The 45982-nt window shown below is 44.2% G+C and carries 41 protein-coding genes and 1 pseudogene; 27 read left to right on the top strand and 15 right to left on the bottom strand.

Annotated features, from left to right (window positions below; translation table 11 throughout):
- Positions 1 to 154 precede the first annotated feature (154 nt).
- Both JGK07_RS21465 and JGK07_RS21460 read right to left on the bottom strand, forming a co-directional pair.
- Positions 155 to 745 (bottom strand): annotated as a pseudogene (locus tag JGK07_RS21465) (transposase); the annotation flags it as partial.
- 524 nt (positions 746 to 1269) lie between these two features.
- Positions 1270 to 2037, bottom strand: a complete 768-nt coding sequence (locus tag JGK07_RS21460) for a class II glutamine amidotransferase (RefSeq protein ID WP_293183975.1) — start codon at positions 2035 to 2037, stop codon at positions 1270 to 1272.
- 707 nt (positions 2038 to 2744) lie between these two features.
- Here JGK07_RS21460 and JGK07_RS21455 point away from each other — a divergent pair.
- The gene (locus tag JGK07_RS21455; protein WP_293183978.1) at positions 2745 to 4694 is read left to right on the top strand and encodes an iron uptake porin; all 1950 of its coding nucleotides are present in this window, start codon (positions 2745 to 2747) and stop codon (positions 4692 to 4694) included.
- Positions 4695 to 5129: 435 nt separating this feature from the next.
- Entirely contained in the window at positions 5130 to 5459 is a 330-nt protein-coding gene (locus tag JGK07_RS21450) for a hypothetical protein (protein ID WP_293183980.1), read from the top strand.
- A gap of 98 nt (positions 5460 to 5557) precedes the next feature.
- Here JGK07_RS21450 and JGK07_RS21445 read toward each other — a convergent pair whose 3' ends face one another.
- The 3 genes from JGK07_RS21445 to JGK07_RS21435 all read right to left on the bottom strand — a co-directional run bounded on the left by JGK07_RS21445 (position 5558) and on the right by JGK07_RS21435 (position 7080).
- Positions 5558 to 6454, bottom strand: a complete 897-nt coding sequence (locus JGK07_RS21445; protein WP_293183982.1) for a thermonuclease family protein — start codon at positions 6452 to 6454, stop codon at positions 5558 to 5560.
- Between the two features lie 276 nt (positions 6455 to 6730).
- Entirely contained in the window at positions 6731 to 6916 is a 186-nt protein-coding gene (locus tag JGK07_RS21440) for a hypothetical protein (RefSeq protein ID WP_293183985.1), read from the bottom strand.
- A gap of 5 nt (positions 6917 to 6921) precedes the next feature.
- Positions 6922 to 7080: a hypothetical protein gene (locus JGK07_RS21435; protein ID WP_293183987.1), complete on the bottom strand. Its 159-nt coding sequence runs from the start codon at positions 7078 to 7080 to the stop codon at positions 6922 to 6924.
- A gap of 19 nt (positions 7081 to 7099) precedes the next feature.
- On the opposite strand from JGK07_RS21435, the gene JGK07_RS21430 reads away from it, so the two are divergent.
- Entirely contained in the window at positions 7100 to 7396 is a 297-nt protein-coding gene (locus tag JGK07_RS21430) for a hypothetical protein (protein WP_293183989.1), read from the top strand.
- Positions 7396 to 7683, top strand: coding sequence for a hypothetical protein (locus JGK07_RS21425; protein WP_293183990.1), 288 nt, complete (start codon positions 7396 to 7398; stop codon positions 7681 to 7683). Before JGK07_RS21430 ends, JGK07_RS21425 begins: the two co-directional genes overlap by 1 nt.
- Positions 7684 to 7757: 74 nt before the next feature.
- Here JGK07_RS21425 and acs read toward each other — a convergent pair whose 3' ends face one another.
- Both acs and JGK07_RS21415 read right to left on the bottom strand, forming a co-directional pair.
- Positions 7758 to 9728 carry an acetate--CoA ligase gene (gene acs, locus JGK07_RS21420; protein WP_293212576.1) on the bottom strand — a complete coding sequence of 657 codons (1971 nt, stop codon included), beginning with the start codon at positions 9726 to 9728 and terminating at the stop codon, positions 7758 to 7760.
- Positions 9729 to 9883: 155 nt separating this feature from the next.
- Positions 9884 to 10234: a DUF433 domain-containing protein gene (locus JGK07_RS21415; protein WP_293183995.1), complete on the bottom strand. Its 351-nt coding sequence runs from the start codon at positions 10232 to 10234 to the stop codon at positions 9884 to 9886.
- Positions 10235 to 10393: 159 nt separating this feature from the next.
- Between JGK07_RS21415 and JGK07_RS21410 the strand changes: the two genes are divergently transcribed.
- The 3 genes from JGK07_RS21410 to JGK07_RS21400 are packed head-to-tail and all read left to right on the top strand — an operon-like array spanning position 10394 to position 11576.
- Complete coding sequence (locus JGK07_RS21410; RefSeq protein WP_293225479.1) at positions 10394 to 11053, top strand: restriction endonuclease subunit R; 660 nt, start codon at positions 10394 to 10396, stop codon at positions 11051 to 11053.
- 51 nt (positions 11054 to 11104) lie between these two features.
- Positions 11105 to 11353, top strand: coding sequence for a type II toxin-antitoxin system RelE/ParE family toxin (locus JGK07_RS21405; RefSeq protein ID WP_293225477.1), 249 nt, complete (start codon positions 11105 to 11107; stop codon positions 11351 to 11353).
- Positions 11340 to 11576: a type II toxin-antitoxin system prevent-host-death family antitoxin gene (locus tag JGK07_RS21400; protein ID WP_293291033.1), complete on the top strand. Its 237-nt coding sequence runs from the start codon at positions 11340 to 11342 to the stop codon at positions 11574 to 11576. The genes JGK07_RS21405 and JGK07_RS21400 overlap by 14 nt, the downstream gene beginning before the upstream one ends.
- 69 nt (positions 11577 to 11645) lie before the next feature.
- Here the strand turns inward: JGK07_RS21400 and JGK07_RS21395 are convergent, their stop codons facing one another.
- Positions 11646 to 11867 (bottom strand): hypothetical protein, encoded by a 222-nt coding sequence (locus tag JGK07_RS21395; RefSeq protein WP_293225473.1) that lies wholly within the window; start codon positions 11865 to 11867, stop codon positions 11646 to 11648.
- A 261-nt stretch (positions 11868 to 12128) separates the two neighbouring features.
- On the opposite strand from JGK07_RS21395, the gene JGK07_RS21390 reads away from it, so the two are divergent.
- The 3 genes from JGK07_RS21390 to galT all read left to right on the top strand — a co-directional run bounded on the left by JGK07_RS21390 (position 12129) and on the right by galT (position 18282).
- Positions 12129 to 13427 carry an AAA-like domain-containing protein gene (locus JGK07_RS21390; protein WP_293225471.1) on the top strand — a complete coding sequence of 433 codons (1299 nt, stop codon included), beginning with the start codon at positions 12129 to 12131 and terminating at the stop codon, positions 13425 to 13427.
- Positions 13424 to 16933, top strand: coding sequence for an AAA-like domain-containing protein (locus JGK07_RS21385; protein ID WP_293225469.1), 3510 nt, complete (start codon positions 13424 to 13426; stop codon positions 16931 to 16933). Before JGK07_RS21390 ends, JGK07_RS21385 begins: the two co-directional genes overlap by 4 nt.
- A 326-nt stretch (positions 16934 to 17259) precedes the next feature.
- Positions 17260 to 18282 (top strand): galactose-1-phosphate uridylyltransferase, encoded by a 1023-nt coding sequence (galT, locus tag JGK07_RS21380; protein WP_293225467.1) that lies wholly within the window; start codon positions 17260 to 17262, stop codon positions 18280 to 18282.
- Between the two features lie 160 nt (positions 18283 to 18442).
- Here galT and JGK07_RS21375 read toward each other — a convergent pair whose 3' ends face one another.
- Positions 18443 to 18727: a hypothetical protein gene (locus JGK07_RS21375; protein WP_293184022.1), complete on the bottom strand. Its 285-nt coding sequence runs from the start codon at positions 18725 to 18727 to the stop codon at positions 18443 to 18445.
- Between the two features lie 161 nt (positions 18728 to 18888).
- Positions 18889 to 19860, bottom strand: coding sequence for an acetamidase/formamidase family protein (locus JGK07_RS21370; protein ID WP_293225465.1), 972 nt, complete (start codon positions 19858 to 19860; stop codon positions 18889 to 18891).
- A gap of 598 nt (positions 19861 to 20458) precedes the next feature.
- Here JGK07_RS21370 and JGK07_RS21365 point away from each other — a divergent pair.
- The 3 genes from JGK07_RS21365 to JGK07_RS21355 all read left to right on the top strand — a co-directional run bounded on the left by JGK07_RS21365 (position 20459) and on the right by JGK07_RS21355 (position 24413).
- Positions 20459 to 22243, top strand: a complete 1785-nt coding sequence (locus JGK07_RS21365) for a metallophosphoesterase family protein (RefSeq protein WP_293225463.1) — start codon at positions 20459 to 20461, stop codon at positions 22241 to 22243.
- Positions 22244 to 22510: 267 nt separating this feature from the next.
- Positions 22511 to 23758, top strand: a complete 1248-nt coding sequence (locus JGK07_RS21360) for a DUF262 domain-containing protein (RefSeq protein ID WP_293184029.1) — start codon at positions 22511 to 22513, stop codon at positions 23756 to 23758.
- A 13-nt stretch (positions 23759 to 23771) separates the two neighbouring features.
- Complete coding sequence (locus JGK07_RS21355; RefSeq protein WP_293192516.1) at positions 23772 to 24413, top strand: HEPN domain-containing protein; 642 nt, start codon at positions 23772 to 23774, stop codon at positions 24411 to 24413.
- A 158-nt stretch (positions 24414 to 24571) separates the two neighbouring features.
- On the opposite strand, the gene JGK07_RS21350 is transcribed toward JGK07_RS21355, so the two are convergent.
- A complete protein-coding gene (locus JGK07_RS21350) occupies positions 24572 to 25696 on the bottom strand; it encodes a DUF4336 domain-containing protein (protein ID WP_325315522.1) in 1125 nt (374 codons plus the stop codon).
- A gap of 23 nt (positions 25697 to 25719) precedes the next feature.
- Between JGK07_RS21350 and JGK07_RS21345 the strand changes: the two genes are divergently transcribed.
- Positions 25720 to 25947: a hypothetical protein gene (locus JGK07_RS21345; protein WP_293184072.1), complete on the top strand. Its 228-nt coding sequence runs from the start codon at positions 25720 to 25722 to the stop codon at positions 25945 to 25947.
- 185 nt (positions 25948 to 26132) lie between these two features.
- Here the strand turns inward: JGK07_RS21345 and JGK07_RS21340 are convergent, their stop codons facing one another.
- Complete coding sequence (locus tag JGK07_RS21340) at positions 26133 to 26933, bottom strand: Uma2 family endonuclease (RefSeq protein WP_293184036.1); 801 nt, start codon at positions 26931 to 26933, stop codon at positions 26133 to 26135.
- Between the two features lie 119 nt (positions 26934 to 27052).
- Here JGK07_RS21340 and leuB point away from each other — a divergent pair, with 119 nt between their 5' ends.
- The gene (gene leuB / locus JGK07_RS21335) at positions 27053 to 28138 is read left to right on the top strand and encodes a 3-isopropylmalate dehydrogenase (protein WP_293184039.1); all 1086 of its coding nucleotides are present in this window, start codon (positions 27053 to 27055) and stop codon (positions 28136 to 28138) included.
- Between the two features lie 426 nt (positions 28139 to 28564).
- On the opposite strand, the gene JGK07_RS21330 is transcribed toward leuB, so the two are convergent.
- Positions 28565 to 30043: a bifunctional orotidine-5'-phosphate decarboxylase/orotate phosphoribosyltransferase gene (locus JGK07_RS21330; RefSeq protein WP_293219474.1), complete on the bottom strand. Its 1479-nt coding sequence runs from the start codon at positions 30041 to 30043 to the stop codon at positions 28565 to 28567.
- Between the two features lie 129 nt (positions 30044 to 30172).
- Between JGK07_RS21330 and JGK07_RS21325 the strand changes: the two genes are divergently transcribed.
- From JGK07_RS21325 to JGK07_RS21305, 5 genes are all read left to right on the top strand, one after another.
- The gene (locus tag JGK07_RS21325; RefSeq protein WP_293219476.1) at positions 30173 to 30562 is read left to right on the top strand and encodes a pentapeptide repeat-containing protein; all 390 of its coding nucleotides are present in this window, start codon (positions 30173 to 30175) and stop codon (positions 30560 to 30562) included.
- A 506-nt stretch (positions 30563 to 31068) separates the two neighbouring features.
- Entirely contained in the window at positions 31069 to 31773 is a 705-nt protein-coding gene (locus JGK07_RS21320) for a DUF547 domain-containing protein (protein WP_293242852.1), read from the top strand.
- A gap of 341 nt (positions 31774 to 32114) precedes the next feature.
- Positions 32115 to 33515, top strand: a complete 1401-nt coding sequence (locus JGK07_RS21315) for a DUF2157 domain-containing protein (RefSeq protein ID WP_293242849.1) — start codon at positions 32115 to 32117, stop codon at positions 33513 to 33515.
- 180 nt (positions 33516 to 33695) lie between these two features.
- Positions 33696 to 34397, top strand: coding sequence for a GDYXXLXY domain-containing protein (locus JGK07_RS21310; protein WP_293242846.1), 702 nt, complete (start codon positions 33696 to 33698; stop codon positions 34395 to 34397).
- A gap of 280 nt (positions 34398 to 34677) precedes the next feature.
- The gene (locus JGK07_RS21305; RefSeq protein WP_293184051.1) at positions 34678 to 35808 is read left to right on the top strand and encodes a hypothetical protein; all 1131 of its coding nucleotides are present in this window, start codon (positions 34678 to 34680) and stop codon (positions 35806 to 35808) included.
- Positions 35809 to 36035: 227 nt separating this feature from the next.
- Here JGK07_RS21305 and JGK07_RS21300 read toward each other — a convergent pair whose 3' ends face one another.
- Positions 36036 to 36677 carry a class I SAM-dependent methyltransferase gene (locus tag JGK07_RS21300; protein WP_293184054.1) on the bottom strand — a complete coding sequence of 214 codons (642 nt, stop codon included), beginning with the start codon at positions 36675 to 36677 and terminating at the stop codon, positions 36036 to 36038.
- A gap of 100 nt (positions 36678 to 36777) precedes the next feature.
- Between JGK07_RS21300 and hemH the strand changes: the two genes are divergently transcribed.
- Positions 36778 to 37941, top strand: coding sequence for a ferrochelatase (gene hemH, locus JGK07_RS21295; protein ID WP_293184056.1), 1164 nt, complete (start codon positions 36778 to 36780; stop codon positions 37939 to 37941).
- A gap of 425 nt (positions 37942 to 38366) precedes the next feature.
- Here the strand turns inward: hemH and JGK07_RS21290 are convergent, their stop codons facing one another.
- Positions 38367 to 38978 carry a DUF4126 domain-containing protein gene (locus JGK07_RS21290; protein ID WP_293184070.1) on the bottom strand — a complete coding sequence of 204 codons (612 nt, stop codon included), beginning with the start codon at positions 38976 to 38978 and terminating at the stop codon, positions 38367 to 38369.
- Positions 38979 to 39457: 479 nt separating this feature from the next.
- On the opposite strand from JGK07_RS21290, the gene JGK07_RS21285 reads away from it, so the two are divergent.
- The 6 genes from JGK07_RS21285 to JGK07_RS21260 form a co-directional block, all read left to right on the top strand.
- Positions 39458 to 40744 carry a Glu/Leu/Phe/Val dehydrogenase gene (locus tag JGK07_RS21285; RefSeq protein WP_293184058.1) on the top strand — a complete coding sequence of 429 codons (1287 nt, stop codon included), beginning with the start codon at positions 39458 to 39460 and terminating at the stop codon, positions 40742 to 40744.
- 397 nt (positions 40745 to 41141) lie between these two features.
- Entirely contained in the window at positions 41142 to 41705 is a 564-nt protein-coding gene (locus JGK07_RS21280) for a COP23 domain-containing protein (RefSeq protein WP_293184061.1), read from the top strand.
- A gap of 31 nt (positions 41706 to 41736) precedes the next feature.
- A complete protein-coding gene (locus tag JGK07_RS21275) occupies positions 41737 to 42522 on the top strand; it encodes a serine protease (RefSeq protein WP_293184063.1) in 786 nt (261 codons plus the stop codon).
- Positions 42523 to 42854: 332 nt separating this feature from the next.
- Positions 42855 to 43910: an RRXRR domain-containing protein gene (locus JGK07_RS21270; RefSeq protein WP_293184066.1), complete on the top strand. Its 1056-nt coding sequence runs from the start codon at positions 42855 to 42857 to the stop codon at positions 43908 to 43910.
- Positions 43911 to 43936: 26 nt separating this feature from the next.
- Positions 43937 to 45598, top strand: coding sequence for a trypsin-like peptidase domain-containing protein (locus tag JGK07_RS21265; RefSeq protein WP_293184068.1), 1662 nt, complete (start codon positions 43937 to 43939; stop codon positions 45596 to 45598).
- A 92-nt stretch (positions 45599 to 45690) separates the two neighbouring features.
- A partial coding sequence (locus JGK07_RS21260) for a MerR family DNA-binding transcriptional regulator (protein WP_293197949.1) occupies positions 45691 to 45982 on the top strand: 292 nt, incomplete at its 3' end.

Raw genomic sequence — 45982 nt, 5'->3', positions numbered from 1 at the left:
CCCAAGAGTTGTCAAAAAACCTGTTTCAAAGTTTAAATCCAAAAAAGTCAAGCACAGAGGTACTGGAATAAAAACTAATCCTCCTATTTTTAATATTTTAAAGCCTCCCAACCCTTAAGTAAACCGTATTGGATTATCGTCGTGGTTTTCGTTATTTTGCTATGGCTAGGTATTCTTTCCTGGCTCTGTTTCGATATGTCCTCGGTTTTTTTACAGGTGACTTAATTTGATTGTGTAGAGCATCTATGATTTTTTCAGTATTCTCTCTTGCTTGATTTAATAGTCCTAAGTCGGTCGGATATTTAAGGTCGGCTGGCGCGCAGGTTGCATCTAATATTAATTTTCCTTGATTTTTGGATTCACTTATTTCTGATGACTTTTTTTCAACCAGCTCTCCTGGCACTTCGGTCTGCTCTTTGACCATTTTTTCGTTGATTTTATTGACTAGATTGACACCTATTCTTTGCCGAAAATAAACGAGCATGGATGAGTCAAATGGTGCTTCATTACTATAGCCACTCAGACCTAGGAAGTATTGTAGGTATGGGTTTTCTCTTATTTGTTCTACTGTTTCGGCATCGCTAGTTCCTAATCTTTCTTTGATTATTAATGCCCCTAAGGCGATACGAAACGATTTGGCAGGAGCTCCCGTTGAGCAGGTGAAATTTTTGGCATATTCTACTTCAAATTCTGACCACGGAATTATTTTTGCCATGATTACCCAACGATTATTCTCTGATAATTGTCACGCGATCGTTAAGGTCAAAGTTGGACGGTGCTTTTGGGGCCCTAGTCAAGTTTTCGGTACATGAACGAAAGTGATGCTGTGCATGGCTTTTGACTAATTTTAGCTCATAGTCTTACACTTTATCCGCGCCGATCGCGAGTCAAAGTCTTTTCAGGTAAGGCTTTTAGGCTTATTCAGCAAGCCCTACATAACCTTCCTCGTTACAGATGTTTAAGCTGTTAGTCATTTAAATTTATTGCTTGAACCTCTTACAGCATGGGGTCTGAGCTACAAATAGTGCAGTTTGAATGTCGAACAGCTTAATGTAACTTTGGTGCTGTGTGAGAATTCATATAAAAATCAACAGGCTATACTATCTCAGCGAATTGCTGTCTGAAATAAAATCGATTTTCCTAGAGTCCTCAAAGAGCATTAGTTGAATATGAATTAATAATTTTGGAACCATATAAAGTCAAAGTATACACTTGGAAAGCTAATATGCAACAAGGTTTAATTTCATTAATCTTTTTTTAATTCGGCTTTCAAATAACAGGCAAACCATCCTGAAATACCAGCAATTTTCCCGGTTCTATTTGCGTCCAGACTTCGTTATCAGTGAGCGGGAAAGTGGCAATCACCGCGACGCGATCGTCCTCTTTGGTCAATTCCCGGAAATCCACAGTTACATCTTCATCGATCGAGTGCGCGCTGGCAAAAGGTGCTTGTCGCACAATATAATGCAGATTAGTAGAACAGTGTGCAAACAAGTGTTCTCCATCAGAAAGTAAATAGTTGAAAATTCCTTGAACGGCAAGATTTTTAGTAATTTCGTTGAGAACCACGTAAATTTCCGTCACAGTAGGTTTATTGTGAGGAAAACTTTCTCGCAGCTTTTCTAATATTAAACAAAAAGCTTTTTCGCTATCAGTCTTGCCGACTGGTTTGTAAATCCCGGCACTTTCAGGATTAAAGTTTTCCAGATTTCCATTGTGGGCAAATACCCAATACCGCCCCCAAAGTTCCCGAATAAAAGGGTGACAGTTTTCTAGAGCAATTTCCCCTTGAGTAGCTTTACGAATATGAGCAATGACGTTAGTTGAGTGAATGGGATAGCGACGCACTACTTCAGCAAGCGGAGAAGCAACCGCAGGTTTTGAGTCTATAAACAGGCGACATCCCAAGCCTTCAAAAAAAGCAATTCCCCAACCGTCTTGATGAATGTCTGTTCGACCACCTCTTGCAGAAAAACCTTCAAAAGAGAAGCAAATATCTGTTGGAACATTGCAGTTCATTCCCAGTAATTGGCACATAGCTTTTAAATCTCTGGAGTTTGGATGGATGCCGCAGCTATGGGCAGCTACAGATTTTTGATAATACCATTATAGTATGAAGTGATTTAGCGTTATAAAAAAAACATAATTAATTTGCTTTGTCAACCGTAAGAATACTTAGTTAGAGAAAAATCCGAGGCGCTAAAATTCAGTACCCTATCCCCGAGAGCAGTCTTGATTGTTCCGTTTGTGTTGCAAATATTTGCTGATGTGGGCTGGCGGGGTATCTATCCCTGCGCAATAGTAAAACAACTATCAACACACTGGCGATTCAGTTGCCACAAAAAGTCAGGTGATTTTAGATGCAAAAGTTGGAAATAACTTATTTTATCTGGTTTGGAGCTTGACGACTGTTACATTATTTTTTAAACTGGTATCAGTTATCACATTAACAGCATATTGATGACTATATCGTAATTTTCCATCAAATCAATCAGATTAATGCCAATGTGATCGATCTAATTAGGAATGCTAAAACACCCAAATATGACGAGATTGTGAGTTATTTTTGGCGACAAGTAGCAGGTATTTAATGTTAGCTACATTAACTACACTTCGGCAGAAATTTTCAGGTTTCTCCGGCGCAGTTCACTACTAATATCTTTAATTTCATAGCGTCATTTTTGATCGGGTCGTCTCGTTTTCACATATCTTCAATCAACAAGCACCAAGTATAACAACTGAAAATGCAAAATCTCAATCAAAAAGACGATCGCCCAAACCGACAAATTCTCACAGGCTTAATCCTCGGATGGGGATTGCAAGGACTATTTAGCCTTCCAGCATTAGCACAACCAAGTTTACCCGAATCTCCCGCTGCGATTGAAAACCAGGCTCAACGCACCCCAACTGCAATTTCCGTAATTGCAGTTGAGGCACCGGAGACAATCTTACCGGAAAATCAGCAATTTGTCGATCGGTCTATCCCACCATCCACACCCAGCTTACCCCAGTCTTCCCCTACTCCTGCAACTCTTGCTGAACCAGCCCCTACCGAAATTGCAGTTGACTCACTCCAGAAAATATTAGTCGAAAATCCTCAATCAGCCAATCAAAATCTCCCAGCCGATGCCAGTTTACTTGAATCTCCAACAACTATTGAAAACCAGAGTGAACCAATCTCAGAGGAAAGCACAGAACAAGTTACATCTGTCTCTCAACTCAGCGATGTAAAACCCACTGATTGGGCATTTCAAGCACTGCAATCCTTAGTAGAGAGATACGGTTGTATAGCTGGATATCCCGACAGTACCTTTCGTGGCAACCGCGCTTTAACCCGCTATGAATTTGCAGCCGGAGTCAATGCTTGTTTAGATAAAATTAGAGAATTAATTGACACAGGCAATGAAAACAGAGTCAAGCAAGAAGACTTGGTAAAAATTCAAAAACTGCAAGAAGAATTTGCAGCCGATATCGCCGTACTGCGAGGGCGCACCGACTTATTAGAAGCGCGAATAACAGAAGTAGAAGCCAATCAATTTTCGCCGACAGTCAAGCTATCAGGATTGACAATTGTGGGAATACAAGGTCGCAGTCCCAACCGTGCCGATCGCGCTCCTAGAGATGGCAAAAGAGATACGAAAGACCCCGGCACAAATATCAACACTATCGCTTTAAGTCAGTTATATTTAACGGCTCAATTCACTCCCCGCAGTAACTTATTCATCGGTCTTTTAAATCAGAGAGGAAAGACATCACCGCAATTAACCGAAGACGTAAACCTTGCTTACGATTTTGGCGAAAATTCTGCCCTTACCCTCAGCGATCTTAACTATCGCTTTCTGGTAGGCGATAAATTAGCAGTAATTGGAGGGACAGCAGGAGTTAACATGATTAGCGGTTTCCGAGGACCGAATCGAGCTGAAAGCGCCGCTTCTGGCCCGATTTCAACCTTCGCTCAAAGAAACCCTATTTTGAACATCGGTCTCGGTCAAGGCGGCGCGGGAATTGACTGGCAATTTGCCAAAAGAGCGAGTTTGCAAGCTGTTTATTCTACTACGGTTCCCGGCTTTTTTGTCAGTTCTAACGGGCCTAGCGGACACAATGCACTGGGATTGCAATTAACTCTCACTCCCGCCGATCCACTAGATATTACTGTTTATTATGTCAACGACTATTCGCCTAACGGCAATTTGCTTGGTCTGGCGGGAGACAGTCAATTAACTGCTGTTAATCCCAGTACCAGCAAATCAGCATCCCTCCAAACGAATGCTGTGGGAGCAACTGTAAATTGGCGGGTTTCTTCGCGTATTTCCTTGGGAGGTTGGGCTGGTTATACTAATTCTCGGATTCCGGGTAAATCTGGGAGTGTGGCAACTACAAATTATATGGTGTTTGTGAATTTTCCAGATTTATTTGGCACTGGAAATTTGGGGGGGATTTATATCGGGCAACCTCCTAAAATTGTTAGCAGTAATTTACCGACAGGCAACAATATTCCCGATTTTTTAGATACGGGTTTAGGGCGCAAAGGCGGCCAACCGGGAACGACTACTCATGTAGAGATGTTCTACCGCTGGCAGGTGAGCGATAATATCAGCGTTACTCCAGGAGTAATGGTGATTTTTCGACCAGATCACACTCGCAATAGCGATCCGATTACGGTGGGTGTCTTGAGAACTTCGTTCTCTTTTTGATTTTGTTTGTAGTGGGGACTTCAGTCCTCATAAAAGTCAGACGACTAAAGTCCTCACTATAAACTTATAACGGTTATTTTAAAATAATTAATATTAGTTATCAGTCAGCTCGCGCCAGGACTTAAACTTTTTTGCGGGAATCCCGAATTATTGCAACAAATACAAGTTTTGAACCTCAATCAGTTTTCGCTTTCTGACGCGGATTAAAACGCCGAGGAAGATGTCTTAATCTTTTTTCTAAGTACAAACACATGAGCTTTACTAAAACTTCACATTTTTGGGACTAATATCGTCATTCAATCTTTATTTTGTAGATAAAAATACTGAATTACTTGTAAAAAAAAGATCCGCACAAACACTCTAGGAATTATTTTTAAATTCAATTAATATCTTAACATATCTTCGATAGTTCCTGAAGTTAGGATTTAGAAAAACATGATTAAATCAAATGGCTATTTTTTGGCTCTGGGCTTGGTAGCAATTTCGGCTCTGACAGCCTGTCCTTGTCAAGCACAAACGGCTGTTGAATCAAATATAAATTTAACGGGAGATAAGAATATAACAACCACTAACCAGCAGAATGGTGCTAACACTTCTACTGGCGATCGCTCAAAAACTATTAGCACTTCTAAATCTTTTGTGGTTTCAGAGACTAATACCGTAACCGTTCAACCTAGTGCGACGGCGGCGGCTCCGGAAAATCGAACTGTACGCAGCAATCCCTTGGGATGTCGATTTTTTAATACTCCTTCAATGCAGCAATAAATACCGCAGATATCGGAAAAAGAGAAGATCGTGGCCGAAGAGAGGGCGATGCTTTCTGAGGATTGCTCTCTATTTGCTTAATTAACTTCATTTTTAATTCAACTTTCTGGGGGAAAGTCAGAAAACTGTTTGATATTCTTCAAAATTATTTGAGGCTTGCTTTTGTACTGTTCAACCTTGCCGCTGATATACACGTAACCGCGTCCTTGACCTGCATAACGCTTTTCAATCAACCGCTTCAAAGGAGCCATTTCATAAGTTTCGGCATCGGGTATCCACAAATCTAATTTATGATAAACTGAACCTGCATAAATCAGGGCATTGCCGCCGATCCATTTATTAATTCCTGCCTGCAAGTCGCAGAAAATAGTAATAGATTTAGCTTTCTCGGAAGCTGCTAAAATTTTTGGGTAGTGCAATCTCACAGAAAGTGCTCCGTCCCTTGCTTCCGACAATCGAAACTCTTCAACAATCGAGCCTCGCATCGACCACCAAGGCAGCAAATTAGCATAGTTGCGAGAGGGAATCTTGGCATTGGTAATCGGATCCCAAATCATCAGATTGTAAGCTTTGGCTGCCGATTCTGCCTCGGTCATTTGTCGGTGATACAATCTCGATCGCCCGTATTTCATAAAGTAGGGACTCCAGCCTTCTTTAATCAGTTTTAGATTGTAATTTTCTCCATCTTTATGTACGTAACATAAGAGGCGCCCGTAGTTGTCACGGTGTTTTTCTAGAGCAATTTCAACCGGATCGTCTGTATCAAATTCAATGTCAATTTTAGCAAGCCCACCATTTGCTGTAGCGAAGTATTGTTTAGCCATTTCCGAAGCTGCTTTCCCTGCGGCAGTTACAGGCTTTGAAGTGTTAGAGTAACTTTCTTCTGTATCGACGCAAATCAGCCGCAGAGACTCGGTTTTGCCGTTGAGAGCAACTTTGACAGTATCGCCATCAACTACTTGAGTTATTTGCAGGTTCGGAATTCTAGTTGCCATATTTCGCACCCTGTTAAACTTGAGATTTGATTCACATATTGGGTTAATTGTACATGAGTTTGCTGCTGAATGCAATAAATGTACCGTTGCAACTACCAGGAGAAAGAGTAATGGCTGTTCTAGAGTATGTAAAACCCGGTGTAAAAACTGGTCAAATTATGCTGGCGGTCGATCTAAAATTATATACAACCGCAGATAAAGGCAGATGAACGCAGATCAAAACACATCTGCGTTCATTTGTGTTCATCTGCGTTCATCTGCGGTTACAAAATACCCCTAAGAATCAGCTCGCAACTTATCCAAAACTGTCCGATCTTCCAAGGTCGAAGTATCCCCAGAAACCTCTTCTCCAGCGGCCAAAGAACGCAACAAACGCCGCATAATCTTTCCGCTGCGAGTTTTCGGCAAAGCATCGGTAAATCGAATTTCGCCGGGACGGGCGATCGCGCGTAAATCAACCAAGGCGATCAATCGGGGTAAAGCGAGTTATCTTCAACTTTTAAATTCCTAATCTGTTCGCGAATCACATCGGTTTTTGTTCTACCGCTGTTCGCGCAATAAGCTTCTAGCCGAAGCATTTCTACTTCAGGGAGTCGGATGGTTAGAACTTTAACGTTTTTACTCATACTGCAATTATACTGAAAAATGCAGTACAATAATAGCAGAGAAATGCGCCTTGGCACAATGTTACCGCACCATGCCAAGACGACTTCCCCGAAGTTGAACGTCCAACAAAGGAGCAATTTAATTATGATTCAAGATCCAGAAAAAGAACCAGAACGTTGGGATGAGCCGATTTTAGCGGATAACCCCAACCAAGCGAAACAGGAGTGCCAAAAACGAGCCGATCGCTACCGGGTTGAATTAGAATCTGTAACTCAACCCCGAAAAGTCGAAAATCGCCCTCAAGTGTACCGTTGCAACTACAAGGAGAAAGAATAATGGCTGTTTTGGAGTGTGTAAAACCTGGTGCTAAACTCGGTCAAATTATTCTGGCCGTCGATTTAACTGTTGCTGGTGCAGTCGATCGCATTTTAGCAAAAATTCAAGACTTAGGATATGACCCAGAAATCCGTCATGTCAACTATCCGTCTGGAGTTCACGTCTTAGCAATTCTCAAAGACGAACAGCATTCAGAAGCAGTCGATGATGACTACTTGCTAGAAGATTGGCTGCAAGTAAGGTCGGAAATTAACAGCGATGCCGTTCATTTGTGGCGAGGTAAATAAGCGAATTAACAATTAAACCGCAGATGAACACAAATGTAATTATATCAGTCTTCATCTGCGGTTACAAAATACCCCTAGGAATCAGCCCGCAACTTATCCAACACCGTCCGATCTTCCAAAGTAGAAGTATCCCCTGTCACCTCCAAACCAGCAGCTAAAGAACGCAGCAAACGCCGCATAATCTTTCCGCTGCGAGTTTTCGGCAAAGCATCGGTAAATCGAATTTCGCCGGGACGGGCGATCGCCCCAATTTCCTTCACAACGTGCTGCTTCAATTCCTTAATCAATTCATCACTAGGCTGCTGAGTATTTTGCAACGTCACAAACGCCACAATTTCCTCACCCTTAATCTCATCCGGTTTCCCCACAACCGCAGCTTCCGCCACCGCTGGATGAGACACCAAAGCCGATTCAACTTCCATCGTACCGAGTCGGTGTCCGGCGACATTAATCACGTCGTCAACGCGGCCCATTACCCAGAAATAACCGTCTTTATCTTTGTGCGCGCCGTCCCCCGCAAAGTACACGAATTGGCCATCTTTTGGGTGCAAATATTCCCAATAAGTGCGGCGGAAGCGATCGGGATCGTTGTAAAGTGTACGCATCATTCCCGGCCAAGGATGTTTGACTACTAAATAACCGCCGCTTTGATTAGTTACTGGTTCGCCATCTTGGTCAACGATATCGGCAACAATTCCGGGGAACGGAAGGGTTGCAGAACCGGGTTTTGTGGGGATTGCACCGGGCAAAGCGGTAATCATAATTCCCCCGGTTTCTGTTTGCCACCAAGTATCGACTATCGGACAATTCGAGTTGCCAATTACGCGCTGATACCACATCCAAGCTTCAGGATTGATCGGTTCGCCGACGGTTCCTAACAATCGTAAAGATGATAAATCTCTGGCATTCGGCAACTCTTCGCCCATCTTCATAAAGGTGCGAATTGCTGTTGGTGCGGTGTAGAAAACAGTGACGCCGTATTTTTCGATTACATCCCAAAAACAACCGGGATTCGATGCGCGCGGAGCACCTTCGTACATGACAGTTGTTGCACCGTTGGAAAGGGGGCCGTAGACTATGTAACTGTGCCCTGTAATCCAACCTACGTCGGCGGTGCACCAGTAGATATCGGTGTCTTGGAGGTCGAATATCCACTTGGTTGTCATGTGGGTGTAAAGGTTGTAGCCGCCTGTGGTGTGGACGACTCCTTTCGGTTTGCCGGTACTTCCTGAAGTGTAGAGAATGAATAGCATATCTTCGCTATCCATCGGTTCGGCGGGACAATCTGCGGAGGCGTTTTTTTGCAATTCGTGCCACCAGCGATCGCGCCCTGGTTCCATTTGCACTTCTTGTTTGGTACGCTGGACGACGAGAACGTTGGTAACACTGGGTGCAGCGTTGTTGGCGAGGGCTTTGTCTACTTGTACTTTGAGGCCGACTGCTGCGTCTTTGCGGAAGCCTCCGTCTGCGGTGATGACGAGTTTTGCTTGGCCGTCGTTGAGGCGATCGCGCAAAGCTTCTGCACTAAATCCGCCAAAGACGACGCTGTGTACTGCACCGATTCTGGCACAGGCTAACATGGCGATCGCAGCTTCGGGAATCATGGGCATATAAATGCCGACGCGATCGCCCTTTTGGACACCCAATTCTTTGATGACGTTGGCCATTTGGCAGACTTCGCGGTGGAGTTGGGCGTAAGTCAGGGTGCGGGAGTCGCCCGGTTCGCCTTCCCAAATCAGGGCGGCTTTGTTTTTGCGCCAGGTAGTTAAATGGCGATCGAGACAATTGTAAGAAATGTTAATTTTGCCATTGACAAACCATTTAGCAAAGGGCGGCTGCCAGTCGAGCACGGTATCCCAGTTTTGAAACCAGTCTAATTCTTGGGTAGCGAGTTCGGCCCAGAATGCTTGGGGGTCGGCTTTGGCTTTTTCGTAGAGGGCGCGGTATTCTTCTAGGCTTTTGATGTGAGCTTTTTCGGAGAATTCAGCAGGCGGCTGAAATAGGCGTTTTTCTTGGAGTATTGATTCGATGGTATCTTGTGACATCGCTGTTAGTTTTAATTTCGGTTAGTCTTTGTAACTATTGTTTGCATAAGTTGGGGCAAAAGTATGTTTATTTTCCTTAAGACTTTGAATACTTGTGTAAATGTTGGCGCTTATTACCAATTACCAATTACCAATTACCAATCGCCAAATTTTCATCAAACAGATACTGAATTGGCATCAGCCTTTCTCCTTGCATCTCTTTCTGCTTTAAATTTGCGGAGTTTTTCTGTCACTGGAGAAGGGTTGCAACGTTGTTCTTCTTGCATTCTCTCGCCCCATTCCAACCATTCGGTTATGTACTTACCGACTGCTTCTTTGTTGTGCAGGTAGTACAAAATTGTCGCATAAACTTGTTCGAGGGTGAGGGATGTATAAATATTAGCAATTTCTTCGGGAGTTCGAGCGCGAAACAGGTATTCGTAAAGAATAGTTTCGATGCCGATTCGAGAACCTTTGAGCCGAATATCATCTGGTCTTAGGAAGTTGAAGTAGTCTTCTAGTTGCATAACTTGGTGGCTAGGATAACGGTTGATAATATTATATCAGTTGAACAGAAAATGTTTTAGTTGTTTTTTGACGTTAATAAAAATAAATAAAACAGGCTTCACTCCTCTGGGAATGCCCTTATAATATAGTTGAATGGAAGAGTCGATCGCACAAAAGCAATGACCCAAAATTTAGAAGCAAGCCAACTTTCGCTAAATGACGTTCGTCGCCTTCTCAAGCTGGAAAGACAAACAGAAGGCTCTTTTACTGATTTTTTCTCTCTGGAACCTCTGACAGATTTTGAACAGCAGGAATTATTGCAAATCAGCAATGACTTTTGGCGTTATCTAGAAGTGGGGAAGGTTTCCGAAGAATTGGTTAAGTTTTTATCACTTTCGCCGTTGATGAGATTGACGGGATTTTTTAAAGTTCCTGTTGTACTGACAATGGAGGATAGCATCCCCATTGAAGTTGAGGATGGGGATACTTTAATTAAAGGGCGGTTGGATATTTTAGCCGTAAATCAGCCGGATGCAGAGCTCGCGGCGACACAGTTTTGGATTTTAGTGGTGGAGGCGAAAAATAGTGCGATCGCGCCTTTGGCCGGTTTGCCACAATTGCTAACGTATACTTATAAAAGTTTGCAGCAGCAATCGTCAGTTTGGGGATTGACTACGAATGGGGAAAGTTATCGGTTTGTGCGGGTGACGCGGGGGAATCCTTGCACTTATCAGATTTTACCAGAATTGAATTTGATTGATAGGGAGCGATCGCTCTTGTTAGCGCAAGTGTTGAAAGCGATTTGCAAGTTGCAGAATGTGCAGTTGCAGTTGGCGTAAGATGATACAATTGGTTGCTTATCAGTTATCCTGTAGATAAGTGACAGTTTGATGAATTACCAAGTTGAGTTTAAGCCGAAAGCAGTCAAAGATTTAGCATCTTTGCCAGCAGAGGTACAACACCGAGTTTTGACCAAGATTGAGTTAATGCAAAATAACCTAGCAGGAGATGTGAAACGCTTAACTAATTATACGCCCGAATATCGGTTGCGGGTAGGAGATTACCGAGTTTTGTTTGAAATTGAGGGAGATGTTTTGGTAATCTACCGCGTCAAACACAGAAAAGATGCTTATTCTTAAACAATTAGAGGAAATACCCATGATTCAGTTACATCCTGAGTTTATTACTAGAAATGGCAAAAAGGAATTTGCGGTGATACCTTACGAAGAATTTGAAGCATTGCAAGAATTAATTGCTGATATAGAAGATTTGATGGATTTGAGGGCGGCGAAGGAAGAAGAGGCAAATCAGCCTTCTGTGCCGCTAGCAGAGGTGAAGAGACTGTTAGGATTAGAGACATAAATTTGCGATCGATATTGTTGTCTTATACGGTTGTACGATCGCCCTTTCTAAGAGCGATCGCACAAAACATCATTTTGACGGTGGAATTGTGCGATCGATCGCAGGAATTGGCGGTTGTTGGGGATTGGGAGTGGTGATGTAGGTTGTGGCTAAGGGAATTAGGGCGATCGCGATCGGTACTACAACTTCCTGGATCAACCACTTGATGTTTGAATTGTCAGATTTTTTCACTGGATTTACCTTTTTAGCTAATTTGGTCTGGTTTTGTGGAAGCCGTTTTAAAATCTTCATTTAATTCATTCCCTTCTCTACAATTTCAAATGTACGCTAACTTCCTGAGTATTATTTATTTGCAAAATAACTCCGACAAAATTATCACTTGCCTGGTAATTACCCAGTTTGTTCACAATTGAGGTGAAGGATTTGTGAAAAAACTTTCACAAATTAGCTGAGTTTGTCAATTTGTGAAATGAAACTGACTATCCGGGCTGAAGCTAAAAACTGTGGTAAATTAGTAAGACTGGTAGGTAAAGTGCTAAGGCAGGTATGCGGATGATGGAACAAAAAGACTTTGAGGAAAAGTACGAAAAGCTCAACTACAATCAGCGTCAGGTACTCAAGCTATTTTTGCAGGATAATTCAGATGAAGCGATCGCTGAATTGCTACACGTCACAGAATCAGATGTCAGACATCATATTTCAAAGATATGTCAGTTATTTAATTTTAAAAATAAACCGGGCGAACGTTTCCCACAGCGTCATAAATTAATTCCGCTATTTGCCAAGTATAAACCTGAATTAGTTAGCAATAAATTAAAAGAAACTTGTGGAATTTCCCCTGACAATTTAGAAGAAGTTAAATTTTACTATGTAGAACGCGATTGTGAGCGTAAATGTTATGATAAAATTTTAGAAGATGGAGCGCTGATTCGCATTAAAGCTCCTCAAAAAATGGGCAAGACTTTACTCGTGGATAGAATTCTCGATCGCGCATCGGAAGCAGGTTATAAAACTGCACTCCTCAGTTTTGAGGACTCTGATAGTGAGGTTTTGGGAGATTACCGGAAATTATTGCAGTGGTTATGTGTTACTCTGGCTGATTTACTGGATTTGGAGGATAAATTAGTCGAACATTGGAATGACACTTTAGGTGGCATTAATCCAAACGTGACTAAATATTTAGAACGGTATTTATTCAAAGATTTCGATCAACCTTTGGTACTGGTATTAGAGAAAGTAGACCTGGTTTTTGAGCAAGCTACTTTTAATGTTGATTTCTGTCGTTTACTGCGTGCGTGGCATGATACAGCTAAAAGAAACGATCGCCGTAGTGCAATTTGGAAAAAAATCCGATTAATTGTCGTTCATGCTACAGAAGTTTACAGTTCTCTGGATATCAACTCATCGCCTTTGGCGGGTGTTGGGTTTACACCACCTTTGCCAGATTTTACCGTGGACGAAGTGAAGCAGTTAGCACGGCAGTACCGACATAATTGGCTGAGTGAGGCCGATATTCAACAACTTATGGTAATGTTTGGCGGCTATCCTTATTTGGTGCAAACTGCTTTTGCTTACCTGCAAACATCTGAATCTTGTTTGACTAAGCTTTTGGAAATTTCACCTACTGCACAAAGTCCATTTATCAATCACTTACGAGAACTTTTGGGCAAGCTAGAAGAATGTCCAGAACTCATAGAAGTTTACCGAGAACTTGTAAAAAAAAATCAACCGATGATCCTGAAAACTCATCAAACATTTAAGTTAGAAAGTATGGGATTGCTGCGAGTCAAAAATAATGATTGTTTTCCCCGCTGCGATTTGTACCGTCAATATTTCTCCCAATGTCTATGACTTATCAATATATAGCTGAATCAACTCTCCCAGCAGATACCCCAACCTATGTCACCCGAGAAGCTGACAGTCAGCTTTATCAATCGTTGCTAGAAGGTAAACTTTGTTATGTTTTCAATTCTCGCAAAATCGGTAAGTCTAGCTTAGCTCTTCAAACGATCGAGCGACTGGGAAAAAAAGGCGTTCGATCGGTTTTTATTGACCTGTCTAGTGACGAGACGAAGTTAGAGCATCCCGAACAGTGGTATGCTAATATACTTGACACTTTGGCTTATGAATTAAAGCTTGAAGTTGATTTAAAAAGCTGGTTACAGGAACGAAATTGGCTGTCTCCCTTGCGACGGTTTCGGGAGTTTATTGAATTGGTGATGCTGTCGCAGGTTTCTGAAAAAATAGTCATTTTTTTTGATGAAATCGATAGCGTTCTCAGTTTAAATTTTTCGGCAGACGATCTATTTGCTTTTATCAGAAGCTGCTATAATCGTCGTACCCAAAATGCAGAATATAATCGCATTACCTTTTGTCTGTTGGGCGTGGCAACACCTTCAGATTTGATTCAAGATAAAAAACGCACGCCGTTTAATATCGGTCAAGCCATTGAATTAAAAGGTTTCACTAAGGAACAAGCTGCACCTTTGGCTAAAGGTTTAGAAGGAAAAGTAAATGACCCCATTCAGGTTTTAAATGAGATTTTAGACTGGACGGGCGGACAGCCTTTTTTGACTCAAAAACTCTGTAAAATTGTCCTAGAAAAAGCAGAAACTTGCAATCCTGACATTGCCGAACTGGTACAATCTTACATTATTAATAATTGGGAAGCGAACGACAATCCCGAACATATCGGCACAATTCGCGATCGCATTCTCAGCAATCAACAGCGTACCAGCCAACTCCTCGGCATCTACCAACAAATTATTACCCCCCCTAACCCCCCCTTGCTAAGGGGGGGGACAGATAGCACTGATTCTCCCTTACTAAGCAGGGCGAAAGATAGCACTAATTCTCCCTTAGCAGAGGACAAAAAAAACAATCTTACTCCCCCCCTTACCAAGGGGGGGCTGGGGGGGGTCGCCCCTTTAGCAGAGGAGAAAAAAACCAATCTTACTCCCCCCCTTACCAAGGGGGGGCTGGGGGGGGTCGCCGCGGATAACAGTCCCGACCAAATGGAATTACAACTCTCAGGATTGGTTGTCAAACGCAACGGATATCTACAAGTTTATAACCCCATATACGCCGCAATTTTTAACCTCGATTGGGTACAGCAAGAATTAGCAAAACTCCGCCCCTACCAGGAAAACTTCGCTGCTTGGATCGCCTCAAATCGTCAAGATACTTCTCGACTGCTGCACGGTCAAGCGTTGGATGATGCGTTGCAGTGGAAAAAAGGAAAACGGTTGAGCGACGAGGATAATGATTTTTTAGATGACAGTCGAGATGATGAACGGCAAAAGTTGAGGACATCTAATAAATTATTGAAAGAAGTTCGCAGACAAGGCATGGAAGTTTTTAAAGTTGAAGAAGCTGGACGCAATGCCTTAAAGCTTTTTCATTCGGGGGGAAAGCAAATACAAGCCTTGCGGATAGCTATAAAAGCTGGAAAAGATTTAAAGAAATGGATACCGGATAATCCCCCACCTTCCGAATATCCGACAATTACTCCTCTATCAGCTTTGCAGATAATTATTGCTAAGATCCGCGAACGGCGCCAGTTTGTCGGACATAATGGCAAGGTAAATAGTGTCAGTTTTAACCCGACTGGAAATGCGATCGCCACTGCCTCAGATGACAAAACCGCAAAATTGTGGAACTTGCAGGTTAACTGCTTGGTAACATTCACTGGACATAATAACAGGGTAATAAGTGTCAGTTTTAGCCCAACAGGAGATTCGATAGCTACTGCCTCATTTGACGGCACTGCCAAATTGTGGGACTTGCAGGGCAACTGCTTGGTAACATTCACCGGACATAATTACTTGTTAAATAGTGTCAGTTTTAGCCCCAAAGGAGATGCGATCGCTACTGCTTCATCTGACCGCACGGCCAAATTGTGGGACTTGCACGGCAACTGCTTGGTAACATTTGTCGGACATAATGACTCGGTAACAAGTGTCAGTTTTAGCCCCAAAGGAGATGCGATCGCTACTGCCTCATCTGACGGCACGGCCAAATTGTGGGACTTGCACGGCAACTGCTTGGTAACTGCCGGACATAATGACTTGGTATGGAGTGTCAGTTTTAGCCCGAATGGAGATGCGATCGCCACTGCCTCAGATGACAAAACCGCAAAATTGTGGGACTTACAGGGCAACTGCTTGGTAATATTCACTGGACATAATGATTCGGTAGGTGGTGTCAGTTTTAGCCCCAAAGGAGATGCGATCGCCACTGCCTCAGATGACAAAACCGCCAAATTGTGGGACTTGCAGAGCAACTGCTTAGTAACATTCACCGCACATAATGACTCGGTAACAAGTGTCAGTTTTAGCCCCACAGGAGATGCGATCGCCACTGCCTCAGATGACAAAACCGCAAAATTGTGGGACTTGCAGGGCAACTGCTTGGTAACATTCACCGCACATAATCACAGGGTCAAAAGTGTCAGTTTTAGCCCCACAAGAGATGTGATCGCCACTGCCTCAAGAGACAAAACAGCCAAATTGTGGGACTTGCAGGGCAACTGCTTGGTAACATTCACCGGACATAATCACTGGGTAAATAGTGTTAGTTTTAGCCCGATAGGAGATGCGATCGCCACTGCCTCAACTAACGGCACCGCCAAATTGTGGGACTTGCAGGGCAACTGCTTGGTAACATTCACCGGACATAATCACTGGGTAACAAGTGTCAGTTTTAGCCCGACAGGAGATGTGATTGCTACTGCTTCAGTTGACAAAACCGCTAAATTGTGGGGCTTACACGGCAACTGCTTGGTAACATTCACCAGACATAATGACTCGGTAAATAGTGTTAGTTTTAGCCCCACAGGAGATGTGATCGCTACTGCCTCATCTGACAAAACCGCCAAATTGTGGGACTTGCAAGGCAACTGCTTGGTCACTGTTACTGGACATGAGGATTTGGTAAATAGTATCTGTTTTAGCCCGAATGGAGATGCGATCGCTACCGCCTCACATGATAAAACTGCTAAATTGTGGGACTTGGAGGGCAACTGCTTGGTAACATTCACCGGACATCAAAACTCGGTAAATAGTGTCAGTTTTAGCCCGACAGGAGATACGATCGCCACTGCATCACAAGACGGCACTGCCAAATTGTGGGACTTACAAGGTAATTTACTGGCCGATTTTAGCGGATATAAAGGCAATTTGCTCAAAGGTGAGGCAGATTTTGTGGAGTTGAAAAGTCCGATTTATAGTATTTGTTTTAGTCGGGATGGGAAGTTTTTAATAACTGGTTCGCAGGATGGAAAGATGCGGTTTTGGCCGGTGGAAAGTTTGGATGAGTTGTTGGCGAGCGGGAGGGAATGGCTGGGTGAGAAAATTTAACCGCTAATGCACGCGGATGGTTTTGATTCTTATTTTTCACTTATTAAAACTGTTGTTAAGTTTATACGACTTACGCATAAAAACCCAAGAAACCGGGTTTTTATGGGTTTCTGCGACTGTAATGCGTCTTCTCTGCAAAAACCCGGTTTCTGACCATCCGTGCGTAAGTCCTATCTTGTTTCTTTTGAATTTGCCGATCGCACATAGCCACATTTACAGACATATTCAAGTCAAGATTTGTTAAAAAATTACAATTAGCAGTGACATCAGGCAAACTCCTATCTTACCATAAGAAACGGCTCAACCCTGCAACAAAAGGTAAGAAAATGTCTGAACTTAGACAAAATCTAATTACCAGAGATTGGGTAATCATCGCCACCGATCGCGCAAAAAGACCTGACCAATTCGCCAACACCAAAAAAATACCCGCATTCCTACCCCCACACCGCCCAGATTGCCCGTTTTGCGTGGGTAACGAAGAAGACGGAACCTTAGAAACATTCCGTTTGGCCGATCGCACCAACTGGAAAGTCCGCGCAATTGGCAACAAATATCCCGCCCTGTCGCCGACAGCAGAACGGATCAGGATATCATCGGGAATTCACCGCATGATGTCGGGAATCGGCTTTCACGAAGTAATTGTCGAACACCCGCGACACGATTTGACGACTGCTTTGTTGACCGTTGAAGAAGTAACGGACATACTTTTAGTATACCGTCACCGCTATTTAGAAATTAGAAAATATCCCCACGTTGAAACAATTGTGATCTTCAAAAATCACGGGGAAAGTGCCGGAACTTCTCTCGAACACCCTCACTCGCAGATAGCAGCGACGCCCGTTGTCCCCAGCCAATTTCGCAGCCGCATTGATGCAGCAGTTCGCTATTTTGATGATACGGGAGAATGTCTGTTTTGCAGGACTTTGGAAGATGAATTGGCGGCAGGTGAAAGAGTAATTTTTGAGAGCAAATATTTCGTGGCTTTTATTCCTTACGCTGCACTTTCACCGTTTCATATCTGGATTTTTCCGCGCCGACATTCGTCTTCCTTTGATGATATTACTGATGCGGAAATTACGGATCTGGCTGATACTTTGAAAACTGTACTCGCTCAGCTTTATTACGGATTGAACAATCCCGATTACAACTATAGTATTCGTTCCGTGCCGACGGCGGAACAGGCAACAAAATACTTCCACTGGTATATCGCCATTATTCCCAGAGTGACCAAGCAGGCTGGGTTTGAGCTTGGTAGCGGAATGTTTATCAATACTGCTTTACCCGAAGAAAGTGCTGAGTTTTTGCGATCGATCGCAATTCCTATCAACCCTAATTTTCGACCAACCTAAAGTATAAAAAGTTACAATTTATCAAGGAATGTCCGAAGCGAAGACGGGAGACAATTTAATGATTTTCAATCATCGGTTGAAATAGACAATTTAAATCTGCAACAGCTTAATTGACACTCAAAATTTATCAACCTACAAATATTTATTAATATTACCGAACTCACAACAAACTTTCGACATACTGCCAACAGTCATCGCTAAAATTAGCTTTCAATATATCTCTAATTTTAGCATCGAGCGACAATCTCGCCTCGCCAGACTCAGCACTCTCGGCGATTTCGCAACTCTCATCAGATAAATTTTCTTGGAGGTGGGCGAGAGTATTGGCAAAATTAGCCAGAAAATAATGTTCATCCACCCACGCTGTCGGATCTGGGATGGCTGGACTTCCAAAAGCCCGATCGACTAAATCTTGTTTTGCAGAATCGTCAGTCTGGTTTTTCATGGAACCCATTTAGATAGAATTTGCAACCTATCCTAATCTTAAGCTAAATTTTGAACGCTGGTGCGATCGCGATCGACGAACCGCAGTGATAAAAATGTGTAATTTGTGCGATCGCGATCGAGGTTGTTTTGGCGATCGGCTGTTATCATACCACATCACGGCTAGCGATCGATAATTTGCACATTGGGCAAAATCGATTTAGGCACCATTGCGTGAACTCCTTTGCGGGGATTATTGACAGCCTGAGTAATCCGAAAATTGGCGGCGAGGGAACAGAAAACATAGGCATCTTCTTCTTGAAAACCTGCATATTTTTGTAGCCAATTAACAGTCTGTTTTACCGCCATATCAAATGCATCATCTAATGTTTGACCAAAACCCATAACTACAATATGAGTAGGAGTTTCCGCAAACGGAAATATATAAAATAAATCCTTACGCAAGATGATTTGAATAGTCCCATTCATCGAAGTTTCAATCGCCGTACCGTTAACTTCGCCATCTCCCTGTGCCGAATGTCCGTCGCCGATTGACAGCAAACCCCCGCGCACCGCAATAGGTAAAAATAACCGCGTTCCTGCTTGCAATTCCTGATTGTCCATATTGCCGCCGTAGCGTTGTGGAGGAATAGAAGAACGGTTGATTTCAAAATCTGCAACACCGATAATTCCGAAGAATGGATGCAGGGGAATCTTAACGCCGCTATTTGCCGGAAATTCCGCAATCTTTTGTTCTAAATCTAGGGGAATAAACCGCAATTTAGGGTCAGGAAAATATTCAGGTAAAACTCCCCAACCAGCGCGAATTGCATTGAATCCTACTGGTAAACTTGGGTAAACTTCCTCGATGTGAATTTCTAAAACGTCTCCGGGTTCAGCCCCATTAACATAAATCGGGCCTGTTAGCAAGTGCGGGCCCGGGCCGACTTTGCGGTTGTCAGGTAAATTCTGACAGATATCTAAAAATTCCGGCGTCAAAAATTCCGGCGGGGCCTTGTCAGCAACATAATATCCTGAATAGGTTTCGATATCGATGCGATCGCCCGAATCGACAGTTAAAGCAGGTTCTAGCTTGGGAGAGAAACCGCCTAAGTGTACGGTTTTGCAGTTAGCTTTGAGAAGGTGGTGAGTCATTCGATTTTAGATTTTAGATTTTAGATTTTAGATTTTGGATTGGGGGATTGTTCGATTTTAGATTTTAGATTTTGGATTTTGGATTGGAGAATTGGAGGATTGTTCGATTTTAGATTTTGGATTGGAGAATTGGGAGATTGGGGGGATTGAGGGATTGTTCAATTTTAGATTTTAGATTTTGGATTTTGGATTGAGGGATTGTTCGATTTTGGATTTTAGATTTTGGATTGGGGGATTGGGGGATTTTGTAATTGTTAATGAATTGGTGAATACCTCATCTTTGGGAGAACCGCTATATTTGAGATTAATAGTTGAGGTTTGTGGGGTGCATCTCATGTTTGGCAAATATATGTGTAGGGGCGAAGCATGACCGCATTCAATATGAGATTATAACTAATAACTTATCTGCGGTCATGCTTCGCCCTCCTCAAAAGTCAGATCCACCCGGTTTGTGATATCTGAGATATTCTCAGAATTTCTTAACTTTTTGATAACTTTCGTAGTCTAAAATTCAAAGCGGGGGCGGGTTTATATATATTGGGGTTGGGAGTTATATTTTACTGTTGAACTTTCCCCTACAGACTACTGACAATAACTTATGTTAACACCATTGCCCGATAAATTAGAAATACCCCAAGGTTCTTCTCGCAACCTGTGGTTTTTTGCTGTTTTGATTTTGATTGTCCTATTCCTAGGTTTGATTATGCAATCTTTCCTCAACAAACCAAAACTTTTAACCGATCCGTTTCTGCAACTTCCAACAACTAACTCGGTGCGAGTTGTTTGGTTTACCGAATTTTCCGGGACTCGGAACATTGTTGCTTACGGCGAAAACTTGAGTAAAATTGCGACTGCAAATACTACCAAGCTAAGCCGGGTTCGGGAAGACAAAGACTCGCACATCTCCGATGAAATGAAACAGGGCATAATTGATAACAATCCAATTGTCCGCCACATCTGGCGCCACGAAGCAGAAATTACTAATTTAATGCCCGGTGTTCGCATTCCCTATCTAGTGACTAGCGAAACGAAAGATGGTGAATCTGTTAGCAGCAAAGTTTTCAGCCTTTCTCCGACACCAGCAGCGGGAATTGGGCTAAAAATCCTGTTCACTTCCGATCATCAATTGATGCCGATGACAGCGGCTAATCTCCAGAAAGTAGCAGAAACAATTGATAAAGTTGATGCAGTTTTCATGGCTGGTGATTTAATTAATATAGCCGATCGCGCTTCCGAATGGTTCGACGACGACCGAGGCCGCGCTTTTTTCCCGGGTTTGCAAGGCCGCGCCTTCTCCGAAATCGACCAAAAGGGCGTCAAAACCGTGTACAGCGGTGGCGAACTGATCCAACACGCGCCTATATTTCCGACGATTGGGAACCATGAGATTATGGGTAGGTTTTCAACTAGCAGCAGTCTCAACGACCAGTTTAATGACCCTTTTCCCCGCGCTGCTGTGGAAAAAATATATCCATACCTCACTCAAAAATATGGGATGAAAGACCAAGATGTTTTGTTAAAAAACAATAGTTTTAATAGTGATACTTACAACGAAATTTTCAGTTTACCAAGTGAGAAAAATTATTATGCTGTGACGTTTGGGGACGTGCGGTTAGTGACTTTGTATGTTACGAATATCTGGCGGACTCCCAATTTAGATCCGGGGGCGAGAGGCAGGTATCGGGAACGGGACGAAGATTTTGATCGTCCTGAAAAATGGGGATACGGACAGCATATTTTTGAGCCAATTGCCAAAGGTAGCGCTCAATATTCTTGGTTGGAACAAGAGTTATATAGTGCGGAATTTCAGCAAGCTAAATATAAAATTGTGATGTTTCACCATCCACCGCATTCTCTGGGTGACAATATTGTACCTGCTTATACTGACCCAGTGCAAATAGTCGATCGCACTTTGGACGGCGAGATTAAGATGGTGCGTTACGAATATCCGAAACAGCAAGATTATCTGATTCGGGATGTGATGCCGCTGCTAGAAACGGCGGGCGTGCAGTTAGTTTTGTACGGACATTCGCATTTGTGGAATCGGTTTGTGAGTTCCAGCGGAATGCACTTTTTAGAGACTTCCAATGTGGGTAACAGTTACGGGGCGTTTGCGGGGAGAAAGCGCCGATTTGTGCCGCCTGGATATGGGGAGGATTACAGCGCGATTGGAGATCCGAACGGATTGGAACCTGTGATGCCAACAGTTGCACCTTTGTTGGGGAAAGATGGGCTGGCATTGCCGTATATTGATAGTAATGATATTACGGCTTTTAGTGTATTTGACACGGGGAATGCTACGGTTAGTAGCTATTATTTTGATACGCGGAAACCAGACTCGGAAGTGGTGAAGTTTGATGAGTTTAAATTGAAAAAATCGTGATTTAGTGCAGTCAGGTTTGTAGTGAGGACTTCAGTCCTCAGTATTCGTAGGGTGCGTCGCTATCCCTCATCCCCAAATAAATATGAAAAATATGACAGCGACGCACCAATAGACAATAGTTTAATACGCTGTGGAAGTTCCCAGATTGATGAGTTGGGAAGAAAACTCTCTCGCTCTCGGTCAAGAGTCAACTTCAGTCTTTTGACTTCTGCTATACTTAGGTAATACATAGTCTATCCAAATTAAACTCACGAGTAGAGTACAGTCATGCCCAAACAAAAACTCTTGGAAAAACCAGAAGAAGTAATCTTTGATAAAGAAGATGAATATTTAGATGATGAGCTGGAATCTAATGAAAAGCCACAATCGATATTAAAAGAAATTTCAGAAATCATTGTAGGTAGCACTGATTGGACAACAACCAGCATCCTCGATCTAATTATGCGGGAAAACATTCAACTCAATCCAAGATTTCAAAGACGAGATGCTTGGGATATAACTCGCAAAAGTAGGTTTATCGAATCAATTTTTCTAGGATTTCCCATTCCAGAAATAGTTTTAGCTTCTCCTGAAAAGAGGCGCGGAAATTTTATAGTTCTTGATGGCAAGCAACGCTTGCTTGCCATCCTGCAATTTTATGGAATGAGCGAAACTCCTAATGATAGTTTTGCTTTGGCAAACTTAGAATTTAGACCCGATCTCAATGGTTATACCTATAAGGATATAAAAAACGATGTTGTGTTGAGTCCCGTACTTAATGTACTCGACACTCAAACTATTCGGACTACATTGATTAGAAACTGGCGTACAGAAAGTTTACTATACAAAGTTTTTTTACGCCTGAATTTAGAGAATACTCCGCTATCTCCCCAAGAATTGAGGCAAGCATTGCATCCCGGAGATTTTGTCAATTTTTTAGACGACGCATCAATTAAAAATCAGGCTTTAAGAACAATACTTAAATCAAAAAATCCCGATCCTCGGATGCGCGATGTCGAATTGTTGCTGCGGTATGTAGCCTTATATTATTTTTTATCCGATTATCGCGGGAATCTTAAAAAATTCCTGGACATGACCTGCGAAAAACTCAACAATGATTGGGACGAACGAAAAATCGAGATCGAAGATACAGTTAGCGAATTTGAGAACGCGGTGCAAATAACCATTGCAATATTTGGAGAAGAAAATATATTTCGCGTATGGTCTAACACTTCTAATACTTACCGCAAAAAAATGAATCGAGCTATTTTAGATGTAATGGTTTTTTATTTTTCATATCCCGAGATAGGACAAGCTGCTAAGAATAATAAGGAGCGAGTAGAAAATGCTTTTAAAGAGTTATGTTCGTCCCCTAATAGCGAATTCAGAGACGCTGTTGAGAAAAGAACAACTAGCATTCGCGAAACTCATACTCGTCTCTCACTGTGGGGCAAAACTTTGCGAAAGGTTTTAAATTTAGAGTTTTATGTCCCCGAACTCGCAGATAACCGCATTATCTTTAACGGGTTGTGGTAAGTTCTTAAGCAGTATGCCAAAATCCGTCAGATTTCGTACTCTAACTAAGGAGTTGAATAGGTTAAAAAAACAATTCATTCCTAAGATTAAGCCCGGACATTTTTATTCCCCCAGACAGTTAGCCTTAACTCTTGCCTACAGAGTTTTAGCTCATGCCGAAATTGAAGCTTATCTAGAGGATAGAGTTTGGGAAGCAGCCCTTAATGCTAAAAACAATTGGGACAGTCAGGGTAAGACTTGCTGTACTTTGATATGTTTGCTTGCCTTTTCCGGTCAAATGATGGAATTACCACCAGATACACTAAGTCCAACAAAGCCAGCTAAAAAAATACCGGATGAGAAAATAAAAATCAACAAAAAGATAGATTTAGCTATTAATAGTTTTAAGCGAATCATTGACCAGAATCATGGAATAAAAGAAGCTAATATTCTGTCGTTGCTTTTGCCAATAGGAATCAATTCCGAGAATCTAAATATTTTTTGGCTGGCTACTATGAATACCTTTGGGGAAGACAGAGGTGTTGCAGTCCATACTTCAGCTACATCCCCAACAACTATTAGAGTTCTCAATCCCATAAATGAATTCCAGAGGGTAGAGCAAATTATTCAAGAACTTTTGAAGGTGGATGAGTTGATTAATGATTTAATGAGATAAATGAATAAATTTCCAGTAATTGTTAAGGGTTTTATCTTGGCGATGGGCTTCTAGCCGGAACGGGCAAGATGCCCGTTCCACAATAGTTGAATTTTTGAGTGCAACAGGCATCTTGTTTGTGCTCAAACAGCTTATTCAGAATTGTCAAAAATATCAGATTAAACCTTCTCTTTTGCAGGCGGAACTAAACCAGTTTTATTCAAACCAGCATCAATATCCCTCAGCAATTTAAAATCATCTTCGGGTAAAGAATTAACAACCGAGTGTTTTTCCAGAAATGAGAATGCTTGGCGAAATTCGCGGGGCTTGCAGTCGATCGCGGGATCGAAGTGACAAGGTACAATCCGATCAAAGTCCCAACTCGCGACTTTATCCACCCAATCGAGAGTTTCCCTCGGCGCGCGGTTGAGAATCAGAGTCTGCAACACCGGCGCCACCAACAACCGCCCTCCTCCCCGCAAAGCCTCGAACGATCGCACCCAATCAGTTTGCCACTTAAACGGATACAATCCAAAATAAGCTTTTCTCGATCGCTCTGGCGCTTTCAGGGCGCTGGCTAACACCCCCGACCACGGCGGCACCTCCAACACGCTAGGGCGAAAATACATCGCAAATAAGGCGATTCTCTGCCACCCTTTGCATCGATTTTCTTGGGTGTCTGCCACCACATCCAAAGCGGTGTCTTTGGCGTGAAATAGCAGCGGGTACGAGTCGAGTTGGAGAATCGCGGGCGGGTTTTCGGGAATCGAAACCACAGAATCTGTTAACATTAGCGTGCGCGATTCCCTGTGAAATAACGCAACTTCCGCAAAAAAGCCTAAACCGAGGTTCAGCGGGCCCAGGATTGCCCAATCAAATTCATCTGCAAGGGGCGTGTTGCTGCTATCCAAAGGCAGTACAGAGGTGCGTTTACCGGGCAAACCCAGCCAACTCAGCGGCAAATTTAGCGGAAAACTCCATTGCTTGGGAGTGACAAACACCTGCGCTTCGGGAAAACACCTCGCAAAGGGGCCGACAAATACCTTATGTTCGATGCCCGAAACCGTTGTCAGCAGGATATACTTAACCTCGCCATGTTCTGCGACTAACTCGTTTAGCAAGCGGATGCACTCAGGAGTCGGCGCGACGGGGGCGTAGACGAGAAGGCCTTCGGATTCGAGTTTGATGACTGTCATCCGAATCGGCACAATGACGTAGAAAATGCCTTGTAGTTGGTCAAAAGTCCAGATTTTGTCCTTGACTATTTCCTTGCGGATTGTCCGTCGCCTGCTGTAGGGATACATTGGAACAATTGGCCAAAAGGGCCATGAATAGTCTCGATTGTCAATCTGTGCTGATGTTGGTGTGCTTTCCCCGTCTGTCACTGGTGCGACTCCTTGCCGATTTTTTGTACGTGCGTGCGATCGAACTTTTGTTATTTTATTTCAATCTTGTTGCACGGATGCGAGGAGTTGAAAAGCGGTTATGGGCGATTAAGATCCCGATAGCTGCGCCGCGCCTGCTTTTGGAATACTCAAACAGGACTTACGGATGACTAGAAGCCCGGTTTCTCAGAAAATTTGCGTTTATTAAGCTGTTCTGCATTTAAATTGCATCTCAAAAAAATCAGACAATGAGTGGGGTGGGCGTCCCGCCCGCCCTGAATATACAATTTAAATGTGCGACAGCTTACGATAAATATACCAAGAAACGGTTTCACCAGGGCTGAGTGCGGGACTATTAAACCAACTGTTCAGGATCGATACCTAATTCCCGCAACCGCGCCGCTAGCCTTTCCTCTCGCTGTTGAGATTCTATAAGTTGCTGTTGATATTCTATCAGTTGCCGTTCCGCAGCAGTTGCCCTTTCACCCGGACTCAAAATCAACCCTCCTTCGGCCGTAAACCACCGCAACCACAAACGATTCATACTCTTATAAGTGCCTTGCCACCACCCTAAACTCAACTGCAACTCAGGAATAAATAACCGCCCATCCATTAATTCTGCCGGTTCATAATGACCACCTACAAGATGAAAAGCTTGCAATTCATCCGTGTAGCGACTGAACACAAAATAGTAAGGAATCCGCAAAATTTGTTCGTAAACTTGCCACTTAGTCGGCGGTTCCCCAGCTTGCTGAACAGTCCGGCCCAAATCTTCATCCTCAGTTCCCGGCGATAGCAATTCCACCACCACAAACGGATTTACCCGTTCTTGCCAAACTACATAACTCAAACGCATATCGCGCCCTTGATAAAGCCTGGGCACACCCACCGCAGCAAACCAATCCGGGCGTTTATGCCAGCGCGGCTGTGTTGCATCGTAATACAAATTTAGGTCGCTGGCTGTAAATACTTGCTCCGCATCCCATCCAGGTGGCAAAAACGTGAATTCCAAGAGTTGCGGCTGATCTAAATGAAATGTATCAGGCAAACCGGGCTCCTTTGGGTCTTCGCTAGGTAAATCATACATTGTTGGCAAACTCTGCCGGGGGTCTAGAGGCGGTTCAGCTTGAGCAGGCGGGTAAGTCGGGAATGTCATAATGAATTCTGAGGTTGCTTATCCTGATATGATTATAGCCTTGTGAGAATGTCTTGGATTGCCAAAGAATTCCCCTTAACTCTCAATCTCAAATCTCAAATCAAAACTCCTAAATCGATATGACTCAAAACTACCGCATCACTCTTTTACCAGGAGACGGCATCGGCCCTGAAATTATCGCTGTAGCGGTAGATGTCCTGAAACTTGTCGGCAAACAATTGGACATCGGCTTTGAATTTCAAGAAGCATTAATGGGCGGCGCTGCTATTGACGCCACAGGCAATCCGCTACCGGAAGAAACTTTGGAAAAGTGCCGCAACAGCGATGCGATATTATTAGCAGCTATCGGCGGTTACAAGTGGGACAATTTGCCCCGCGAACAGCGTCCGGAAACTGGATTGTTAGGACTGCGCGCCGGATTGGGATTGTTTGCAAATTTGCGTCCTGCAACTATTTTACCGCAGTTGGTTGATGCTTCTTCTTTAAAAAAAGAAGTTGTCGAAGGTGTGGATATTATGGTGATCCGCGAACTCACTGGCGGCATTTATTTCGGCAAGCCAAAAGGCATTTTTGAGACGGAAACCGGGGAAAAACGCGGTGTGAATACGATGGCTTACACCGAGTCGGAAATTGACCGCATCGGGCGCGTGGCTTTTGAGACGGCCCGGAAGCGCGGAAAAAGGCTGTGTTCGGTTGATAAGGCGAATGTTTTGGATGTTTCGCAACTGTGGCGCGATCGTATAATTGCCCTTTCTTCAGAATACCCCGATGTGGAACTTTCTCACCTTTATGTTGACAACGCAGCCATGCAGTTAATTCGCTGGCCGAAACAGTTCGATACAATTGTCACGGGTAACTTATTCGGCGACATTCTTTCGGATGCGGCGGCGATGCTAACTGGTAGTATTGGAATGTTGCCTTCTGCGAGTTTGGGTGCAAGCGGCCCGGGAGTTTTTGAACCAGTACACGGTTCCGCGCCGGATATCGCCGGACAAGATAAAGCTAATCCCATCGCCCAAGTTTTAAGCGCTGCAATGATGTTGCGCTACGCCTTAAGTCAGCCCGAAGCTGCTGATAAAATTGAGCAAGCGGTTGTGGCAGTTTTGGATCGAGGTTATCGCACTGGTGATATCATGTCGGAAGGTATGAAACTGGTCGGTTGTCGGGCGATGGGCGAGGCTTTAATTGAAGTTTTGCAAGGTTAATCGAGAATTTCATAAACCTGCCCCCGCCCAACAAACAATACAAAACATTGTAGGGGCGGGTTCACCCAAATTCAACGGCAAAAATCGAGAATTTCATAAACCCGCCCCCGCCCAACAAACAACAAATTCAACGGCAAAAATCGAGAATTTCATAAACCCGCCCCCGCCCAACAAACAATACAAATGTACCCAAATGTGTCCTAAAAACATGATAAAAAATCCCCGACTTCTAGGGGGCGAATTCGCCAAAATTTAACGGCAAAAATCGAGAATTCCATAAACCCTTCCCACCCAACAAACAATACAAATGTACCCAATTTTTTAAGATTAAATGTTGCTTTAAATAACGGCGAAGGAGGGCGGGTTTATGAGATTGTTTATGGGTTTCATAGATGTCGGCGAACCCGCCCCTACAACAATTGTGACTTAGCCTTCGGCTGTCAACATATTAAATTGTTCGGTATCAATGCGATTTGCTTGATACAAAATCTCAGCTATTTCAGAAAGTGCTAGCACAGAATGTGCGCGATAACCGTTAGCCTTCAATTTATCTTTCACTCCCTGTTCGTGGTCAATCAAAACCACAATATCTTCCACATTCAACCCCGCAGATTTTAACTTCCCCGCACCTTCCATCACGCTTTTACCGCTAATCAAAATATCATCGACTACGACAATCGTTTCTCCAGGCTGAAAATGCCCCTCAATTAACTTACCCGCACCGTAGGTTTTCACTTCCTTGCGCGGGAAAATCATCGGGCGTTCCATTCGCAATGCTAAACCCGTTGCTGTAGGTAAAGAACCGTAGGGAATGCCCGCAATGCGATCGAATTTTAAGTCTTTGAGAATGTCTGCGTAGGCGCTGACAATTTGATGGAAAATTTGTGGAGTTGAAATGATTTTTCGCAAGTCAATGTAATATGGAAATACAGCGCCCGATGCTTGTACGTGGTCGCCAAAAACTACGCAGCCAATGTCATAAAGTTGCAAGATTAAATCGCGGTTGGGTTCCGGTTGCAAAAAGCAAACATCCGGTAGCCACAATTCGCAAGTCGGACTTCCTTCGATCGCGCGCAGCCTCTCTTTGTTAATATTATCCCGTAATTTCTCAATTTCTCGGCGTGGCTCTTTCCCCGCCAACAAACTTGGGGGGACTGGCAGCAATAAACCCTCACCATTCTTGCTTAAACCGGCCGCCAGCAGTTGCGCGAGGTCGTTTTCTTCTGTCAAGTGATTTTCTCCGGCGATGTCTCCTTCAACTAAAATCAGCCGTTCGGGAGCAGCTTGGCGGATTCGCGCCAACATATCCGGCATTACTCCTACTGCTAAACCCAGTTGTTCGGGAGTTCCCCAAGTTTGAGAGACTCGGACTAATTGCAAGTAGAAAGGGTTTTCTGCTGTCGGATATTCTTGCAATTCGGCGGCCGACGGGTTGGCCGTGGCACAGAGGACAAAGACTGTTTTTCCGGGATATAATAAAAATGGCGCTACTTCATCGAATCCCGCGTAAGGACTTAAGGTAATAGCGTCAAATTGCCAGTCTTGAAATACGGTTTTGGCAAACACCGTGCTGGTGTTTAAATCGCTGTGTTTGGCATCTAAAATTACTGGTATGTGTTCGGGAATAATTGTTAATATTTGTTGCAGCAGTTGCCAGCCTGGAATGCCGAGAGATTGATAAAAACCGAGGGTGATTTTGCAGGCGCAGATTAAATCGGCTGTTTGGTCGATCGCACTTTTGAGCCTTTTCAACAAATCAGTTACAAAACTTTGAGTTTCATCGACAGTCATCGAAACCAGTGCTGGCAAGGTTTCCGGGTCGGGATCGAGGGCTAAATACAGCAGACTTTGATTGATTTCAACAGCCGCTAACAGTTTATCAAAAAAATTGGTGCGATCGCTCATAGTTGGTTTGTTTGGTAACGAAAAATTACAAATTAACATCAGAAAGTGGGATTGGTGTTGTGCCGGAATAAACCGCTCCCCGTTGAAGTTTAAATTAAGAATCTTTTATAATTGTAGAAGGTAAAGACTATGAAATCTGTAACTTTAGGAGCGATTTCATTTGGACTGATATTCGGGCTGGCTACAGCGGTGATTGCAGGGAACCCCCAGCAAATCAACCAGTTGCTGCAAACTAACCAATGTCCGGGATGCGATTTGAGAAGCATTCCCCTTCAGCAAGCGAGTTTAGCAAATGCCGATTTGCAAGGGGCAGATTTGAGAGGATCGAATCTCAGGGAGGCTAATTTATCCGGGGCAAATTTGAGTGGGGCTTCACTCAGCGGGGCTTCTTTGCGGCAAGCTAATTTAGCAGGTGCTGATTTGACTGATGCTAATTTGACCGGAGCCGATTTGACGGGGGCCAATTTGGAAAATGCTAAGCTGAAAGGGGCTACTTGGGTTGACGGTAGTATTAAATAAGCTGTTGTATCGCCTTTCTGGTGTAACATGAGCTGCTAATAGGGCATAGGGCATAGGGCATAGGGCATAGGGCATACCTCATTTATTTGAGAAAGGCTGTACACTTAAATTGAACTTTTGGGCAGCGTCGAAGGCTACCACACAAGAGTTAAAAGAAAATAAGTGTACAATAAATAAAACCCCAAGCTAAAGCAATGTCGGCTTTAGAATGTGGACAGTAATTCAACAGTTGACAGTTGACAGTTGACCTGGGACAGTTGATAGTTGGAAAGCGACTTCTACCTAAAACGAAGAGGATTGGAGTAATGAATAGTTTGAGTTTAATTTCTCCCTCAAAGGGTTCCGGCTTTCAACCAATTCTTGCTGGTAAATCGATCTAATTAAACGTGAAATACGGATAGCTAAAAAGCTGGCTGTGTATCTCTTTTCCCTCCTTCTTACTTCTTACTTCTCCCTTCTCCCTTCTTCCTTCTTCCTTCTTCCTTCTTCTTTCTCCCTTCTACTTAATGATAAATTCGATCAACTTTTCGACTTGGGACGAGTTGCTAAAATGCTACGTTGACGATTTCGGCCGCGTCAATTACCGACGCTGGAAAGCTGAAGGGGCGGAGGTTTTGAGCAATTGGCTGGGAACTTTGGCAGATGTAGATTTAGCTGCTATGACGGATGCGGATGCGCGGTTGGCGCTGTGGTTGAATGCGTACAATGCGATCGCAATTTCCCAAGTAATCGAAGTATACCCGATCGCGTCCATCCGTCCCAAAATTTTAGGAATCCCCAACTGGCTGGGTTTTCTGGAATTCTTCACCCGTTCAAATTCAATTATTGACAGCAAAAAGTACAGCCTCAATCAAATCGAACACGCTATTTTGCGCCCAGAATTTGCCGAAGCGCGCATTCATTTTGCCTTAGTTTGCGCTTCCGTCGGATGTCCGTTGTTGCGCCGCGGCGCTTACTTCCCCGAGTCTGTGCGAACTCAACTGGAGACGGATGCGAATAGTTTTATCAAGAATCCCGATAAAGTGCGGTACGATGCTGGGAAAAAGACGCTTTATTTGAGCAAGATTTTTGAGTGGTACGGCGAGGATTTTGTCAAGAATGCGGGTTCGGTAGCTGCCTATGTGGGCGGTTATTTGGGCCCGGAGGTGGCTGTAAGCGATGAATGGGCGATCGTTTTTTTACCCTATGATTGGAATTTAAATCAAGTTTAGAACCACCGCAGATGTAAAGCAGATGAACACGGATGAACGCAGATAATTTCAAGAGATTTTGCCTTATCTCTCGCTCTAGCAATACCTTTGAAAATCACTATAAACCAATCATATACTGGAATTGCCAAAATCGCCAACTATCTTAAAAACATCCGCGTTTATCCGTGTTTATCTGCCTTCAATCTGCGGTTAGTCTATCAGTCAACAATTTAAGCAATTCAAGTTTACTGTCTTCAAACACTCCTGTGCAACTTCAGCAGGTGTCCCAACATCCACCGACAATCGACCGACAAGTGACATTATTATAACAATCACAGTTAAAACACTCTGGAATATTGAAAATGATTTCAGATAAATTTCGGCGCGAGTTGCGCGCAGAAGCCAAACTCTGGGAAGCAGAAGGACTCATCGACAAATCTCTCTACCAACAACTTTCGGAACGATATCAATTTCACACTCTCGAAACCGCTTCCCGCAACCAATTTCTGAGCATTCTCATCGGCTTGGGGAGCATACTTCTAGGTATAGGAGTCATCACCTTTGTAGCAGCAAACTGGCAAGTTTGGTCGCGCGAAGTGAGAGTTGCAATGCTGCTGAGCGTTTTCGTTGCAGTCAATGTGGCGGGTTTCTATTTGTGGCGCATTCCCCCTTCCCAAAACAAAAGCTCAAATCAAAGTATTTTACCCGTCACAAAAGGGCGAAACAAACTGCTTGGTGAAGGATTGTTACTGTTAGGAGCTCTGATTTTAGGAGCAAATATGGCGCTGATGGCGCAAATGTTCCACATCGGCGGTTCTTCCTACGGACTTTTCCTAGTTTGGGGAATCGGAGTGTTGGGAATGGCTTACAGTTTGCGGTTGACTTCGTTGGGTGTTTTGTCCGCACTTTTAATCGGTTTCGGCTATTGGTTGGCGGTGTTAGATTGGTCTTCTAAAGTTGAGTTTTCTTGGCTGGAAGTTTTGGTGCGACAAATGCCAATGGCTGCGAGTTTGATGTTTGTGCCGTTGGCTTATTGGTGTCGATCGCGTGTTATTTTTGCTATAGGTGCGATCGCCATAATTTTCTCATTACAAGTTTCTATTGCCCAAGCAGCAGATGGCGGCTGGGGTGCAGCAATATTTTGTGGTTTAGCGCCCGCTTTGCTGTGGGGATACGACGATGCGATGTGGCCGAAGTTGCACAGCAGACTGTTTCAACCTACCGCCCGCAGTTTAGCACTGCTGTACTTCGCCGGTCTGTTTTACTTTCTGTCTTTCCACTGGTTTTGGCAAGATTCGCCGACACCTAGACAAACCGGGCCTGATTGGGTTTTGTTGGCAAATGTCGCTGTTTTGGGTGGTTTAGCGGTGTTGGAGTGGCTGCATTTGGGACGTTTGGAGATGGGCCGCCGCACGCAAAAAGCAGTGAATTTGACTACAGGTGCGATCGCACTTTTCATTCTCGCCAGCGCTTTCATACCGTTTTTTCACCTGACTTTTACTCCAATTCCTCAATTAGCAACTTTTCTGTTTAATGTTTTATCATTTCTGCTCGCAGTCGGCTTAATCCGAGAAGGTTTAGCTTTAGGAAACCGTCAGAGTTTTTGGGGAGGAATGGTATTGATAACTTTGCAAATTATCAGTCGAGTCTTTGAATATAACACAGAATTGTTGCTCAAATCTTTTGTATTTGTATTGTGTGGAATTGGCGTAATTGCCGCTGGCTTGTGGTTCGAGAAACACTTCGCTAAAATCGATGATTAGAAGTCAGATAGTTGTTTCACTGCAATCCGATCTTCCTAGCCCCTCGATCGAAGCATGGTCGTTTTATTGTTATCCTAAAAATTAGGTACGTTGTTGGGCTTTAGCCCTCTTTGTCTATACGTCTCAAGGAGGCTCAAGCCCAACAACATACCAATTAATCACAAATTCCCAAATACTAATATGAATACCGAAAACTCAGAAACAACCAACACTTTAATTCAGTCCCCATCCTTCACCCTTCCCCCCACTGCAAAACGGCTTCCCGGGTGGCGGCTGTGGATTCCATTGATTCTGCAAATTGGACTGATTGCCGCAGTACCGGCTCCAGCAGTTTACACTTTTGTTACTGGCAAAACTGTTGTCTTGCAAACTGCACCAGTAGACCCCTACGACTTTTTGCGCGGATATTACCAAGTTTTGAGTTATGATATTTCCGATCGCACAAATCTCGAAAAGCTCCCCGGCTGGCAAGATTTACCAGGAAAACTAGAGAAAATACCTTGTCCGCGCGGAGTTGTTTGCGAAAAACAAATATACCGTGTCAACCAAAATATCAGTTTTTATGTAATCTTAGAAGCGCCAAAAGCCGCGACAAATTCTGTCCGCCCCCAACCTTGGAAACCGACGCGCGTCAGTCTGAAAAATCCCCCAAATTTGCCAGCCAATCAAATCGCCATTCAAGGCAAATATAACGGTTCGCGCATGGAATATGGCTTGGAAACTTATTATATGCCCGAGAATGAAAGGGAAAAAGTCAATGACGAGATTAGCGAAGCTCAACGGAAGCAGCGGCAGTCTTTTGTCGTAGAAGTCAAGGTTGACAAAACAGGCCATGCTGTGCCTGTGAGTTTGTGGGTGCGCGATCGCAATTATCGATTTTAGCCGGTTTTGGCACAAGCACGCGCGACGTAGCTATCCCGTAGGGAATCTACCTTACAACCTGGCTTTGAGTGTTTTTGCTTAGATATGACTGGGTAGTGGGCTTCACGACTTTCAAGCCCAAATCCCGTAAAATCGACCTGTGCGAGACAATATCCGTTACAATTGGCGATCGGATGTGAATTCAATTGCCGACAACTCAAGAGAATCCATTAAGATATATAAGACTTGCACAAATCTTGCGAATTCAAGGTTGCAAGTTCAGACTCTACTGGAGCTTCTCATGTTAGCCGAGCTAATTTCTGCCAGACGAATACTCAAAGCCCAACTCCTCGACTTCTTAGGACTTCCCGACAATTCTCAAGACCAAACAGATCGCATCGTCAGCACAATTGTATCAGTGCTGGAAGCAAATGCAGCCGAACAAGAAAGATTTTGGGAGACCTTCAAAAGTGAATTAGCCGTCGATCCGGTAGAATTAGAAGCAATGCTCAAGTGTTCAGCAGCAGAACGCCAGCAATGGATCGAACAAGGCAGGCTCCCGATCCTAGAATACCGCTCTTTTCGCAAATCGGGAATTCATTTAGAATATCCCGTTCACGACAGAAGATTCATCTTAACTCTCACGCCAACTGACATTGATAACTGGCGCAAAGAACCCAAAGGACTGATTAAAAATCATCGCCCAACAGCCGAGCCAATCAATACAGAAAACTCCGAACAAAACGAACAATCGCGAGGAGCTTTTAGTGCAGCGTGGGAAAAAATTATTTCCGACTGGAAAGAACAAGGTTCGGCGGAAATTTCAGCAACTTTCCAGTTAGCTTACTGGACAGTTTGGGCGTCGCGGTGGGCAAAAGAAAATCAGCTTAACAGCTTTAAAGCAATTAAATCTAACGAAGTCTACGAAATTTACGAAATTCACCAGCAAGAATGGTACGAGCGCAAAAATCAAGCAGTCAAATTACTGATTGAAATGCCCTATGCGATGCTTTACTTTTACCGTCCTCCCGGTGCTGACAAATTATATCTCGAACTGTGCGACGACCACCAGGACATGATGAAAGATGACTACTATTGGGATAAGTGGGATTTTTTCTATCAAAACCGGAAACTGGTAAATAAGTGTCGCGAATGCGTGTACTGTGAAACAAAGGATTATTATTCGCTTTACTACCTGGAAATTAAGAGCGATAAGTTTCCAGATTTTAGTTTTTCTTACCACACGCCGTACACAATCGGTCGCAAATTTTTGCCACATCCCGAAACGCTTCCTGCTGTAGACCACGTAGAACAAGATGGTATTTTTCGGTTTGGCCGCCCGCTACTAGAACAGGAGAAAGTTATTCACACAGAAAAGGATGTATTGCTTAAGTTTGAAGCAGCTTTGGCTGAAGCGAAAAAGTTTGTTTAGTCAACAGTCATGGACGCAAATGTCACATTAAATCCAGGTACGTAGTTGCGCTTGAGCGCTCTTTGATCTATATAAAGAAAGAGCGCCCAAGCGCAACTACGTACCTATTTTTGAACTTGCTCTTTCCTAGATATACAGAAAGAGCGCTCAAGCGCAACAACGTACCTATTTTTTAACTTGCTCTTGCTTATATATAAAAGAAAGAGCGCTCAAGCGCAACAACGTACCTATTTTTTAACTTGGATAACTTGAATGCTGCCGCCAGCATAAAGTTTAGGTTGTTCGCTTTCTTCTGAATTGTAGAGTTGAAATCCCACTTGGGCCAACAAACTCTCCAAGTCAGTTTCAATCAACTGCCAAGCAGTTTCAGTCTCAAACAACCACAAAAATACAGCCAACCCCGGCCACAATAGCAGATTTGTGGGCCGATGAAAATCTACCAAAGTGAATAGACCACCGGGCTTGAGCACGCGGTATACTTCTTGAAAAATTTGCCTCAACTGTAACGGCTGCATTTCGTGCATCGCAACGCTGCTGTGTACTAAATCAAAATGATTGTCGCCAAAAGGCATCGATTCGGCAAAAGCTTCTACATAATTGGCTGATGGCACATTTTTTCTTGCCCGTTGCAGCGATAATGGTGAAGCGTCAAGTCCTGTGACATCCTGGGAATATTGCACGAGAAATTGCGTAGTTTGACCGCTACCGCAACAAAGGTCTAAAACTTTAGTTTTCGCGCCCAGGGTCACATTTTCCAAGGCTAGCTGCCTAAAACGAGTTTCGCCACCTACGCTCAAAGCAGCCAGACGCGCGATCGCATCGTACAGCCACTGATACCTATAACTTAAATCTCTCAAAATTGTTGCCATATTCAAAATTATGTATATCTTGCTATCGACTTAAGATATTATTAAGTTATATGATAAAAATAACTAACAGAACTGAGACGATGGGAGAGGCGTAACCGCTATGGGCCGTGTAGGAGTATTACTATTAAACTTGGGCGGGCCCGATCAAATCGAGGATGTCCGTCCTTTCCTGTTCAACTTGTTCGCTGACCCGGAAATCATTCGCATTCCGTTTCCGTGGATGCAGAAACCGCTCGCCTGGTTGATTTCGACTCTGCGTTTTAAAAAATCCCAGGAAAACTACCGCCAAATCGGTGGCGGCTCTCCTTTGCGGCGGATTACCGAAGAACAAGGCTTGGCGCTGCAAGAACTTTTGCAGTCTAAGGGACAAGATGCCAAAGTATATGTGGGGATGCGTTACTGGCATCCTTTTACTGAAGAGGCGATCGCCAAAATAAAGCGCGATCGCATCGAACAATTGGCAATCTTGCCATTGTATCCTCAATTTTCGATCAGCACCAGCGGTTCTAGCTTCCGACAGCTAGAAGAAATGTGGAACCAAGATCCAGATCTCAACCAGATAGAATATACCGCGATTCCTTCTTGGTATCACCGACCAGGCTACCTTCAGGCAATGTCGGAATTGATCGCCCAAGAATTAGATAACAGTCCAAATCCCGATCGAGTTCACATCTTTTTCAGCGCCCACGGCGTCCCCCTCAGCTACGTAGAAGAGGCTGGAGACCCATATCAGCGGGAGATTCAAGATTGTACTCGTCTGATTATGGAACATTTGAATCGATCGAACGAACACACACTAGCTTATCAAAGTCGGGTTGGCCCGGTGGAATGGCTCAAGCCTTACACCGAAGAAGCGATTACCGAATTAGCAGAAAGTGGAGTTCAAGATTTGTTGGTAGTTCCAATTAGTTTTGTTTCCGAGCACATCGAGACTCTGCAAGAAATTGACATGGAGTATCGAGAATTAGCAGAAGAGTCGGGGATTGAAAATTTCTACCGAGTCCCTGCATTGAATACTCATCCGGTATTTATTGAAGCCTTGGCAGATTTAGTAATCGAGTCGATAGAATCTCCCAGCGTTAAATTTGCGGATGTGATACGCCCTTCCAAGAAAGTTAAAATGTACCCTCAAGAGCAGTGGGAGTGGGGTTTGACGACGGGGGCGGAAGTCTGGAACGGTCGTGTAGCAATGATTGGTTTTATAGCATTAGTGATCGAGTTAATTACGGGTCAAGGCCCGCTACACTCGATCGGCTTGCTTTAGATCTTTAGGTGCAGATTAAGCCTGCAATCCGAACCAACAGCAGACAAAGAATCTCAACATAAAACCCGCCCCGCGCATCTAAAAACCGCAAGAGGGCGGTTTTTGTATCGAGATTAAATTCATTGAATAAAAGGTACGTAGTTGCGCTTCAGCGCTCCGAAAGGTACGTAGTTGCGCTTCAGCGCTCCGAAAGGTACGTAGTTGCGCTTCAGCGCTCCGAAAGGTACGTAGTTGCGCTTCAGCGCTCTTGCTTTTATATAACGATCGCGAATTAAATAATTTACACAAAGAAAGTGGGATTGGCCAGAAGATCTCGTCCTTTCTGGACGGGCGGGACGCCCATCCCACAATAACAATAAAGATTGTAAGTTATTTAATTATCATTCCTAAGAAAGAGCGCTCAAGCGCAACTACGTACCTAAAAATTAATCTGGATTGCGCTTGTGGCGGCGGGGATTTCCCCCATCCCCCGGTACTCCCTGACTTCTGTACCAGCAATACCACTCCTTAGAACTGCGAATAGCCAACCACAGCAGCAGCATAGCAATTAACGCACCCTCTTTCGGGGCGTCAAAGGCAAACAAAACCAAGGAAATACACAGAACATCTTGCAGGAAAATCACCCAAATCGGTAAAATATGTAGTCGGTAAAGCCATCCTGCTTGTACCAGTTGCAGCACTAAAGCCAGCAAACCTCCGACAATACCAATGATGCACAGCATCCCAGGGTGAAGAATCATTTCGTCGATCGCACTTACCTGAGCGATCGCAATTCCCATAATTGCTCCTACAATAGGACTAAAAATAATTTGCACAACTTGCAGCACCCGCTGTCCGACAAAGGTTTTAGAAGCAAATACCTCCAACAGCGACCAACTCACCAAGATAGATATCACCACTTGGGGGTGAACGCGAGACAATAGAGGTATTTCTGACCAAAGTTTGTCAATCCGCAACAAACCAATCAACAGCAGGGGAAGGGCAATTCTCATACCCCCCGCCGCAGACGCAGAGAGCGCGGCTAGGAGTCCAACCATCATAATAATTTAGTTTATAGCGTTTGCTAAAGCGTCGATGATTTCAGAATATAATTCCCCTGGTGGCTGGCGGTGATTTGAGCGATCTCTCCTCAAATAGCTGCTTGAGCTTAAATATCACCCTCTATTTTAACTGTATCTGCTGAATTGCTGCTTGGGACTGCCAGATTGTCGATCGACAATCAGACAGAAGCCACTTATACAGTTATTGTAGAAGGTAGAAGGCAGTTATCCAGAATCAACCTGCGATCGTGATTAAATTAGAAAGTATCGAAAAACCAGCAGTTAAGCCAAAATAATTAAATTTAAAATACCACCTAACCCAGAGCTTTCCGGCAAATTATTCTCCTATCTTCCCTCTTTCTTCTTCCTTCTTCCTTCTTCATTGTTCCTTTTCCCGTCTTTCCTCTTCCTTCTAGCTTCTTCCTTCGGTCAACTGTCAACTGTCAACTGTCAACTGTCAACTGTCAACTATTCTTATGTCTGAATCATTATTTGCCGATGCCAGCCGCCGACTAGAACGAGCCTTAAAATATGTATCCCTTTCCGAGGATACTAGCGAGCGGCTCAAATATCCCAAATCCAGTTTAATCGTATCAATTCCCGTGCGGATGGATGACGGTTCCCTGCGAATTTTCCAAGGTTATCGAGTGCGCTACGACGATACCAGAGGCCCGTCGAAAGGAGGAGTGCGCTACCACCCGAAAGTATCCCTCGATGAAGTGCAATCACTGGCATTTTGGATGACATTTAAATGTGCAGTGCTCAACATACCCTTTGGAGGAGCCAAAGGCGGAATCACAGTCAATCCCAAAGAATTATCCAAACTCGAATTGGAAAGATTGAGTCGGGGTTACGTAGATGCGATCGCAGATTTTATCGGCCCAGATGTCGATATTCCCGCACCGGATGTCTACACCAATCCCATGATTATGGGTTGGATGATGGATCAGTACAATATTATTAAGCGGCAGCTCAGTCCGGCGGTTGTGACAGGTAAACCAGTGACAATCGGTGGCAGTTTAGGCAGAGATACCGCTACCGCCACCGGCGCTTTTTTTGTAATTCAAAATCTCCTACCCAAATTTAACCGAACTCCGTGGGAGACAACGGTAGCCGTCCAAGGTTTTGGTAATGCCGGAGCCGAATTAGCAGAATTGCTCTGGAAAGCAGGTTACAAAGTTGTGGCTGTCAGCGATTCCCAAGGGGGAATTCATGCGAAACAAGGGCTGGATATTCCCAGCATCCGCCGCTTCAAAGAAGCTAACAAAGGTATCAAAGCTATTTACTGCGAAGGTTCTGTCTGCAATATTGTCGAACACGAAATCTTGACAAACGAGCAGCTTTTAGCCTTAGATGTAGACGTGCTGGTTCCAGCAGCTTTGGAGAATCAAATCACTGCACAAAATGTCAATGATGTCAAGGCTAAGTTTATTTTTGAAGTAGCAAACGGGCCGATAGATTCTGCTGCTGATTTGATTTTGGAAGCGCGGGGAATTCAGGTGTTCCCGGATATTTTAGTCAATGCCGGGGGCGTGACGGTGAGTTATTTTGAGTGGGTGCAAAATCGCAGTGGGCTTTATTGGACGCTGGAGGAAGTCAACCAGCGGTTGCAGCACAAAATGGTCGAGGAAACTGAGGCAATTTGGACAAAATCTCAGGAATTGTCGGTTTGTATGAGAACTGCTGCTTACGTGTACGGTTTGCAACGACTCGGAGAAGCTATGAATGCGAAGGGAACGCGGGATTATTACTTAAATGGTTGACGGAATGCTGGGAAGTGCGATCGAACGAACAGGCTAGAAGCTTGTTCCACAACAACAGGCTAGAAGCTTGTTCCACAACAACAGGCTAGAAGCTTGTTCCACAACAACAGGCTAGAAGCTTGTTCCACAACAACAGGCTAGAAGCCTGTTCCACAAAAAAAAGATTGAATATGATTGTGGGGCGGGCTGCGGCGAGGCTCAGAACAGGTAGCAGCTAATTATCAAAAATTTGGTGGACGCAGATTGACTAATATTATTTGATAATGTAAAGTAAAATGTTAAGGGTCGCAAGATTTAAAAACTATGTGCGGCAAGGGGTCTCCTGTGAACTCGATCGAGTTTAACGGGAGAGAACGTAAAAAAAATTCCAATCATTAAAACTATATAGGCTACTCTAATGAGACAACCTTTATTTGGCAAGCTCGCCGCGGCAGCGATCGTTATAGGTACATCGGGTGTTTTTTCGCAGCCGAGCCAAGCTCAAACCAGAAATCAATTTTTCTGCGGGATTAGCGAAGGCAAACCAGCAACCATCGTCCGCACGGCCGCTAAAGGCCCCGTACCGCTGATAGTTTGGAACAATGAAGCTTTTTCCGGTTCAGGTTGGACTCCCAAACGGCGCTGCGAAGACGTATCGGCTAGATTTCAACGGTTTAACGATAACGGTCAACTCCGATTCATGAGAGCGGGGACTTTCAATGGTCAACAAGTATTGTGCGTCGATAGAGTCAGAGGTAGCGGGAACTGTTCGAGTGCTGAAGCAATAGTGCTGACAGTACCCCGGCCCAACAATGCCAACCAGATTCTCGAAGAAATGCTCAACACCCGCAACCGCGCCTCCAAGCAGCCGCTTTACCTGAGTGGGGAAAAGCAACTGGTAACATACGAAAATGGCTTTGCTAACGTCAATCTCAATCAATGGTTTGAAAACGAACTACCAGACAACGAGCGTTTGTGGTAAAAGTAGCAAAGAAACTGCGAGCTAAACAAACATGGATTGGCGTTCACTAATCTTGGCAACTTGTATCAGTGGCATCTCAATGATTTTGCCTGCACAACTTCCGCGTGCCAAAAATTTCTTAAAACAGATGCCAGTCGAAATGTCGCAACAGCAATTGCAGCAACAAGCTGAGTCTATCGCTGTTAGGGTGCGATCGTCTGGACAAGTTGCCGGAACGGGAATCGCCATTCGCAAGCAGGGTTCGCAGTACACCGTACTGACAAACGAACACGTCCTCAAAGCCGGCAAGGCTCCCTACCAAATCCAAACCCCAGATAATAAAATTTACCCTGCAATCTTCGTCAAAGACGCTAATTTTAAAGGCAATGATTTGGCGTTGTTGCGCTTTACTAGCAGCGTTGAATATACCACTGCTAAGCCGGGTGCCGTACCAAAAGTTGAGGATGCAGTATTTGCAGGTGGGTTTCCTTTGACAGAAGAAGGTCAAAAAGACCGAGGATTTGTCTTCAAAACTGGCAAAGTTTGGCGAGTGTTAGATAAAGCTTTGGAAGGTGGCTATCAAATTGGTTACACCAATGAGATTGAAAAAGGGATGAGCGGCGGGCCGCTGCTGAATGTTCGCGGCGAGGTGGTGGGGGTTAACGGCGTCCACGCTTACCCGCTGTGGGGAGACCCATACCAGTATAAAGATGGCACTGAACCGAATGCAGCGCTGCGAGAGCAGATGAGTAAGTACAGTTGGGGAATTCCGATCGACACTTTTAAGCAGCTAGCACCTTCAGGGCTGGAAATGACAACCAATTCTGTGAAAAAATAGGCGCGATTGAGTGTGCGATATTTCGTGCTTTGGCTTGGTGGCGATTTGAGCGATCGACAATATATACAAACCCGCCCTACTATTCCTTAAACTAAACTAAATAATTGGACAGTCACTAACCCCAGCTATCAAGGCGTGGGGCTTGAAAGAGGAAGACTCACCACCTTCTTGATTCAAGACTAAAACAGTGTCTAGCCTACGTCCTTAAAAGACAGACTGAACTGCCTGGGAGTGGTATCCTGCAAGACGTTAAGAATGCCTCTCTAGTTTTTAACCGCTCTGGCAGTCAGTGGCGAAGGGAAATATACACCTAGAAATAGGACTTACCGTAAATGTTTGTACCCGTTGTCAACAGTGAAAATAGACCGTTAATGCCGACTACCAACGCCCGTGCTAAGCGTTGGATCAAATCAGGCAAGGCAACACCATTCTGGAAAAAAGGAGTATTTTGCATCCGACTAAATGCAGAACCTTCAAATCACAACTATCAACCCATAGCGGTTGGCATCGATCCAGGCAGCAAGCGCGAAGGATTTACCGTTAAATCCAAATCGCATACTTACTTAAATATCCAAACTCATGCAATTGATTGGGTAAAAGACCGTGTAGAGGTCAGGCGCAATATGCGACGATCTCGTCGGTTTCGGAACACGCCGTGCCGCCAAAATAGAGCTAACAGGCTGGTTAACAAAAATCGTATCCCCCCATCCACGGCATCAAGATGGCAGTGGAAGTTAAGGATAGCTAACTGGTTGACATTGATGTTTCCGATATCGACATTTGTTGTAGAGGACATCAAGGCACAAAAGAGGAAAAACGGATCGCCCGTGTGGAATGTATCGTTTAGTCCTTTAGAAGTGGGCAAAAAGTGGTTTTACTGTGAGATTAGAAAGATTGCCCATCTTGAGATTAGATCGGGAAACGATACTTATGAGCTACGTCAAAGTTTAGGACTAAAAAAATCCAAACAGAAGCTATCGAAGAAGTTTGAGGCTCACTGCATTGATTCTTGGGTATTAGCTAATTGGTATACAGGGGGACACATTCAACCTGATAATACCAAGCTAATAGAAGTAATCTCTCTTGAGTTTCATCGCAGGCAACTCCATCGTTTGCAGCATTCTACAGGTCATATCCGCTCTCGGTACGGTGGCACTTTAAGTGCGGGGTTTAAGCGTGGTTCGATCGTTAAACATCCTAAATATGGGTTCTGTTATGTTGGCGGATGGCAAGAATCTCCTACAAAGAAAGAACCAGACCGAAAAACAATTAGCTTGCACGAGTTAAAAACTGGCAAGCGTCTAACTCAAAACGCATTACCCCCAGATTGTAAGTTTTTGGCTTACAACTCGTGGCGCATTGCAAACATTGTAAAGCCGTCCTTCTAGGACGGGGTTTCAAACCCATTTTTCTGATGACAAAATTTTATAGCAGAATTTCAACAACATTGGTAGGGGCGGTGGCGATCGTCGTCTCAGTGCAAATTCTGCCAGCACCAGCACTAGAACGAACCGAAATCGGGGAAATTGCTAAAAAATTTACAGTAATGATCGCTGGCGACTGTCAGGGATCGGGATCGATAATTGAGCGTCAAGGTGAAAATTATACTGTCCTCACAGCCAATCACGTCGTAGCAACTACTGGTGAATGCTTTATTCAAACTGGCGACGGTATGCGTTACAAAATCTACGAAGCGATAAACGTGCCGGGAACAGATTTAGCAGTGTTGCAGTTCCAAAGCAAAAATAACTACGGAGTCGCTCAAACTGCGACCTCTGCAAATTTGCAGCCTGGGTCAACAGTTTATGTAGCAGGCTATCCCAGTCCCGGACAATTTGATACCAAACGCGGCTACCGCTTTTACCCTGTCAACGTCAACGGTAGAGCCCCCGGCTCTCGTGAAGGTTACGAACTATCCTACGACGGCGCATCTCTCCCCGGTATGAGCGGCGGCCCGGTTCTCGACAGCAACGGCCGTGTGGTAGCAACTCACGGTAAAGCTGACGTGCGGCTTCAACAGGCTGTAGAGAATTACGGCGTTCCTTTTGAGATATTTCTGGCGAGACGGAACCAAATAAGGGGCGACGTGCGATCGACCTCAGCCCAGAATCCACCCGTGCAAATAGCACCGCCACCGCCGATAACGCCAGCACCAGCACCCGCACCAGCACCAGCACCCGCACCAGCACCCGCACCCGCACCCGCACCCGCAGCCCAGCCGCCGGAAGTACAACAGTCGCAGGCTTTAGTGCCAGCACCGGAACGCATCGCAGCGAGGGAAGCGCTATCACCTGCGGAGTCGGCAATTAGTGCGATGGTGCGCGGCCAGCAAACCTATGTGGTTCGCAACCACGATTTTCTCAATTCTGTGGGGTCGATCGCCAAAACCTTTAGTATTTTATTGCCACAGGATTACAACTTTGCAATTCGCACCACTACCAGAGGCGCTTTTCACTATGCAATACCGAAATCTGCGGATATGAAAGCTTATGTCGGAGCAATTTTCTTGGAAGAAAACGCCAGTTTAAAGAATCCGGTGACTATCTCCATTGTCTGCGAAGCCACCACACCAATCAATGTTCGCCCTTCCGATCCGACTTACGGCAGAAATAATTTAGTTTGCGGTGTGGGTACCCAACGCAAGACTGCTAGCAGTCTGCCGCAGCAAAACGTAGCAACCCAGACTGCACCTGCGACAAGGCCTGCACCTACTCCCGCAGCCAGAGTAAATCCACCTCAAACTAGAGCCGCAGGGCCGATCGGGTTTTTGAGTTTAGTGAATGTTTGCAATACTTACGACCTCAGCGGTCAAAGTCCTCACCAAGAAAGAGCTTTGGAGTGGTTGCAGGGCAGGATTCCCGCGCCAACCATGCAGAAATTTGCTGAAGAGTGGCGCACTCAATTGATAGCAAGAGTCGGTAACAGGCCGATTAATTTGGTCGATGTTTGCAAAGTGTACGATCGCGCCGGCCTCCACCCGCACCAAAATCGGGCTTTGGAATGGTTGCAGCAGCAAATTCCCAAGGAAACGCTAACAGATTTCGGCAAAAAGTGGCAAAATCAAGCCGGTTCGTAGGGGAGCATTCTCCTGTTGATTGATTTACTGAATTTTGCTGCAATTATCTGAATAATGTGTTAAACTAGCAGAATATTCAGCATTATTCACTTTTGGATAACTACTCAACCCCAAGACAAGCAGCCGAACATTTTGGAGTTTGCCTACATACGCTCAGGCGATGGGAAAAGGATGGCATTATTACCGCCATTCGCACACCCTCCGGTCAACGACGATATTTGATTAATTCTTATGCCGGACTTAGCAAAACTAATCAAAGAACTATCCTCTACGCCAGAGTCTCCAGTCTGCATCAAAAAGCCGACCTTGACCGACAAATTGCAAAATTATTGGAACTCTATCCATCAGCCGAACTCATTACCGACATTGCCAGTGGGCTTAACT

The organism is Microcoleus sp. PH2017_24_DOB_U_A (genome assembly GCF_020738205.1).
In the GTDB taxonomy this organism is placed as follows: Bacteria; Cyanobacteriota; Cyanobacteriia; order Cyanobacteriales; family Microcoleaceae; genus Microcoleus.
The sequence above is the reverse complement of the archived record's forward strand: the minus strand, read 5'-3'. Positions and strand labels throughout refer to the sequence as shown.

Coding starts and splice junctions, on each gene's coding strand:
- JGK07_RS21455 (WP_293183978.1), top strand. CDS start 2,745: ATGCAAAATCTCAATCAAAAAGACGATCGCCCAAACCGACAAATTCTC.
- JGK07_RS21280 (WP_293184061.1), top strand. CDS start 41,142: ATGAGACAACCTTTATTTGGCAAGCTCGCCGCGGCAGCGATCGTTATA.
- JGK07_RS21390 (WP_293225471.1), top strand. CDS start 12,129: ATGATGGAACAAAAAGACTTTGAGGAAAAGTACGAAAAGCTCAACTAC.
- JGK07_RS21365 (WP_293225463.1), top strand. CDS start 20,459: ATGTTAACACCATTGCCCGATAAATTAGAAATACCCCAAGGTTCTTCT.
- JGK07_RS21300 (WP_293184054.1), bottom strand. CDS start 36,677: ATGGCAACAATTTTGAGAGATTTAAGTTATAGGTATCAGTGGCTGTAC.
- JGK07_RS21460 (WP_293183975.1), bottom strand. CDS start 2,037: ATGTGCCAATTACTGGGAATGAACTGCAATGTTCCAACAGATATTTGC.
- JGK07_RS21330 (WP_293219474.1), bottom strand. CDS start 30,043: ATGAGCGATCGCACCAATTTTTTTGATAAACTGTTAGCGGCTGTTGAA.
- JGK07_RS21275 (WP_293184063.1), top strand. CDS start 41,737: ATGGATTGGCGTTCACTAATCTTGGCAACTTGTATCAGTGGCATCTCA.
- hemH (WP_293184056.1), top strand. CDS start 36,778: ATGGGCCGTGTAGGAGTATTACTATTAAACTTGGGCGGGCCCGATCAA.
- JGK07_RS21435 (WP_293183987.1), bottom strand. CDS start 7,080: ATGAGTAAAAACGTTAAAGTTCTAACCATCCGACTCCCTGAAGTAGAA.
- JGK07_RS21355 (WP_293192516.1), top strand. CDS start 23,772: ATGCCAAAATCCGTCAGATTTCGTACTCTAACTAAGGAGTTGAATAGG.
- JGK07_RS21270 (WP_293184066.1), top strand. CDS start 42,855: ATGTTTGTACCCGTTGTCAACAGTGAAAATAGACCGTTAATGCCGACT.
- JGK07_RS21290 (WP_293184070.1), bottom strand. CDS start 38,978: ATGGTTGGACTCCTAGCCGCGCTCTCTGCGTCTGCGGCGGGGGGTATG.
- JGK07_RS21425 (WP_293183990.1), top strand. CDS start 7,396: ATGGCTGTTTTGGAGTGTGTAAAACCTGGTGCTAAACTCGGTCAAATT.
- leuB (WP_293184039.1), top strand. CDS start 27,053: ATGACTCAAAACTACCGCATCACTCTTTTACCAGGAGACGGCATCGGC.
- JGK07_RS21450 (WP_293183980.1), top strand. CDS start 5,130: ATGATTAAATCAAATGGCTATTTTTTGGCTCTGGGCTTGGTAGCAATT.
- JGK07_RS21400 (WP_293291033.1), top strand. CDS start 11,340: ATGCTTATTCTTAAACAATTAGAGGAAATACCCATGATTCAGTTACAT.
- JGK07_RS21345 (WP_293184072.1), top strand. CDS start 25,720: ATGAATAGTCTCGATTGTCAATCTGTGCTGATGTTGGTGTGCTTTCCC.
- JGK07_RS21360 (WP_293184029.1), top strand. CDS start 22,511: ATGCCCAAACAAAAACTCTTGGAAAAACCAGAAGAAGTAATCTTTGAT.
- JGK07_RS21415 (WP_293183995.1), bottom strand. CDS start 10,234: ATGCAACTAGAAGACTACTTCAACTTCCTAAGACCAGATGATATTCGG.
- JGK07_RS21445 (WP_293183982.1), bottom strand. CDS start 6,454: ATGGCAACTAGAATTCCGAACCTGCAAATAACTCAAGTAGTTGATGGC.
- JGK07_RS21395 (WP_293225473.1), bottom strand. CDS start 11,867: ATGAAGATTTTAAAACGGCTTCCACAAAACCAGACCAAATTAGCTAAA.
- galT (WP_293225467.1), top strand. CDS start 17,260: ATGTCTGAACTTAGACAAAATCTAATTACCAGAGATTGGGTAATCATC.
- JGK07_RS21320 (WP_293242852.1), top strand. CDS start 31,069: ATGATAAATTCGATCAACTTTTCGACTTGGGACGAGTTGCTAAAATGC.
- JGK07_RS21315 (WP_293242849.1), top strand. CDS start 32,115: ATGATTTCAGATAAATTTCGGCGCGAGTTGCGCGCAGAAGCCAAACTC.
- acs (WP_293212576.1), bottom strand. CDS start 9,728: ATGTCACAAGATACCATCGAATCAATACTCCAAGAAAAACGCCTATTT.
- JGK07_RS21310 (WP_293242846.1), top strand. CDS start 33,696: ATGAATACCGAAAACTCAGAAACAACCAACACTTTAATTCAGTCCCCA.
- JGK07_RS21410 (WP_293225479.1), top strand. CDS start 10,394: ATGACCCAAAATTTAGAAGCAAGCCAACTTTCGCTAAATGACGTTCGT.
- JGK07_RS21385 (WP_293225469.1), top strand. CDS start 13,424: ATGACTTATCAATATATAGCTGAATCAACTCTCCCAGCAGATACCCCA.
- JGK07_RS21370 (WP_293225465.1), bottom strand. CDS start 19,860: ATGACTCACCACCTTCTCAAAGCTAACTGCAAAACCGTACACTTAGGC.
- JGK07_RS21350 (WP_325315522.1), bottom strand. CDS start 25,696: ATGTATCCCTACAGCAGGCGACGGACAATCCGCAAGGAAATAGTCAAG.
- JGK07_RS21325 (WP_293219476.1), top strand. CDS start 30,173: ATGAAATCTGTAACTTTAGGAGCGATTTCATTTGGACTGATATTCGGG.
- JGK07_RS21340 (WP_293184036.1), bottom strand. CDS start 26,933: ATGACATTCCCGACTTACCCGCCTGCTCAAGCTGAACCGCCTCTAGAC.
- JGK07_RS21285 (WP_293184058.1), top strand. CDS start 39,458: ATGTCTGAATCATTATTTGCCGATGCCAGCCGCCGACTAGAACGAGCC.
- JGK07_RS21305 (WP_293184051.1), top strand. CDS start 34,678: ATGTTAGCCGAGCTAATTTCTGCCAGACGAATACTCAAAGCCCAACTC.
- JGK07_RS21405 (WP_293225477.1), top strand. CDS start 11,105: ATGAATTACCAAGTTGAGTTTAAGCCGAAAGCAGTCAAAGATTTAGCA.
- JGK07_RS21375 (WP_293184022.1), bottom strand. CDS start 18,727: ATGAAAAACCAGACTGACGATTCTGCAAAACAAGATTTAGTCGATCGG.
- JGK07_RS21430 (WP_293183989.1), top strand. CDS start 7,100: ATGCAGTACAATAATAGCAGAGAAATGCGCCTTGGCACAATGTTACCG.
- JGK07_RS21265 (WP_293184068.1), top strand. CDS start 43,937: ATGACAAAATTTTATAGCAGAATTTCAACAACATTGGTAGGGGCGGTG.